Genomic DNA, 44,651 nt, shown 5'->3' on the forward strand with positions numbered 1-44,651 from the left:
GGCCTGGTCGACCCCTCCAGCGGTGAACTCCGCGACTCCACCGGGCTTCCGGAGTGGCACCGCCGCCCGGACCACCCCTGCCTCGGACGCCTGCACCGAAATCCCGTGCTCCGCGGCCAGTTCCACGACCGCCACCGCCCCGGCCAGCGAGTGGAAGCCACCCTCGCAGTCCGTCGAGGTCGGCAGTGACGGCGTACCCGGGACCGGGAGGAAGCCGATCTCGCCGGTGCCGCCGGAGGCGCCACGGCGCAGGGAGCCGTCGAGGACCACGGCCGCTCCCGTCCCGTGGCCCAGCCACAGCAGGACGAAGGTGTCCCGGTCCTGGGCCGCCCCGTCGCGCTGCTCGGCCAGCGCCGCGAGATTGGTCTCGTTCTCGACGCTGACGCGGGCCTCGGGCAATCGCTCCTGAAGGGTGGCGACGAGGCGGCGGTGCCACTCCGGAAGCCCGGTGGAGTCGCGGAGTTCACCGCTGGAGGGGTCGACCAGGCCGGGCGCCCCGATCCCGACGGTGTGCAGGCGTTCGGCGCCGGCCTCCTTCGCCACGCGCTCGACCAGCGCGACCGCCTGCTCCAGGGCCGGACCCGTTCCCGTGTCACCGGCGATGGGCACCGACGCCTCGGCCAGCACCCGCCCCACCAGGTCCGCGACGGCGACGGCGACTCCCTCGGTGCGGACGTCGAGGGCGGCCAGGTGCGCCCGGTCGGCGACGATGCCGTAGAGCTTCGCGTTGGGGCCGCGCCGCTGCTCCCCCGCCTCGCCGACGACCGCGATGAGTCCGGCGGCGCCGAGGCGCTCGACGAGGTCGGCGACGGTCGGCCGGGACAGACCGGTCAGTTGCTTCAACTGCCCTGCCGTCAACGGGCCTTCCTGCTGGAGCAGACGCAGGGCGAGCCGGTCGTTGATGGCCCGGGCGGTGCTCGGGGATGCGGGCATGCCGGGATCCTTCCAGATCGGCGGAACCGTTCACCGGGGCCCGCCGGGAGACCCTCTTATTATCAGGCAGGGTTCCTGATAGTTTACGCCCGCACCAGACGTGAGCACGGCCGAGACCTGGAGGGGGACCGCAGAATGGGCAACGTGGTCGACGAGCAGCGCGAGGTGAAGCGGTCCCGGTACGCCGTGGCCGCCGTCTTCGCCGTGCACGGCGCCGTGACCGGCTCGTTCGCGACCCGCGTGCCCTGGATCCAGGACCACGCGGGCGTGAGCGCGGGCCAGTTGGGCATCGCGCTCGCGTTCCCCGCGCTCGGCGCCTCCGTGGCGATGCCGCTCGCCGGCAGCATCAGCCACCGCTTCGGCGCCCGCAACGCGCTGCGCGGACTGATCGCCCTGTGGACGCTGTCCCTGGTCCTGCCGTCCCTCGCCCCCAACCTCCTGACGCTGTGTCTGGCCCTGTTCACGTACGGCGCGACGGCGGGCATGGCGGACGTGGCGATGAACGCCCTCGGTGTCGAGGTGGAGAACCGCCTCGGCCGGTCGATCATGTCGGGGCTGCACGGCATGTGGAGCGCCGGCGCCCTGGTCGGCTCGGCGGCCGGTACGCTCGCCGCGCACCTCGGCTCGGACGCCCGGCTGCACCACGTCCTGGCCGCCGCGGTCCTCACCGTCGTCGGTGTGCTGTCCTGCCAGTGGGTGCTCGACCTGCAGCCCGCCGAGGACGAGGAGCCGCCGCCGCGCTTCGCCCTGCCGCCCCGCTCGGCGCTGCTCATCGGCGCGATCGGGTTCTGCGCGGTGTTCGCGGAGGGCGCGAGCCTGGACTGGTCGGCGGTCTATCTGCGCGAGCAGCTGGAGACCTCGGCCGGTCTCGCGGCGGCGTGCACGACGGGCTTCACGCTCACCATGGCCGTCGCCCGGCTCGCCGGTGACCGGGTCGTGGACCGCTTCGGTGCCGTGCGGACCGTGCGGGCGAGCGGGGTGTTCGCCGTCCTCGGCGGGCTGCTGATCGTCGTCGCGGACCATCCGGCGGTGGCCATGAGCGGCTTCGCGCTGATGGGGCTGGGCATCGCCGTCGTCGTGCCGCTGTGCTTCGCCGCGGCCGGCCGCAGCGGGGCCAACCCGAGCCTGGCCATCGCGGGTGTCGCGACCATCACCTACACCTCGGGCCTGATCGCGCCGAGCGCGATCGGCATGCTGGCGCAGGCGACCAGCCTGATGGTGTCGTTCTGCCTGGTGACGGCGCTGTCCTGCGGTCTGGTGGCGTTCGCGGGGGTGTTGCGCCCCGGTGAGCGGACGAGGGTCGGCCGCCCGGACACGGTGGTCGCCGACCGGCGGCCCTGAGGACACCCGCCCCGGTCATCAGCACCGTGGGCGCACCCCGACAATGGTCCGGACACGCACAGGCACGACGAAAGCGAAACCGCACCATGGATCTCGGCGTCCGCTGGAAACTGCACGGCGACGGACGCACCCCGGCGCCCGGCGCCGTGGTCCGCCCCGACGAGCGGCTCTCCTGGCCCCGTACGGCCGGACTCGGCGCACAGCACGTGGTGGCGATGTTCGGCGCGTCCTTCGTCGCACCCGTCCTGATGGGCCTGGACCCGAACCTCGCGATTATGATGTCGGGCGTCGCCACCATCGTGTTCCTCCTCGCCACCCGCGGCAGCGTGCCCAGCTACCTGGGCTGCTCGCTCTCCTTCGTGGGCGTGGCGGCGGTGATCCGGGCGCAGGGCGGCAGCAGCGCGACCGTCACGGGAGCGGTGTTCGTCGTGGGGGGCGCGCTGTTCCTGGTGGGGCTGGCCGTGCGGCGGTTCGGGGCGCGGATCATCCACGCCACCATGCCGCCGATCGTGACCGGCGCGGTGGTGATGCTGATCGGCTTCAACCTGGCGCCGGTGACGGCCTCGACGTACTGGCCGCAGGACCAGTGGACGGCCCTGCTGGTGATGCTGTTCACCGGTCTGGCCGTCGTCTGCCTGCGGGGCTTCTGGTCCCGGATCGCGATCTTCCTCGGGCTGGTCTTCGGGTACGGCATCTCCTGGGTCTTCGACCTGGTCTTCGGCAAGATCCACTCCGTGGACGCGAGCGGCAGGCTGACCGACCACTGGCGGCTCGACCTCTCCGGCGTGGGCAAGGCCGACTGGATCGGGCTGCCGACCCTGCACGCCCCGTCCTTCGAGTGGTCGGCGATCCTGGTCGCCCTGCCGGTCGTCATCGCGCTGGTCGCGGAGAACGCCGGGCACGTCAAGGCGGTCGGCGAGATGACCGGCGACTCGCTGGACGACAAGCTCGGCACGGCCATCGCGGCCGACGGCGTCGGCTCCATGCTGTCCACCGCCGTCGGCGGCCCGCCCAACACCACCTACTCCGAGAACATCGGCGTGATGGCCGCGACCCGCGTGTACTCGACGGCCGCCTACTGGGCTGCGGCCTGCTTCGCCCTGCTCTTCGGCCTGTGCCCGAAGTTCGGCGCGGTCGTGGCGGCGATCCCGGGCGGGGTGCTCGGCGGCATCACCGTCATCCTGTACGGCATGATCGGCCTGCTGGGCGCGCAGATCTGGATCAACGCCAAGGTGGATCTGCGCAATCCGCTGAACCTGGTCCCGGCCGCGGCGGGCATCATCATCGGCGTCGGCAACGTCTCCCTGAAGTTCTCGGACACCTTCTCGCTGAGCGGCATCGCGCTCGGCACGGTGGTCGTCATCACCGGCTACCACGCCCTGCGGGCCTTCGCCCCGGCCCACTTGAAGACGCAGGCGCCGCTGCTGGACGAGGGCACCTCCTCCTACGACGACGCCAAGTCGTAGGCGTACGACGCCGTGAAGGTCCCCGGCCTGCCCTTGCAGCCGTCCGACTCCCCCGGCAGCTTCACCCACAGGTAGGCGTCGATCCGGGACTCGCCGGTGCTCAGGGTCGGGGTCCGGCCGAGCCTGCGGCCCGAGGGGTCGCACCACTCGCCGTCGGCCGGGGCGCCGTTGCCGTTGCGGCTGGTGTCGATGACGGCGCCGAGGTCCGCCGGGCCGCCGAGCGCGTCGAGGACCCGCCGGTCGTAGGCGACCTCGTCGGCGGTGGTGTGGAAGTTGGAGACGTTGCTGAAGATGCCGTCGGAGGACTCGGGCGAGGCGGCACCGGCCTGCCTGAGCCAGGCCGCCTGCGTGGCGGGCGCGTTCCAGCCGGAGTGCCCCGCGTCGAAGTACACCCGGGCCCGTGGGTTGGCGGACTTCAGGACGCGGCCGGCCCGGGCCAGCGAGGCGAAGCGGTCCGCACGGTCACCGGCGGAGAGGCACTCGGTCTGGGCGACCGAGTCCGGCTCCAGGACGACGATCACCTCACCGGAGCCCAGCCCCGCCGCGAACCGGTCGATCCAGGCGTCGTAGGCGTCCAGGTCGGGCGCCCCGCCCTGGGAGTGGCCGCCGCAGTCCCGGCCGGGGATCGCGTAGGGCACGACGACGGGCACCCGGCCGAGCGCGGCCCCGCCCGAGGTCACGGCGGCGACCCGGGCGGTGACGGTGTCCGGCGCGTAGTCGGCGAACCAGACGGCCGCGGGCTGCTCCGCGATACGGGACGCGATGACCGCGTGCCGGGGGTCGCCGGCGTGGGAGCGGACCCAGTCGATCACCTGGGAGTCGGGGTGGCGGTAGAGCCGTCCGTTCACGGTGGTGGTGCGCTCCCGCTTCGTGTCGGTCCTCGGCGGCGCGGGGCTCTGCGTCCGGCGTGCGGACGGGGACGGGGACGGCGAGGCGGATCCGGCAGTGGCCGGCGCGGACGGCGACGGCACGGCCGGCAGGGGTGCCAGGCGGGGCGACGCCGAGGTCTCGGGCGGCGCGGCCTCGTCCGAGGCCCGCTTGTCGTCGAACGCGGCGAGGACGCCCGCGACCGCTCCGGCCGCCACGACGAGCGAGGCCGCCGCGACCATCGCGCCGCGCCGGGCAACTCGCCTGCGCCCGGCCCTGCGGGCGGCCAGGCGCTGGGCACGCGAGCCTGACACCGTGCTGCTCCCCCTCCCCCTGCGGCGGGCGCTGTTCCCCCGTTTCGGGGAAGCGCCGGGCCCGCCGGTACTCCGGCCAGCCTAGAGCTGCGACTCTGCCCGCATGCCGCGATGCGAACAACTCCCCCCAGCCGTGGACACTCCGGTCGACGCAGTCATCTCCCGTATGCGCGCGCTCGACGCGGCGCTGCACCCGCGGGACGGGGTGGCGGTCTTCAACCGCGTCTACCTCGCGGTGACGGAGGCGGTGGACCGGTGGGTCGACACCGGTCGGTTCGCGGACGCCCATGCGGCGATCACGCTGGACGTACGGTTCGCGCGGCGGTACCTGGCGGCCGTCCAGGCGGTCGCGGACGAGCGGCGCCCGCCGGCGTGCTGGCGGCCGCTGTTCCAGTTCCGCCGCCATCCCGGGGTACGGCCGTTGCAGTTCGCGCTGGCGGGCATCAACGCGCACATCGGGCACGATCTCGCGCTGGCCGTCGTGGACACCTGCCGTACGCTCGGCTGCGCCCCCGTCGATCTGGAGGACGAGTTCGACAGGGTGGGCGATCTCCTCCTGTCGCTGGAGGAGCGCATCCGCGACGATCTGATGCCGGTCCCCGATCTGTTCCGGATCGCCGACCCGCTGACCCATCTGCTCGGCTCCTGGAGCCTGGAGCGCGCCCGGGACGCCGCGTGGACGGCGGCCCGGGCCTTGTGGGCCCTGCGTGAACTGCCCGATGTCGCGGGCGAGTTCACCGAACGCCTGGACACCGCGGTGGGTTTCGCGGGGCGCATGCTGCTGACGCCCCTGACCGAGCCCGGGGTGCCGCTGGTCCCCTAGTCCTCCGGCAGTTCGACCGGCGCGATCTCGTCGTAGACGTCGCCGGGGCCCGGGTTGGTCGCGTCGGTGGCGCCGCCCAGGTGGTGCATGACGCCCCAGACCGCGTTGAGGGCGGTCTGGATCGCGCCCTCGGCCCAGCCGGCCGTCCAGGAGATGTCGTCGCCGGCGAGGAAGATGCCACGCTTGTCCTCGGGCAGCCGGTCCTGCATGAAGTGGGTGAACAGGCGCCGCTGGTAGCGGTAGTGGCCGGGCAGGTTGGCCTTGAACGCGCCCATGAAGTAGGGCTCGTTCTCCCAGGAGACCGTCACCGGGTTGCCGATGATGTGCCCCCGGATGTCGACCTTGGGATAGATCTCGCCGAGCGACTTCAGCATGACCTCCATCCGCTCGTTCGCGGACAGCGGCAGCCACTTCAGGCTGTCGTCGCACCAGGTGTAGGAGAGGCAGATGGTGGCCGGCTTGTCCGGGCCGTCGTCCAGGAGGTAGGTGCCGCGCGTCATCCGGTCGGTGAGCGTCATCGACATGACGTCCCGGCCCGTCTCCTCGTCCTTGTCGAGCCAGAACGGCCGGTCGACCGGGACGAAGAGCTTGGAGCTCTCCATGTAGTGGGTGCGCTCGATCGCCGTCCAGTGGTCGATCGGGAAGAGCGAGTCGTCACAGGCGATCTTCGACAGCAGCATCCAGGACTGGGCGGTGAAGATCGCCGCCCGGAAGGTGCGGATGTCGCCGTCCGCGTCGGTCACCGTGATGCGGTTGCCGGCGGTGCGGTGCAGCCGGGTCACGGCCGGGCGGGGCTCGCCGCCCTCGTGCAGGGTCGCCAGCGAGGTGCCCTGGGCCCAGTGGACGATCTTCTGCGGCTCACGCTCCCACAGGCGCAGCGGGAGCTGCTGGGAGCCGCCGACGATGCCGCGGTGGTGGTCGTCGGCCTCGGTGTAGACGACGCGCAGGATCTCCAGGATGGAGTTGGGGAAGTCGGTGTCCCAGCCGCCCGTGCCGAAGCCGACCTGGCCGAAGATCTCGCGGTGCCGGAAGGACTTGAACGCCTCGGAGTCGCAGAGGAAGCCGTAGAAGGTCTGGTTGTCGAGCTTCTCGACGAGCTTGGACCAGATCTCGCGGATGCGCGGCACGTCCCGCTCGCGCAGGGCGCGGTTCATGTCGGAGAAGTCGGCGCCCTCCTCCAGGCAGCGGCCCCATGCCTCGGCGACGTCACGGTAGACCTGCGGCAGGTCCTCGATCGTCTCGGCGTAGTGCGACTCGCCCTTGAGGTCGACGACGGTCGACGGGGTCGCCTCGGAGAGGGGGTTGGGGAACGGCCGCGTCTCGAGGCCGACGAGGTCGATGTAGTGCTGGAGGGCCGTGGAGGACGGCGGGAAGCGCATCGCGCCCATCTCGGCGGTGAGGGACTCGTCGCACCCGTCGAAGCCCACGGTCCGCAGCCGGCCGCCGATCTGGTCGGCCTCGTACACGACCGGCTTGAGGCCCATCTTCATCAGCTCGTACGCGGCGACGATGCCGGACAGGCCGCCGCCGATGACCGCGACCTCCGCGCCGTGCTCCGTCGCGGGTATCTGCCCGAGACCCGCCGGGTGGGCGAGGAAGTCGTCGTAGGCGTACGGGAAGTCCGGGCCGAACATGGTGATCGGCGGCTGCTGCGCGTCAGCGTGCTCGACGGCGTTGGGCACGGTGGACGTCATGGGGTACGGACTCCTTGCACGGGTACGAACGGGCGTTTCGGGTTCAGGGGGGTCAGACGAGCGGGCCGTACAGGCCGGGCCGCCGGTCCCGCAGATACGGGTTGTTCTCGCGCGACGCGGCGAGGAAGGCCGGGTCGGCGTCGGCGAGCACGAGTTCCTCACCGCGCCCGGCCCGGGTCCGGGCGACGCCGTCGGGGCCGGCCAGCGTGGACAGGCCCACGAACTCGAACTCGCCCTCCCGGCCGACCCGGTTGACGTACGCGACGTACATCTGGTTCTCGAAGGCACGCACCGGGATCATCGACTCGGCGACGAACTGGAACGGGTGCATCTGCGCGGTCGGGACGACCAGCAGGTCGGTGCCGGCCAGGGCGTGCGCGCGGACGTTCTCCGGGAACTCCACGTCGTAGCAGATCAGGATGCCGACCCGCAGGCCGTCGATCTCGGCCTGGACGACCGGCAGGTCGCCCCGCGTGAAGTGGTCGCGCTCGAAGCAGCCGAAGAGGTGGGTCTTGCGGTAGTTCGCGAGCCGGGTGCCGTCGGCGGAGATCAGCTGGGCGGAGTTGAACACCGTGTCGCCGGACCGCTCGGGGTAGCCGTAGGCGATCGCCAGGCCGTGGTGCGTGGCGATCTCGGCGATCGCGTCGGCGCAGTCGCCGTCGGCGGACTCGGCGAGCCGGCCGATGTCGTCGCCGATCGCGTAGCCGGTCAGGAACATCTCCGCCGTGACGAGCAGCCCGGCCCCGGCGGCGGCGGCCCGGCCCGCGGCCTCGTCGAGGACCTTGAGGTTCTCGACGGTCGAGCCGGGGCGGCCGGAGCTCTGGAGCAGGGCGGTGCGCATGCGTGTTCCTCACCGGGCGGAAGGGTGGTTGGAGGGGCCATGTAGACGGTACGGGCGGCTGACCAGGGCGGACAAGAAGGAGCCGTTGCGCGCCGCTGAACGGTTCGTTGCGTGCGCGCGGGGCCGGGCGGCGATTCGTTGCGCGCCTCGGGTCGGACTCCCGCTCCTCCTCGGAGCGCAGCCGCTCACGGCCTCCCCCGCCGCACGGCGGAGGCCGGGTCCCGCCCCGGGCGCGATGTCCCTGCCGGGCCGGGCCGGAAGAGTGAGGGCTGTCCACACGACCTGCGGAAGGACCCGAAATGAAGCGCCGTACGAAGATCGTCGTGCTCGGCTCCGCGCTCCTGCTCACGGCCGGAGCGGCCTCGGCCGCGACCGCGTCGGACGCGCCCAGGGAGCGGGCGACCGCTTCGGACGCGCCCCTGCGGCGGGCGACCGCGTCGGAACCCCGGCAGCGGGAGGCCGCGGCCCTCACCGGCACCGCCAAGCTGTACCGCTCGGCCGGGGACGACATCACGTTCTCGTTCGACGCGCACCTGGCCGCGAAGGACAAGGCCGACCCGTCGAAGGCCACCGGCACCTTCGCGTTCAGCCACTATCTGAACGGCGAGGGCGCCCGGGCCGAGGTGAAGGTCGACTGCCTGCTCACCGGGGGCAAGGTCGCCGTGGTCTCCGGCGTCATCACCGACTCCGACCTGCCGGGCGCCGAGGGCAAGCGGGTCGGCGTCACCGTCCACGACCTCGGACGCCATGACCGGCTCGGCTACAGCTGGGCCTCCACGGGCAGCCCCGTCGACACCGAGGAGCTGCCCACGTGCGTGAGTTCCGCCCCCTTCGAGAAGGTCGCGAAGGGGACGGGCGACTTCAGGGTCGTGCCGTGGCGGCCCGCGCTCTAGCCAGCGCCAGGGCCGTCACCAGGTAGGGGATGGCCAGCACCGCGAAGACGGTGCTGTGCGCCATGTCGGTCCCGAGCAGGGCGTACAGACCGAACGTGGCGACGGTCGCCAGCTCGGTGCCCAGGTTCGCCACCGAGGTGAGCGTGGCCCGGCGGGACTCGTCGATGCGGTGCTGGAGGCGGACGTCGGCGAGCACCTCGGCCAGCTGGAACCCGGCGAAGGCGAGGCTCACCAGGACGACACCGGCCAGGGAGCGGGCCGTGGCTCCCACGGCCAGGGCGAGGGCGGCGCCCCCGAGCAGCAGCGCGAGCCCGGTCGTGCCGAGGCGTTCGGCCGGTCCGGCCAGGAGGCTGCCGAGGGTGACGCCCGCCCAGACCAGCATGACGAGGTAGGGCACGGTGGCCTCGGCGACTCCGAGGTCGCGGATCAGCAGCGGGGTGTACTCGTCGAGTGCGCCCCACACCGCGGCGACGGCCGGGACCAGCAGCAGGGCGCCGCGCACCGCACGGTTCCCGCGGGCCTCGGCGAGTCCGGTGCGCAGGGTGGTCGCCCAGGTGTCGCCGGTGCTCCCCGGCCGCACCCGGTGCTCCGGGAACCGGGTCGCGGTGAGGGCGGTCAGCACACAGGCCAGGAAGCTCGCGGCGCCGACCGCCTCGTAGCCGCCCCGGGCGAAGAAGGGGCCCGCGAGGCCGGTGGCGGCCACGGTGCCCAGCAGGCGCGCGGCCCGGGCCCGGCCCATGACCCGCGCATACCGGTCGGCGGCGCCGAGCCGGTCCAGCTCGTCGTAGACCAGTGCCTCCAGTGCGCCGGAGCCGAGCGCTCCGCCCGCGCCCCACAGGACGAAGCCGGCCGCGAAGGCCGCGTACGACGGGACGGCCACCCACAGCGCGAAGCCGGCGGCGGTCAGCAGCGGGCCGATCCACAGCAGCCTGCGCCGCGACATGGCGTCGGCCCAGGCACCGGAGGGCACTTCGAGCACCACACCGGTGACCGACCACAGGGCGAACAGGGAGGAGATCTGCCAGAGCGACATGCCGGCGTCGGCGAACAGCAGCGCGTACACCGGGTAGAGCAGGACGAAGTCGTCGAGGAACGCGTAGCCGTACAGCGTGCGCGTCAGGCGGCGGACACCGGTGACGGGCGCGCGGGCGGGTGAGAGTGTCATGGGGCCTTCCCGGAAGGACGGATCGGACGCCGGAGGTACGGCGGCCGAGGCGGTCCTCGGGAGGCACGGCTGGTGGATCAATGTCGCCAGGTCATGACACCCAGGCTAGGGGTGTCGCTCGCCGGGGGCCACGGAGTTACGTGGGCGAACCCGACGAGAAGCGCCGCAGCAGCGGCGAGAGCACGAGCACGGACTTGGTGCGCTCGACGAACGGCTCGCCGGCGATCCGCTCCAGGACCCGTTCGAAGTGGCGCATGTCGGAGGCGAAGACCTGGGCGATCGCGTCCGCGTCCCCGGTGACGGTGGACGCGGCCACGACCTCCTGGTAGCGCTCCAGGCCCCGCTGGATGGTCTCCGGGGAGGTGTTCCCGCGGCAGTAGATCTCGACGAACCCCTCGGTCTCCCAGCCGAGGGCGCCCGGGTCCACCCGTACGGTGAAGCCGGTGATGGCTCCGGTGGCCCGCAGCCGGTCCACGCGCCGTTTCACGGCGGGTGCGGACAGGCCGACGAGTTGGCCGATGTCGGCGTAGGAGCGGCGGGCGTCCTCGGCGAGGGCGTGCACGATGCGTTCGTCGAGATCGTTCAGCACAGTGGGTTGATCACTTTTCGGATGGCGCGAGTCGGGAACGGCGGTAGCCGTACCCGAAGTAGAACACGAGACCGGCGGCCATCCAGACACCGAAGACCACCCAGGTCACGGTGGACAGGCTGCCCATCATCCACACACAGAAGGCGAAGCCCAGCGCGGGCAGGACCGGCGAGAGCGGCACCCGGAAGGTGCGGGGCATGTCCGGCTTGGTGCGGCGCAGCACCACGACGGCCACGTTGACGAGGGCGAAGGCGAACAGGGTGCCGATGCTGGTGGCGTCGGCGAGCTGCCCGAGCGGGATCGCGGCGGCCAGGACCCCGCAGAACAGGGAGACGATCAGGGTGTTGGCGCGGGGGGCGCCGGTCTTCGGGTGGACCTTGGCGAACACCTTCGGCACCAGCCCGTCGCGGGACATGGCGAACAGGATGCGGGTCTGGCCGTACAGCACGGTCAGCACCACGCTGGCGATGGCGATGACGGCGCAGAAGGCCAGCAGCGTGCCCCAGAACGTCTGCCCGGTGACCTCGCGCATGATCTGGGCGAGGGCGGCCTCGGAGTCGGTGAAGCCCTTCCAGGGCTTGGCGCCGACCGCGACGGCCGCGACGAGGACGTACAGCGCGGTGACGATGACCAGCGACAGCATGATCGCGCGGGGCAGGTCGCGCTGGGCGTTCTTGGCCTCCTCGCCGGCGGTGGAGGCGGCGTCGAAGCCGATGTAGGAGAAGAACAGCGTGGCGCCGGCCGCGCTGACTCCGGCCATGCCGAGCGGCATGAAGTTCTCGTAGTTGCCGGAGCGGAAGCCCTGGACGCCGATGGCGCAGAACATCACCAGCGCGGCGATCTTCACGACGACCATGACGGTGTTGGCACGGGCGGACTCGCGGGCGCCGCCCAGCAGGAACGCCATCGCGAGCAGGACGACGATCAGCGCCGGGAGGTTGAACACGCCGCCGTCGCCGGGCGGGGCGGAGAGCGCGGCCGGGATGGTGACGCCGATGGTCCCGTCGAGCAGCTCGTTGAGGTACTCGCCCCAGCCGACCGCGACGGCGGCGACCGACACGCCGTACTCCAGGACCAGGCACCAGCCGCATATCCAGGCGATCAGCTCGCCCATCGTTGCGTACGCATACGAGTAGGAGGAGCCGGCGACCGGGATGCTGCCGGCCAGTTCGGCGTAGGACAGGGCCGAGAACAGGGCGGTGAGGCCGGCGATGACGAAGGAGAGCGTGACGGCCGGGCCCGCCTTGGGGACGGCCTCGCCGAGGACGACGAAGATGCCGGTGCCGAGGGTGGCACCGATGCTGATCATGGTGAGCTGCCACAGCCCGAGGGTGCGGCGCAGCGAGCCTCCCTCGCCCTGCCCACCCTCCGCGACCAGGCGTTCCACGGGCTTGCGGCGCATGAGACGCGCGCCGATGCCGGGGGGCGCGGGGGCGGCTGTCTGGCCTGGGTTCTGCGGGGGTGCGCCTTGGTCGAGCACGCGCTGGCTCCTTATCGCTGCCGGTCAGGGCGGCAGGGACCGCGGGTGCCCTTGAGCAGGGACCCACCGAGCGGAGTCCCCGCCACGCCACGTACGAGGCGACAGCCTATGAGCAACGGCGTTGCTGTCGAAATGCAGCAACCTTGCGCGTACCTGCAAGATCATTGCGTTCCCCGGGGCTGCGCGGGTGTTCGTTGCGGGACGGCTGTCGAGTGTTGCAGCGGCGCTTCTCGGAGGCCCCCGACGACGCAACGAAACGGCCCCCGCACGTCCCGCGGGGCGGGTCGGCGGGGGCCGTTCGGCGAAGCGTCGCGGGTGTCAGCTCCAGCTGGCGTGCAGGGGCTTGCCCTCCGCGTAACCGGCGGCGCTCTGGATGCCGACGACGGCCTTCTCGGCGAACTCCTGCAGGGAGCCCGCGCCGGCGTAGGTGCAGGAGGAGCGGACGCCCGCGATGATCGAGTCGATCAGGTCCTCGACGCCCGGGCGGGCCGGATCGAGGAACATGCGGGAGGTGGAGATGCCCTCCTCGAACAGCGCCTTGCGGGCGCGGTCGTACGCCGACTCCTCCGAGGTGCGGTTGCGCACGGCCCGGGCGGACGCCATGCCGAAGGACTCCTTGTAGGCGCGGCCCTGGGCGTCGTGCTGGAGGTCGCCCGGGGACTCGTAGGTGCCCGCGAACCAGGAGCCGACCATCACGTTGGAGGCACCGGCCGCGAGGGCCATGGCGACGTCGCGCGGGTGGCGGACACCGCCGTCGGCCCAGACGTGCTTGCCGTACTTCGCGGCCTCGGCGGCGCATTCCAGGACGGCGGAGAACTGCGGCCGGCCGACGCCGGTCATCATGCGCGTGGTGCACATGGCGCCGGGGCCGACACCGACCTTGACGATGTCCGCACCGGCCTCGATGAGGTCGCGCACACCCGCGGCGGCGACCACGTTGCCCGCGACGATCGGCACCTGCGGGTCGAGGTCGCGCACCAGCTTCAGGGCGCTGATCATCGACTCCTGGTGGCCGTGGGCCGTGTCGATGACGAGCGCGTCGACACCCGCGTCCAGCAGCTGCCGGGCCTTGCCCACGACATCGCCGTTGATGCCGACGGCGGCGGCGATGCGCAGCCGGCCCCGGGCGTCGGTGGCCGGCTGGTAGAGCGTGGCGCGCAGGGCGCCCTTGCGGGTCAGGATGCCGGCGAGCGTGCCGTCCTCGTTGACCGCGGGGGCATAGCGGCGGTTGGCGTGGTCGAGGGTGTTGAAGGCCTCGCCCGGGTCCATGTCCGCCTCGATGAGCAGCAGGTCCCGGGACATGACCTCGGCGAGCTGCGTGAAGCGGTCCACGCCGGACAGGTCGGCGTCGGTGACCACGCCGACCGGCTTGTGGTTCTCGTCGACGACGACACCGGCGTCGTGCGCGCGCTTGGGCAGCAGGGACAGCGCGTCCGCGACCGTCTGGTGCGGGGACAGGATGATCGGGGTGTCCAGCACCAGGTGCCGGCTCTTCACCCACGAGACGACGTCGGTGACCACGTCGTTCGGGATGTCCTGCGGGATCACCACGAGGCCACCGCGGCGGGCCACGGTCTCGGCCATGCGGCGGCCGGCGATGGCGGTCATGTTGGCGACGACGAGCGGGATGGTGGTGCCCGTGCCGTCCGGGGAGCTGAGGTCGACGGCCTGCCGCGAACCCACCGAAGAGCGGCTCGGCACCATGAAGACGTCGTCGTACGTCAGGTCGTACCCGGGCTGGATGTCATTGAGGAAACGCACGTGCTGCACATCCCAGTCGATCAGAGGTGACCCCCCGACCGGCCGGCCAGGGGGAAAGAGCACGTACTTCATTCTCCCATGCCACCCGCCCGAACCACCCCCAGCGGATCATCCAAGCTGGTCAGGGGGCCTCTCGGAGGATTCTCCAAGGCCGAGGGTCACGAACAGCCCCGGACCCCGGTCCGTCGCCTCGGCGAAGATCTCCTCGGCGACCTGCCACTCGTCGGGCCGCGTCTCGGCGTACCTGCGCCAACCGCGGACGACGACCAGCAGCCCCCGCTCCCCGGCCTCCTCGGGCCAGAGGGCGGGGTCGGCCAGACAGTCGGCCAGCGCGTCCCAGTTGCGGCCGAACCAGTCGGGCAGGGCCAGGTCACGGGCGCAGCGGTCCATGAGGCCCGCCTTGTCCGTGACCCCGTCCAGGTCCAGGACGACCACGACCCGGCCCGCCGGGTCGTCGGTCACCCCGCGCGGCTCCCCGGCCACCGTCAGACCCCGTCCGGGTCGGACCGGTTGAGCGCGGACTTCGGCGCCGGGCCGGCCGTCATCAGGTAGTCCGCGGCCGACGTGTCCGTCACCAGGCTGGTGACGAGCCCGGAACGCAGCACCGCGTCGATCGCGGGCCCCTTGCGCTGCCCGCCCGCGATCGCCACGACCTCGGGGATCCGGCGGAGCTGGTCGGCCTTCACGGTGATGCACCGCTCGCCGAGGTCCCGGCCGACCCGGCGGCCGTCGGCGTCGAAGAGGTGCGCGGACATCTCGGCGGCGACACCGAGCGAGGCGTAGTGCGCGCGCTCCTCGTCGCTGAGCATGTCGTGCACCGTGGAGATGCCCGGCTCCCAGGAGCCGATGGAGACACAGGCGACCGTGACCTTGTCGAAGTGCTCGAAGGCCCGGGCGATCCCGGTCTGGTTGCGCAGCGCCGTGGCCGTGGCCGCGTCGGGCAGCAGCATCGGCGCGTAGATGGGGTGGGCGTCGCCGCCGGACACCTGGGCGGCGCGGCGCACGGCCTCGACGGAGCCGCGCTCGGCGGTCCCGGCGTCGTACACGCCCGTCAGCTGCACCACCGTGCACGGGGGCAGCCGGTCGAGCGCCGCCGCCATGTGGATGGTGGAGCGGCCCCAGGCCAGGCCCAGCACATCACCTTCGTCGACCAGTTCGCCGAGCAGGTCGGCGGCCACCTCTCCCAGGTTCTCGGGGTCGGGCGTCTCCTCGGCCTCGGCCGGAGACTCGACCACGACGGCGTGCCTGAGGCCGTAGCGGGCGCGGAGCGCGTCCGAGCGCTCGGCGTCCAGCTCGGCAGGCACACGGATCTCGATACGTACGAGATCCCGCTCGAGGGCGGTCTCCAGGACCCGGGCCACCTTGAAGCGGCTGACGCCGAACTCCTCCGCGATCTGGATCTTGGACTTGCCCTCGAGGTAGAAGCGGCGGGCCATGGCCGCCGCCTGCACCAGCTCAGCGGGTCCCATCCGCATGGCTGACCGGCCCGCCGACATACCCGACACGGCGATCTCCTCACTGCTGTTCACACTCTGGATTCGCCGTTCATCCTTGCAGATGTGGCGCGGTTGATCAGCCCTGATGAGAGCCGTTCACTTTGCTGTGGCTCAGTGGTCGCAGGCCCAGGAGGCCTTCGCCGTGGCCGCCTCGGCCTGGGTGCGTAGTGCACGTACCGCCTGGGCCGGGTCGTTTGCCCCGTAGACCGCCGATCCGGCCACGAAGACGTCGGCTCCGGCCTCGGCGCACCGCTCGATCGTTGAAGCGGAAACTCCGCCGTCGACCTGGAGCCAGAGCTCCAGTCCGTGCTTGCTGATCAACTCGCGGGTGCGGCGAATCTTCGGAAGCATGATGTCGAGGAAGGCCTGTCCCCCGAAGCCCGGTTCGACCGTCATGATCAGCAGCATGTCGAGCTCGGGGAGCAGGTCCTCGTACGGCTCGATGGGCGTGGCGGGCTTCAGCGCCATGGAGGCGCGGGCGCCCTTGGCGCGGATCTCCCGGGCGAGCCGGACCGGGGCGGCGGCGGCCTCGACATGGAAGGTGACGGAACCGGCCCCCGCTTCCACGTACTGGGGCGCCCACCGATCGGGGGCCTCGATCATCAGATGGCAGTCCAGCGGGGTGTCCGTCGCACGGGCCAGCGACTCTACGACCGGCACGCCGAGCGTGAGGTTCGGGACGAAATGGTTGTCCATGACGTCGACGTGGAGCCAGTCGGCTCCTTCCACGGCCTTCGCCTCGTCCGCGAGGCGGGCGAAGTCTGCGGACAGGATGCTGGGGTTGATCTGCGCGGCCATGTCCTAAGACTGCCATGCCCTTCGGGGCTTGTGAGCATCGGACCCAGCTGGTCTGTTGGCTGCGGGACTCACGTGGCTTGCCGCGCCCACGCGGCGGAGCCGCACATGTCACAGCCCGGCGCCCCTCACCGGGCGTCTTCGTGGAGGGGGATGACATGAAGCAGGGCGTCGCGCACCTCGTCTGCGGGCGGCGGGCCAAGTGGCTCGTGCTGGTCTTCTGGGTGGTCGTGCTGGTCGTCGCCGCGCCGCTCGCCATGAAGCTCACCGACGCTCAGGACAACGACGCCGCGTCCTGGCTGCCCGGGTCCGCCGAGTCGACGCAGGTCCTGCAGATCTCCGAGGACTTCCGGCCGGAGCAGATCCCGGCGGTGGTGATCTACGCGCGCGAGAGCGGCCTGACGGCCCAGGACCGGGCGGTGATCGCCGAGGACGTGCGGCAGCTGAAGCAGCTGAGCGACCACGGCATCATCGGGGAGCAGACGCGGGGGCCGGTGTTCGACCGGCAGGTCGACCCGCGGGCGGCGCAGGTCTTCGTACCGATCCTGATGGACGAGGAGGGCTGGGAGCGGATCTCGCCCGCCGTGGACTCGATCCGGGACGACGTCGGCACGGGCAGCGACGGGATGACCGTGCACATCACGGGCCCGGGCGGCACGTCCGCGGACTTCGCGGAGGCCTTCGAGGGCATCGACTCGACCCTGCTGTTCGCGGCGATGGCGGTCGTCATCGTCATGCTGCTCATCACCTACCGCAGCCTGACGCTCCTGGTGGTCCCCCTGGTCGCGGTGGTCTGCGCCCTGTTCACCGCGCAGGCGCTGATCTACCTGCTGGCCGAGCACGGCGGCCTGACGGTCAACGGCCAGAGCGCCGGCATCCTCACGGTGCTGGTCTTCGGAGCCGGGACGGACTACGCCCTGCTGCTGGTGGCCCGCTACCGGGAGGAACTGCGCCGGCACGAGGACCGGCACGAGGCGATGGCCCTGGCCCTGCACCGCGCGGGCCCGGCGGTGATCGCCTCCGGCGCCACGGTCGTGCTGAGCATGCTGGTGCTGCTGGCCGCCGAGATGAACTCCACGAGCGGCCTGGGCCCCGTGGCGGCGATCGGTGTCGCGGTGGCGCTGGTGGCGATGATGACCCTGTTCCCCGCCCTGCTGGTGATCTTCGGCCGCTGGATCTTCTGGCCGGTCGTCCCGCACTACGGCAGTCCCGACCCGACCGAACGCGGCGTCTGGGCCCGCACAGGCCGCCGGATCGCCCGCCGCCCGCGGATGATCTGGGCCGTGACGGCACTCGCGCTGGCGGTCTGCTCGCTGGGCCTGATCCAGCTGCGCGCGGAGGGCATCGGCAACGCGGACGCCTTCACCGGGAAGCCGGACTCGATCACCGGGCAGGAGGTCTCGGCGCGCTACTTCCCGGCGGGCAGCGGCGACCCCCTGGTCATCGTCAGCAACCAGGCGCAGGCCGTGCAGGTGGGGCGCGCGGTGGCCGGGACACCGGGCGTGGTCCCCCAGTCCCTCGGTCTGCCACCCGGCACCAGACCGGCCTTCGAGGGCAAGGTCCTCTTCGAGGCCACCATGACCGCCCCGGCGGACAGCGAGGCCGCCAAACAGACGGTCGAGCGGGTGCGGGACGCCGTGCACGCGGTGCGGAACGCCGACGCCAGGGTCGGCGGCGGTACGGCGGCCCTGCTGGACATGGACAAGGCGACCACGCACGACAACATGCTGATCATCCCGCTGGTGCTGGTGGTCGTCCTGCTGATCCTGTGCGGCCTGCTGCGCGCCCTGATCGCCCCGCTGCTGCTGATCGGGACGGTGATCCTGTCGTTCACGGCGGCCCTCGGCATCAGCGCGCTCGCTTTCCGGTACGTCTTCGACTACGCGGGCGAGTCGACCGACTTCCCGCTGTTCGTCTTCGTGTTCCTGGTCGCCCTGGGCATCGACTACAACATCTTCCTGACCACCCGCATCCGCGAGGAGGCGGCCCGCCAGGGCACCAGACCGGGCGTGGTCACGGGCCTCGCGGCCACCGGGGCGGTCATCACCTCCGCCGGTCTGGTACTGGCCGGCACGTTCGCCGCCCTCGGCACCCTGCCGATGGTCGGCTTCGCCGAGATCGGCTTCACGGTGGCCCTCGGCGTCCTCATCGACACGTTCATCGTGCGCTCGGTCCTCGTGACCGCTCTGTTCCTCGACGTGGGGCCCAAGGTGTGGTGGCCGCACCGGCTGGCGCGGGAGGACGGCGGTACGGCTCGGGAGAGCGTCGGGGCGGGGGTCAGCCGGTCCGGCGAATGAGCGCCAGGTACATCGCGTCGGTCCCGTGCAGATGCGGCCACAGCTGCACGTCGGGCCCGTCGCCCAGGTCCGGTACGCCGGGCAGCAGCGGCCGGGCGTCCACAAGCTCCGTGTCCGGGTGCTGCTTGAGCACGTCGGCGACGACGGCCCGGGTCTCGGCGAGGTGCGGCGAGCAGGTCGCGTAGCCCACGATCCCGCCGACTCGCACGGACTCCAGGGCGGTGCGCAGCAGGCCCCGCTGCAGCGGCGCGAAGCCCTCGAGGTCCTGCGGGCGGCGCCGCCAGCGGGCCTCGGGGCGGCGGCGCAGCGCTCCGAGGCCGGTGCACGGCACGTCGACCAGCACCCGGTCGAAGCTGCCGGGCCGCCACGCCGGACGCGTCCCGTCCGCGGCGATCACCTGGTACGGCCCCGGGTTGCCGTCCAGCGCCTTCGCGACGAGGCCCGCGCGATGGGTCTGCTTCTCGGAGGCGACGAGCAGGGCCCCTCGCTCCGCGGCGAGCGCACCGAGCAGCGCGGCCTTCCCGCCCGGGCCCGCGCACCCGTCCAGCCAGCGCCGGTCGGGTCCGTCCAGGGGCGCGTTGGCCAGGGCGATCGCGACGAGCTGGCTGCCCTCGTCCTGCACGCCCGCGCGCCCGTCCCGCACGGCCGCGATGGCGCCCGGCTCCCCGCCCTCGGTCAGCCGCACGGCATAGGGCGACCAGCGCCCCTGTACGGCGGCGTCCTCGTCGAGCAGCTCCTCCGGGGTGGCCCGCCCGGGACGTGCCACCAAGGTCACCTCGGGCCGTTCGTTGTCGGCGCGGAGCAACTCCTCCACGCCGCCCCGCCCGCCGCCGAGGGAGTCCCACAGCGCGGACACGACCCAGCGCGGGTGCGAGTGCACGACGGCGAGATGGTCCTCGGGATCTTCGTCGTAGGGCGGTGCGACCCGCTCCAGCCAGCCGTCGAGATCGTCCTGCGCGACCTTGCGCAGTACCGCGTTGACGAACTTGGCCCGCCCGTCGCCGAGCACGACCCGCGCGAGCTCGACGGTGGCGGACACGGCCGCGTGCGTCGGGATCCGCGTGCCGAGCAGCTGATGCGCGCCGAGGCTCAGCACGTCCAGCACCGGCGGGTCGACCTCGCCGAGCGGCCGGTCCACACACGACGCCAGAATCGCGTCGTACGTCCCCTGCCGCCGCAGCGTCCCGTACACCAGCTCGGTGGCCAGTGCCGCGTCCCGGGCGTCGAAGTCGTCCTTCTCGCGCGCCTTGCGCAACAGGGGCGGCAGAACGAGGTTGGCGTAGGCGTCCCGCTCGTCCACGGCCCTCAGCGCCTCGAAGGCGAGGATGCGGACGGGGTCCTTCTTGGGCCGGCGGTAGGGCTTGCCTGACGTGCGGGCTCGACGGGGCTGTTCGCTCACGAAAAAGGTGCTCCGGGGGTGAGATGAAGTGCGCCGTCAAGCCTACGCCGCCGGGAGCCGAGTATCGGACCGAGTCGCCATCCCCACCCGGCGTCAGCCGCCGAGCCGCTCGCCCTCGGCGATCCGGACTCCGCGCGCCCAGTCCGCCGCCCGCATCGGCTTCTTGCCCTGGGCCTGCACCCACAGCAGCTCGACCCCGTACGAGCCGGTGCCGACGTGGACGGTGTTCTTCCCGGCGGCGATCTGCCCGGGGGCGAGGTCCGTCCGGTCGGGCACGGGGGCGACCTGGATGAGCTTCAGGCGCTCGCCCCGGAAGGTGGTCCAGGCGCCGGGGGCCGGGGTGCAGCCCCGCACCATCCGGTCGACGCGCAGCGCGGGCGCGCCGAAGTCGAGGTGCGCGTCCTCGACGTTGACCTTCGGGGCGAGACTGATCCCGTCGGCCGGCTGCGGCACGGCCTTCAGCGTGCCGTCCTCGATCCCGTCCATGGTCGCCACGAGCAGCCCGGCACCGGCGAACGCCAGCCGCGTCAGCAGGTCCCCGCTGGTGTCGGTGGCCCGGATCTCCTCGGTGACCGTCCCGTACACCGGCCCCGAGTCGAGCCCCTCCTCGATCAGGAACGTCGACGCACCGGTGATCTCGTCCCCGGCCATGATGGCGTGCTGCACGGGCGCGGCACCGCGCCAGGCCGGCAGCAGGGAGAAGTGCAGATTGACCCAGCCCTGCGCGGGGATGTCGAGGGCGACCCGGGGCAGCAGCGCCCCGTAGGCGACGACGGGGCAGCAGTCCGGCCCGATCTCCCGCAGCCGCTCCAGGAACTCGGGGTCCTTCGGCTTCGCGGGCTTCAGCACCTCGATCCCGGCCTCCTCCGCCCGCTGGGCCACGGGCGACGCGACGAGCCTGCGTCCGCGCCCGGCCGGCGCGTCGGGCCGCGTGACAACGGCGGCCACCTCGTGCCGCCCGGAGGCGAGCAGAGCGTCCAGAGCGGGAACGGCGACCTCGGGTGTACCGGCGAAGACGAGCTTCATGGGGTGGTGGCGGCCTCTCGGGCGGGGGTCGATGACGGGCAACGCCCAAGTCTATGAGCCGGGAACGGAAAGCCGCCGACGGCGCCCGGCCCCCACGGGAGACCCGGGCCTGCCGGCTGACAGTCACGGGCGGTGCTCGGGCGGGAGCCATGGGCCGACGGCTGAAGGCCGAGGCGCACACCCCACGCAGACAGGCGCACGCAGGTAATCCCACGCCCCCACCCCGTGACCCGCGGAGCGAATCCGCGTTGGTCAAGACAGAGTTGACCACAACGGGCCGCGATCGCGGCCCATTCCTTTCAACGCCGGTTCGAGAGGCTTGTTCATGGCCGACCACGCAACCCACGACGCCCAGGCTCGGGCCAGCCTGCACTTGCTGGTGCGGGACATCGAGCGGGTCCGCCGGCAGGTGGACGCACTGCGCACCCTCACCGCCCAGCTGGGGAACGTCTACCGCCCGCGCCGCTCCGGTCCCTCCACGGGCTTCGTCGTCTACGGACGCGCCCCCGCCCCGACGGTACGTCTCGCCCAGGAGCTGCGGGACAGTGTCGAGACCCTGGTGACGGCGGCCGTGGACTTCGACCGCTCACTCGGCTTCTCGTGGGACGCGGTGGGCTCCGCCCTCGGAGTCACCAAGCAGGCCGTCCACCGCCGTTACGGCGCCCGCCGCGCCACGGCCCAGTCGGCCGTGCCGGAGCCGGAGCGCACACCGGAGCCGACGCCGACGGGCGGCCGCGCGGTCAATGTGACCACCGGCCTGCCGACGGTCCCGACGGTCCCCGCGGCCCGCTCCATGCCCACGCAGCCGACGGCAGGCAGCCCCGCACTCCGCGACGAGGCGCGGCAGCCGACAGCCTTCCCTGGCCCGCGCAACGGCTGACGCGCCCTCTCGCTGCCCTCCCGGGACGCCTCCGGGAGGGCTGCCGCGTGTGCGGGCGAGGCCGGCCGACGCTCCCGTCGCCCAAGCCACTGCCATCGCCCTCGCCGATCACCCGATGTCGGCCGGGTCGACCCTCACCCACACACCGGCGCCGCTTCCGCTCCCCCGGGCCATCCGCGCGGCTTGCGCGGCCTTGAGCGCTGCCGCCAGCGCGGCACCCCGGCCCGGCGGCACCCGCAGCAGCGCCCGCTCCCACTGCTCCCCGGGCGGCGGAGCCCCCGCCCGCCGAGGCCGCCCGGCGGCGGGGACGGGCAACGGCACCGGCCCCAGCACCTCGGCCTCGGGCGGCAGTTCGGCCGCACGGAGGAAGTCGGCCACCGCCTCCGCGGGACCCGACACGGCCGCCATCCGCGACACCGGCGGGAACCCCAGCTCGGACCGCTCGGCGAGTTCGCGCACCGCGTGTCCGACGGGATCCCAGCGGACGAGCGCCTGCACGGGTCGCAGCGTCGGCTCGGCCACGATCACCACCGTGCCGCCGGCCGACTGCGGCCGGACGAGGGACGCGGCCGCGATCCACCGCCGCAACGCGTCCTCCCCGGCCCGCAGATCGGGCCGCCCGAGCATGGCCCACCCGTCCAGCAGCAGCGCCGCCGCGTACCCGCCCTCGGCGACGGGCTCGGCCCCCGGCGTGCTCACGACCAGTGCGGGAGCCCCCGGCACCGTGTCGAGCACGTGCTCCCGCCCCGAGGTGCGTACCGGCACGGCGGGGAACGCCCGGCCCAGTTCCTCGGCGGTCCGCCGCGCCCCGACGACCGAGGCGCGCAGGCGGAAGGATCCGCAGTCGGGGCAGTGCCAGCCGCTCTCCTCCCGCCCGCACCATCCGCAGTTCAAGGCACCGCCGTCGGGCGCCTCCAGCGGCCCGGAGCAGTGCCGGCAGCGCGCGGGCGCCCGGCAGCTGGCACAGGCCATGCGCGGCACGTATCCCCTGCGGGGCACCTGCACCAGCACCGGGCCGCTGCGCAAACCGTCCCTGACGGCCTGCCAGGCGAGGGTCGGCAGCCGGGCGGCCCGGGCGGCCTCGTCCCGGGCGAGATCCTGGTCCCCGACGGTGCGTACCAGCGGAGCGGCCGCCCGAACCTGGTCCCGCCCCGCGACGAGCGGCCGGGCCCAGCCGCTCTCGACGAGCTGCGCGGCCTCCACCGTGCAGCCCCAGCTCCCCAGCAGGAAGCCGCACTTGTCCAGCGCGGCCCGCAGCAGGAGCACCTCGCGGGCGTGGGGCTGCGGGGCGTGCTGCTCGCTGTGGCTGTCGTCGCCGTCGTCCCAGAGGGCGACCAGGCCGAGGTCCTGGACGGGTGCGAACATCGCGGCCCTCGTCCCGATCACCGCCCGTACGGAGCCGCGCCGCACCGCGAGCCACTGCGCGTACCGCTTCTCCGGGCCGGCGTCGGCGGTGAGCACCGCGTGCCGCCCCTTTCCCAGCAGCGAGGTCAGTGCGGCGTCGACCCGCGCGACCGCCCGTCCGTCGGGCAGGACGGCGAGCGCCCCGCGCCCGGAGGCCAGCGTCGCGGCGACGGCCCGGGCCAGCTCCTCGCTCCACTGCGGACCGGGCAGCGCGTTCCACACGGCCCGGGGCGCCCCACCGGAGGCCAGGGACTCCAGGAACGCCGCTCCCCTCTCGTACCGCTGCCAGGAGCCCGCCTCGGGCGCCGGGGGCGGTGGCAGCGGGTCGGGTGAGGGCCGCTGCTCGGCCCGTGCGTTGCGCGGCGGTACGGCGAGCTGCAGGACGTCGGCGAGGCTGCCCGCGTACCGGTCGGCGACCGCCCTGGCCAGCCCCAGCAGTTCCGCGCTGAGCACCTGCTCGGGCGAGACGACCTGGGCGAGGGCGGCCAGCGGGCCGGAGTAGTCGGACTCGGCCAGCCGCTCGACGAGGAACCCGTCGATCAGCCCACCGCCCTCGCGCCGCCCCTCCCGCACGCGATGCCGCCCGGCGCCGAACCGGACCCGCACCCGCACGCCCGGCCGGGCGTCCGCGTCCAGCTCCTCGGGCACGGCGTAGTCGAAGTACCGGTCGAGATGGAGCACGCCCTTGTCGACGAGGACGCGGGCGACGGGCAGTTCCTTGGCGAGCGCGGCCCCCCGCCAGGTCCGCGGCTTGGCCCGGGGCGTCCTGGCCTTGCGCACACTGTCCCGGATGAGCGCGAGCTGCTCGGGCGGGGCGCCCTCGGCCCCGCCGCCCGCCTGTTCGTTCTCGCTGCTCACGCTTGCATTCTTACCAAAGACCACTGACAGGCGGAGGCGCCCGAGTTCCCTCGCGGTGACGGCGCGCACTCGCCATGGACCACTCGGCCACGCCACCGGGCTGCCGCCCGGCCGACGGCGGGATTCGAACCCGCGGGGGCTGCTACGAGCCCAGAAGTATCCGTCACCTTCGCACCGGGCGCCCCGGCGCTCTCCACCGTAGGGAGGGCCCGCAGCGTTTCGCGAGCCGTTTTCCCGGGGAGCACGGCGGAGGCCCGGCCCCCCGAAGGGTGCCGGGCCTCATGCATCGCCCTGAAGGCCGGGACTTACAGCCCCGCGGCCGTGCGCAGCGCGTCCACGCGGTCCGTCCGCTCCCACGTGAACTCGGGGAGCTCGCGGCCGAAGTGGCCGTACGCGGCGGTCTGGGAGTAGATCGGGCGGAGCAGGTCGAGGTCGCGGATGATGGCGGCCGGGCGGAGGTCGAAGACCTCGTCGATCGCCTTCTCGATCTTCTCCGTCTCGACCTTGGCGGTGCCGAAGGTCTCCACGAACAGACCCACCGGCTCGGCCTTGCCGATCGCGTACGCGACCTGGACCTCGCAGCGGGTGGCGAGACCGGCGGCGACCACGTTCTTCGCGACCCAGCGCATCGCGTAGGCCGCGGAGCGGTCGACCTTGGACGGGTCCTTGCCGGAGAAGGCACCGCCGCCGTGGCGGGCCATGCCGCCATAGGTGTCGATGATGATCTTGCGACCGGTCAGGCCGGCGTCACCCATCGGGCCGCCGATCTCGAAACGGCCGGTGGGGTTGACCAGGAGACGGTAGTTCTCCGTGTCGATCTTGATGCCCTCGTCCAGGAGCGCCTTCAGCTCCGGCTCGACGACGAACTCCTTGATGTCCGGAGCCAGCAGCGAGTCCAGGTCGATGTCCGAGGCGTGCTGCGAGGAGACGACGACGGTGTCCAGGCGGACCGCCTTGTCGCCGTCGTACTCGATGGTGACCTGCGTCTTGCCGTCCGGACGCAGGTAGGGGATCGTGCCGTTCTTGCGCACGTCGGACAGGCGCTTCGACAGGCGGTGGGCCAGGAAGATCGGCAGCGGCATCAGCGTCGGCGTCTCGTCCGTCGCGTAGCCGAACATCAGGCCCTGGTCGCCCGCGCCCTGCTTGTCGAGCTCGTCCTCGTCGCCCTCGACACGGGACTCGTACGCCGTGTCCACACCCTGGGCGATGTCCGGGGACTGCGCGCCGATCGACACCGACACGCCGCAGGAGGCGCCGTCGAAGCCCTTCTTGCTGGAGTCGTAGCCGATCTCGAGGATCTTGTTCCTGACCAGCGTCGCGATGTCCGCGTACGTCTTGGTCGTGACCTCCCCGGCCACGTGCACCAGGCCGGTCGTGATCAGGGTCTCGACGGCGACCCGGGAGGACGGGTCCTCGCGCAGGAGCGCGTCGAGAATGGTGTCGCTGATCTGGTCAGCGATCTTGTCGGGGTGACCCTCGGTCACGGACTCCGAGGTGAAAAGGCGACGGGACACAACGCTCCCTGGGGTTGCAGCGGCTGCTGGCTGATCATTGGCGGACGGCGGGGGCTGCACCCGGCGCCGTCCGTGGAACAGTTTACGGGTCACGCTTCGGCCACGGGCCCCCTGTCTCGCCACTCGGGAGTGCTGTGACCTGCGGCACGGGCATTCTGCCCAATGCCGAGCGACGTTGGCCAGAGGCGCCACGCCAGGATCGACCGGCTTTCTAGGGGGTGCACGGCGTGTGAGCCATCAGCGCAGGCGCTCGGCCACCAGGTCCCAGACGGTGTCGGCCAGGGCTTCCTTGGGTCCGTGCGCCACGGCGGTCTCGCTGCCGTCGGCGGCGAGTACGACCGCCTCGTTCTCCTCGGAACCGAAGGTCTTGCGCTCCCCCACCTCGTTCACGACCAGCAGATCGCAGCCCTTGCGCTTGAGCTTGGCGCGGCCGTTGGCGAGGACGTCGTCCGTCTCCGCGGCGAAGCCGACGATCACCTGTCCGGCGCGCGCCCGGTCCCCGGAGATCTCCGCGAGGATGTCCGGATTCCGCACCAGGGTGATCGGCTCCGGTTCCTGGCCGTCCTTCTTCTTGATCTTCCCCGCCGCGTACGCCGCCGGGCGGAAGTCCGCCACGGCGGCCGCCATCACCACGGCGTCGGCGTCGGGGGCGGCCCGCAGCACCGCCTCGCGCAGCTCCACGGCGGTGCCGACCGGCACGACGTCGACGCCCGCCGGGGCCGGCAGGGTGCTGTTGGCCGCGATCAGCGTGACCCGGGCGCCGCGGGCGGCGGCGGTGCGGGCGAGGGCGTAGCCCTGCTTCCCGGAGGAGCGGTTGCCGAGGAACCGGACGGGGTCCAGGGGCTCACGGGTGCCACCGGCGCTGACGACGACATGCCGGCCCGCGAGGTCGGGCCCGGCGACGCCCCGGGCCAGCACGCGGCGGCAGACCTCGAAGATCTCGCCCGGGTCGGGCAGCCGGCCCTTGCCGGTGTCGGCGCCGGTGAGGCGGCCCACGGCCGGCTCGATGACGAGGGCGCCGCGGCGGCGCAGCGTCGCCACGTTCTCCTGGGTGGCCGGGTGCTCCCACATCTCCGTGTGCATGGCGGGGGCGAAGACGACCGGGCAGCGGGCGGTCAGCAGGGTGTTGGTCAGGAGGTCGTCGGCGAGGCCGTGGGCCGCCTTGGCGAGCATGTCGGCGGTGGCCGGGGCGACGACGACCAGGTCCGCGTGCTGACCGATGCGGACGTGCGGGACCTCGTGCACGTCGTCCCACACCTCGGTGGAGACCGGGTGGCCGGAGAGCGCGGACCAGGTCGCGGCGCCGACGAAGTGCAGCGCGGAGGCGGTGGGCACCACGCGCACGTCGTGGCCCGACTCCGTCAGCCGCCGCAGCAGCTCACAGGCCTTGTACGCGGCGATGCCCCCGCTGACCCCCAGAACGACCTTCGGCTTGTCCACGTCTCTCCCCGGACCTCGGCAACCGGCACACCGTACGACTCCATGACACACCACAGGCCCGGCAGTCGGCCTGCCGGGCCTGTGGATAAGTCAGCGTGAAGCTGTAAATCCGACTTACTGCGCCGGGCCCTCGACGGCCTCGGACGTCAGGAGCCCCGCGTTGATCTCGCGGAGGGCGATCGAGAGCGGCTTCTCGTGGACATGCGTGTCGACGAGCGGACCGACGTACTCGAGGAGACCCTCGCCGAGCTGCGAGTAGTACGCGTTGATCTGGCGGGCACGCTTGGCCGCGTAGATCACGAGGCTGTACTTCGAGTCGGTGGCCTCGAGGAGCTCGTCGATCGGCGGGTTGATGATGCCCTCGGGCGCGGAGATGGAAGAGGACACGCTCTACCTTCCGATGGATGGGAAAGATTCTGTCGGGCTGATCGGCCGACCATGACGATCGGCGATGGTCACACGACGTCCATCAAGGCTAGCAGCTCGCGAGCGACGTCCTCGACGGAGGTGTTGACCAGGGTGGTGTCGAACTCCGGCTCGGCCGCGAGTTCGATCTTCGCCGCTTCCAGCCGGCGCTCGATCACCTCGGGCGGTTCGGTACCCCGCCCGGTGAGCCGGCGCACGAGCTCCTCCCAGGACGGAGGAGCCAGGAACACCAGCTGGGCCTCGGGCATCGACTCACGGACCAGGCGAGCGCCCTGGAGGTCGATCTCGAGGAGCACGGGCTCGCCGTTCTCCAGACGCTCCTGCACGGCCGCTCGCGGCGTGCCGTAGCGGTTGCCGGCGAACTCGGCCCACTCCAGCAGTTCCCCGTTGGCGATCAGCTTGTCCATCTCGTCGTCGGAGACGAAGAAATAATGGACTCCGTGCTGCTCGCCGGGCCGGGGCTTGCGTGTCGTCGCCGACACGGAGAGCCAGACCGCGGGGTGTTCCTTGCGCATATGGGCGACGACCGTGCTCTTGCCGACCCCGGAGGGGCCGGAGAGCACGGTCAGCCGCGGACGTACGTCCGGGGGTACGGGGGACGTCCCCCGGGGTGTTGCAGCCATGCAGCGATTATCCAGCAATCGCGGAGTGCCCGGGACTCGCTTCCCCGGAGCGCCCGGCTCAGGAGCCGGTGCTGCCGAACTCGCGCTCCAGGGAGGCGATCTGGTTGGAGCCGAGGCCCCGCACGCGGCGGCTCTCGGAGATGCCGAGTCGCTCCATGATCTGCTTGGCGCGGACCTTGCCCACGCCCGGCAGCGACTCGAGGAGGGCGGAGACCTTCATCTTGCCGATGACGTCGTTCTCCTGACCCTGCTTGATGACCTCGTGGAGGGAGGCGCCGGAGTGCTTGAGTCGATTCTTGACCTCGGCCCGCTCCCGGCGAGCCGCGGCGGCCTTTTCGAGCGCGGCTGCGCGCTGTTCAGGGGTAAGGGGCGGAAGAGCCACGCCTACGTCACCTCGGATGTCGAACTGTCGGATACGGACCGGTGAGGAACCTAGTCGCCCCACACCTGGGGAGCCACGAGCAACACACGCTTGCCCGTTCTCTCGTCGGAGACTAGCGGGCAAGTCCGCCAGAGTCAGCGAGAACAGCGGAAAAGTCCTGGTCAGCCTTCATCTGAACGGACATTTAGGACATACTGCCCTGGATTTGAGGATGTATTCAGACTCAAGCGCGCCCCGGACCACTCATCGGAGGTCTCACGGGAAGGTCTGGACCGCCTCACGAGGAGGTCACGGCGTGACGGATCTCCTCCGCGAAGCGCCCGGCGGCGTCACGCAGAGCGACCGTGTCGGGACCGTGGCGTAGCACTCCCCTGCTGACGTTCGGCACGACGTTGCGCACGGCCGCCCCGAAGACCCCGGGAAGATCGGCCGGCGTGGCGCCCTGGGCACCGATGCCGGGTGCGAGGAGCGGACCGTTGATGTCCAGGTCGTACGTCGACAGATCACCGAGGGTGGCGCCGACGACCGCACCGAAGGACCCCAGGGACTCCTCCCCCGTGTTCTCGGCGGCCAGGTGCGCGAGCATCGTCGCTCCGACGTTCCGGCCGTCGGGCCGCACGGCGTGCTGGACCTCGCCGCCCTCCGGGTTGGAGGTGAGCGCCAGCACGAACAGTCCCGCGCCGCTCTCCCGGGCCAGCGCCACGGCCGGACTGAGCGATCCGTAGCCGAGGTACGGCGAGACCGTCAGGGCGTCGGAGAACAGCGGCGCGTCCTTGTGCAGGAAGGACTCGGCGTACGCGGCCATGGTCGAGCCGATGTCGCCGCGTTTGGCGTCCATCACGACCAGCGCGCCCGCCGCCCGGGCCTCGGCGACCGACTGCTCCAGCACGGCCACGCCGCGCGAGCCGAACCGCTCGAAGAACGCGCTCTGCGGCTTGAGCACGGCGACCCGGTCGGCCACCGCCTCGACCACCGTGCGGCTGAACCGCTCCAGGCCCGCCACGTCGTCGTTCAGGCCCCACTCGGCGAGCAGGGAGGCGTGCGGGTCGATACCGACACACAGCGGGCCGCGCTCGTCCATGGCGCGGCGCAGGCGCACACCGAAGGGTTCGAGACCACTCATGCCGTCTTCCTCACGTCGGCGCCCACCGCGTCGGCGAGCGTGGCGTAGGGGCTCGTGGCCAGGCGCGCGGCGAGCCCCTTGTGGATGGAGCGGCCCCAGAAGGGCCCCTCGTAGATGAAGGCGCTGTAGCCCTGGACCAGCGTGGCGCCGGCCAGGATGCGCTGCCAGGCGTCCTCGGCGTTCTCTATGCCGCCGACGCCCACCAGGGTGATCCGGTCGCCCACGCGCGCGTAGAGGCGCCGCAGGACCTCCAGGGAGCGTTCCTTCAGGGGTGCCCCGGACAGGCCGCCGGTCTCCTTGACCAGGGTGGGGTCGGACTTCAGGCCGAGTCCCTCGCGCGCGATGGTGGTGTTGGTGGCGATGATGCCGTCCAGGCCGAGCTCCACGGCGAGGTCGGCGACGGCGTCGACGTCCTCGTCGGCGAGGTCCGGCGCGATCTTGACCAGGAGCGGGACGCGGCGGGCGGGCACCGAGCGGTCGGCGGCCTCGCGGACGGCGCTCAGCAGGGGGCGGAGCGCCTCCGTCGCCTGGAGGTTGCGCAGACCCGGGGTGTTCGGCGAGGAGACGTTGACGACCAGGTAGTCGGCGTACGGCGCGAGCCGTTCGGCGGACTTCACGTAGTCCGCGACAGCCTCCTCCTCGGGGACGACCTTGGTCTTGCCGATGTTGACGCCCACGACCGGCTTGAAGACGGGCGTGCGGGAGGCCAGGCGGGCGGCGACCCGGAGCGAGCCGTCGTTGTTGAAGCCCATGCGGTTGATCAGCGCCCGGTCCTCGACCAGGCGGAACAACCGCTGTTTGGGGTTGCCGGGCTGCGGTTCGCCGGTCACGGTGCCGATCTCGACGTGGTCGAAGCCGAGCATGGCCATGCCGTCGATGCCCACGGCGTTCTTGTCGAAGCCGGCGGCGAGCCCGAAGGGGCCGTGCATGCGCAGCCCGAGGGCCTCGGTGCGCAGCTCCTTGTGGCGGGGCGCGAGGGCGGCCGCGAGGAAGGTGCGCAGCACAGGCACGCGGGCGGCCAGGCGGATCCAGCGGAAGGCGAGGTGGTGGGCCTGCTCCGGGTCCAGCCGCTTGAAGAAGAGACGGAAGAAGATCTTGTACATGGTGTCCTCACGAAGACATGGCGTCCTCACGAAGAGGGGGACACCGTTTCCGGTGTCCCCCTCGGGGCTGCTAGTCGCGGGCCGCGGTCAGGTGTTCCGCGTGTTCCTGGAGCGAGCGGACGCCCACGTCGCCGCGGTTGAGGGCGTCGATGCCCTGCACCGCCGCCGCGAGGGCCTGGACCGTCGTCAGGCAGGGCACGGAGCGCGCCACGGCCGCCGTACGGATGTCGTAGCCGTCGAGGCGGCCACCGGTGCCGTACGGGGTGTTGACGATGAGGTCGACCTCGCCGTCGTGGATGAGCTGGACGATGGTCTTCTCGCCGTTCGGGCCGGTGCCCTCGGACTGCTTGCGCACGACCGTGGCGTTGATGCCGTTGCGCTTGAGGACCTCGGCCGTGCCGGACGTGGCGAGCAGCTCGAAGCCGTGCGCGACCAGCTCGCGGGCCGGGAAGATCATCGAGCGCTTGTCGCGGTTGGCGACCGAGATGAACGCGCGTCCCTTGGTGGGCAGCGGTCCGTAGGCGCCGGCCTGCGACTTGGCGTACGCCGTGCCGAAGACGGAGTCGATGCCCATGACCTCGCCGGTGGAGCGCATCTCCGGGCCGAGGACCGTGTCGACGCCGCGGCCGTGGATGTCGCGGAAGCGCGACCACGGCATGACGGCCTCCTTGACGGAGATCGGCGCGTCGAGCGGGAGCTCACCGCCGTCGCCGTTCGCCGGGAGCAGGCCCTCGGCACGCAGCTCGGCGATGGTCGCGCCGAGCGAGATGCGGGCGGCGGCCTTGGCCAGCGGCACCGCCGTCGCCTTCGAGGTGAAGGGGACGGTCCGGGACGCGCGCGGGTTGGCCTCCAGGACGTAGAGGATGTCGCCGGCGAGCGCGAACTGGATGTTGATCAGGCCGCGGACCCCGACACCCTTGGCGATGCCCTCCGTGGAGGCGCGCAGGCGCTTGATGTCGAAGCCGCCGAGCGTGATCGGGGGCAGGGCGCACGCCGAGTCGCCGGAGTGGATGCCGGCCTCCTCGATGTGCTCCATGACGCCGCCGAGGTAGAGCTCCTCGCCGTCGTAGAGGGCGTCGACGTCGATCTCGATCGCGTCGTCGAGGAACCGGTCGACCAGGACCGGCCGCGAGGGGCTGATCTCGGTCGACTCGGCGATGTACGCCTCCAGGCGCGTCTCGTCGTAGACGATCTCCATGCCGCGCCCGCCGAGGACGTAGGACGGGCGGACCAGGACCGGGTAGCCGATCTCGTCGGCGATGGACTTGGCCTCGGTGAAGGTGGTGGCGGTGCCGTGCTTGGGGGCCGGGAGGCCGGCCTCGGCCAGGACCCGGCCGAAGGCGCCCCGGTCCTCGGCGGCGTGGATGGCCTCCGGGGAGGTGCCGACGATCGGCACGCCGTTGTCCTTCAGTGCCTGCGACAGGCCCAGCGGGGTCTGGCCGCCGAGCTGCACGACGACGCCCGCGACCGGTCCGGCCTGCTGCTCGGCGTGCACGATCTCCAGCACGTCTTCCAGCGTCAGCGGCTCGAAGTACAGGCGGTCGGAGGTGTCGTAGTCCGTGGAGACGGTCTCCGGGTTGCAGTTGACCATCACGGTCTCGTAGCCCGCGTCGCTCAGGGCGAAGGAGGCGTGGACGCAGGAGTAGTCGAACTCGATGCCCTGGCCGATGCGGTTCGGGCCGGAGCCCAGGATGATGACGGCCGGCTTCTCGCGGGAGGCGACCTCCGTTTCCTCGTCGTAGGAGGAGTAGAAGTACGGCGTCTTCGCGGCGAACTCGGCGGCGCAGGTGTCGACCGTCTTGTAGACCGGGCGGATCCCGAGCGCGTGCCGGACCTCGCGGACGACGTCCTCGCGCAGGCCGCGGATCTCGCCGATCTGCGCGTCGGAGAAGCCGTGCCGCTTGGCCTCGGCGAGCAGGTCGGTGGTCAGCTCGGGCGCCTCGGCCAGCTCGTCGGCGATCTCCTTGATCAGGAAGAGCTGGTCGACGAACCAGGGGTCGATCTTCGTGTACGCGAAGATCTCCTCGGGCGTGGCGCCGGCGCGGATGGCCTGCATGACGGTGTTGATGCGGCCGTCGGTCGGGCGAACCGAGTCGCGCAGCAGCTGCTCCTTGTCGCCGGGCTCGCCGACGAAGGTGAACTGGCTGCCCTTCTTCTCCAGCGAGCGCAGCGCCTTCTGGAAGGCCTCGGTGAAGTTGCGGCCGATGGCCATGGCCTCGCCGACCGACTTCATCGTGGTGGTGAGGGTGGAGTCGGCGCTCGGGAACTTCTCGAAGGCGAAGCGCGGGGCCTTCACGACGACGTAGTCGAGCGTCGGCTCGAAGGAGGCCGGGGTCTCCTGCGTGATGTCGTTCGGGATCTCGTCGAGCGTGTAGCCGACGGCGAGCTTGGCGGCGATCTTGGCGATCGGGAAGCCGGTCGCCTTGGAGGCCAGCGCCGAGGAGCGGGACACGCGCGGGTTCATCTCGATGACGATGACCCGGCCGTCCTCGGGGTTCACCGCGAACTGGATGTTGCAGCCGCCGGTGTCGACGCCGACCTCGCGGATGACGGCGATGCCGATGTCGCGCAGGGTCTGGTACTCGCGGTCGGTGAGCGTCATGGCGGGCGCCACGGTGATCGAGTCGCCGGTGTGCACGCCCATGGGGTCGAAGTTCTCGATGGAGCAGACGACCACGACGTTGTCGTGCTTGTCGCGCATCAGCTCCAGCTCGTACTCCTTCCAGCCGAGGATGGACTCCTCCAGGAGCACCTCGGTGGTCGGGGAGAGCGTGAGGCCCTGGCCGGCGATGCGGCGCAGCTCCTCCTCGTCGTGGGCGAAGCCGGAGCCGGCGCCGCCCATGGTGAAGGAGGGGCGGACGACGACGGGGTAGCCGCCGAGCGTGTCGACGCCGGCGAGGACGTCGTCCATGGAGTGGCAGATGACCGAGCGGGCGGACTCGCCATGGCCGATCTTCCGGCGTACGGCCTCGACGACCTCCTTGAAGAGGTCGCGGTCCTCGCCCTTGTTGATGGCCTCGACGTTGGCGCCGATCAGCTCGACGCCGTACTTGTCGAGGGTGCCCGCCTCGTGCAGCGAGATGGCCGTGTTGAGGGCCGTCTGACCGCCCAGGGTGGGCAGCAGCGCGTCGGGGCGCTCCTTGGCGATGATCTTCTCGACGAACTCGGGGGTGATCGGCTCGACGTAGGTGGCGTCGGCGATCTCCGGGTCGGTCATGATCGTCGCCGGGTTGGAGTTCACCAGGACGACCCGCAGGCCCTCGGCCTTGAGGACGCGGCACGCCTGGGTGCCGGAGTAGTCGAACTCGGCGGCCTGGCCGATGACGATCGGGCCGGAGCCGATGACCAGGACGGACTGGATATCGGTGCGCTTAGGCACGCTGGCCCTCCATCAGGGAAACGAAGCGGTCGAACAGGTAGGCGGCGTCGTGCGGGCCGGCTGCCGCTTCGGGGTGGTACTGGACGCTGAACGCGGGGCGGTCGAGGAGCTGGAGTCCTTCCACCACGTTGTCGTTCAGGCAGACGTGCGACACCTCGGCGCGGCCGAACGGGGTCTCGGAGACCTGGTCGAGCGGGGCGTCGACGGCGAAGCCGTGGTTGTGCGCGGTGACCTCGACCTTGCCGGTCGTACGGTCCTGCACCGGCTGGTTGATGCCGCGGTGGCCGTACTTCAGCTTGAAGGTGCCGAAGCCGAGCGCCCGGCCGAGGATCTGGTTGCCGAAGCAGATGCCGAACAGCGGGGTGCCGCGCTCCAGGACACCCCGCATCACGGAGACGGGGTGGTCGGCGGTGGCCGGGTCGCCCGGGCCGTTGGAGAAGAACACGCCGTCCGGGTTGACCGCGTAGACGTCCTCGACGGTCGCGGTGGCCGGGAGCACGTGCACCTCGATGCCGCGCTCGGCCATGCGGTGCGGGGTCATGCCCTTGATACCGAGATCGACGGCGGCGACGGTGAACTTCTTCTCGCCGATGGCCGGGACGACGTACGGCTCGGTGGTGGCGACCTCGGCGGAGAGGTTCGCGCCCTTCATCTGGGGGGCTTCCTGCACGCGCGCGAGGAGCGCCGAGTCCTCCCGGACGGCGTCCCCGCTGAAGATCCCGACGCGCATGGCGCCGCGCTCGCGCAGGTGGCGGGTGAGGGCGCGGGTGTCGATGCCGCTGATGCCGACGACGCCCTGGGCATCGAGCTCCTCGTCCAGCGTGCGCCGGGAGCGCCAGTTGGACGGCACGCGCGCGGGGTCGCGCACGACGTAGCCGGAGACCCAGATCTTCCGGGACTCCATGTCCTCGTCGTTCACGCCCGTGTTCCCGACGTGCGGGGCGGTCATCACCACGACCTGGCGGTGGTAGGAGGGGTCGGTGAGGGTCTCCTGGTAGCCGGTCATGCCGGTGGAGAACACCGCTTCGCCGAAGGTCTCCCCCACGGCCCCGTAGGCACGGCCGCGGAAGATCCGGCCGTCCTCCAGGACGAGTACGGCGGGAGTCCTGGCAGCTCCCCTTGTGGAGGTGGTCATCGTTCGACGCCTTCCCTGGTGTTCGTTTCGATCATGGAGTTGAGGGCCTCGACCCACGCGTTGTGCTCGGCCGCGTGGTCGGAGCGGAACCCGGAGTCGATCAGCCGGTCACCGTGCTCCCAGGTGACGATCAGCAGGCCGCCCTCGGTGAGGACCTTGCCGGCGATGCCCTTGTCGAGCCGGGCCTCGCGCAGCTGTGCGACCGGGACGAAGAAGTCGCTCGCCCCGGGGCGTACGACGTCGAGTCCGGCGTCCGTGAGGGTGAGCTCGGCCCGGCTGCGGGCGCCCAGGCCCCGGGCGACGATGCGGTCGAGCCACTGACCGGCGGTGGTGGAGCCGTGGTAGCGGCCGCTCAGGCTCAGCTTCTCGGGGCCCGGGTCGTCCGGGGTGGTGGGCAGCTCGGGCAGGTCGCCCTGGAGGGTGCCGCGCCACTTCCAGCCCTCGCGCATCAGCCAGTAGACGAGCGCGACGAACAGGCCGAGGCCCACGACCCAGCCGATGCGGGCGGCCCAGTCGGTCACTTGCGCCGATTCCTTCTCGGCGGCCAGCAGGAGTACAGGTGTCACGTGAGCTTCCCGTCGACGAGCGTGGCCTTGCCCCGCAGCCACGTGTGCGTCACACGGCCCGGCAGCTCACGGCCCTCGTAGGGGGTGTTGCGGCTGCGCGAGGCGAAGCCCGCGGGTTCCACCAGCCCACGGTATGCCGTGTCGACCAGGGTGAGGTTGGCGGGCTCACCTGCCGAGACGGGCCGTCCGTGGCCCGTGGCCTGTCCGATCCGCGCGGGCTTGACGGACATCCGGTCGGCGACGCCGGCCCAGTCCAGCAGACCCGTGTCGACCATGGTCTCCTGCACCACCGACAGCGCGGTCTCCAGGCCGACCATGCCCATGGCGGCCGCGGCCCACTCGCAGTCCTTGTCCTCGTGCGGGTGCGGGGCGTGGTCGGTGGCGACGATGTCGATCGTGCCGTCGGCGAGGGCCTCGCGCAGGGCCATCACGTCGCGCTCGGTGCGCAGCGGCGGGTTGACCTTGTAGACGGGGTTGTAGGTGCGCACCAGCTCGTCCGTGAGGAGGAGGTGGTGCGGGGTGACCTCGGCGGTGACGGCGATGCCGCGGGACTTGGCCCAGCGGACGATCTCGACGGAGCCGGCGGTCGACAGGTGGCAGATGTGGACGCGGGAGCCGACGTGGTCGGCGAGCAGGACATCCCGGGCGATGATCGATTCTTCGGCGACCGCGGGCCAGCCCCCGAGGCCCAGCTCGGCGGAGACGATGCCCTCGTTCATCTCGGCGCCCTCGGTGAGCCGAGGCTCCTGCGCGTGCTGGGCGACGACGCCGCCGAAGGCCTTCACGTACTCCAGGGCGCGGCGCATGATCACGGCGTCGTGGACGCACTTGCCGTCGTCGGAGAAGACGGTGACGCCGGCGGCGGACTCGTGCATGGCGCCCAGCTCGGCGAGCTTCTTGCCCTCCAGGCCGACGGTGACGGCACCGATCGGCTGGACGTCGCAGTAGCCGTGCTCCTTGCCGAGCCGCCAGACCTGCTCGACGACACCGGCGGTGTCGGCGACCGGGAAGGTGTTGGCCATGGCGAAGACGGTGGTGAAGCCGCCGGAGGCGGCGGCCCGGGTGCCGGTGAGGACGGTCTCGGAGTCCTCGCGGCCGGGCTCGCGCAGGTGGGTGTGCAGATCGACCAGGCCCGGCAGCAGCACCTTGCCGTCAGCCTCCACGATCTCGGCGCCTTCGGCGGACAGCCCGTTGCCGACCTCCGCGATGGTGTCTCCGTCGATCAGCACGTCCTGCGGCTCGCCGCCGAGCACCTTCGCACCACGGATCAGGATCTTGCTCATCTGTCTTACTTCTCCTCGGTGCGGGGGTGGGTGACGGCGGGTTCGTTCCCACCGAGCAGCAGGTACAGGACGGCCATCCGGATGGAGACTCCGTTTGCGACCTGCTCGACGACGGTGCAGCGGTCGGAGTCGGCGACCTCGGCGGTGATCTCCATGCCGCGGACCATCGGGCCGGGGTGCATCACGATGGCGTGCTCGGGCATCCGCGCCATGCGGTCGCCGTCGAGGCCGTAGCGCCGGGAGTACTCGCGCTCGGTGGGGAAGAAGGCGGCGTTCATGCGCTCGCGCTGGACGCGCAGCATCATCACCGCGTCGGACTTGGGCAGCGTGCTGTCGAGGTCGTAGGAGACCTCGCAGGGCCAGGTCTCGATGCCGACCGGCAGCAGGGTGGGCGGGGCAACGAGGGTGACCTCGGCGCCGAGGGTGTGCAGCAGGTCGACGTTGGAGCGGGCGACGCGGCTGTGCAGGACGTCGCCGACCAGCGTGATGCGCTTGCCCTCGAGGTCCTGGCCGAGTCCGGCGTCCGGGCCGATCAGGCGGCGGCGCATGGTGAAGGCGTCCAGCAGGGCCTGGGTGGGGTGCTGGTGGGTGCCGTCGCCGGCGTTGACGACGGCGGCGTCGATCCAGCCGGAGTTGGCGAGGCGGTACGGGGCTCCGGAGGCGCCGTGCCGGATGACCACGGCGTCGACGCCCATGGCCTCCAGGGTCTGGGCGGTGTCCTTCAGGGACTCGCCCTTGGAGACACTGGAGCCCTTGGCGGTGAAGTTGATGACGTCCGCGGACAGCCGCTTCTCGGCGGCCTCGAAGGAGATCCGGGTCCGGGTGGAGTCCTCGAAGAAGAGGTTGACGATCGTGCGGCCGCGCAGGGTCGGCAGCTTCTTGATCGGCCGGTCGGCGACCCGGGCCATCTCCTCGGCGGTGTCGAGGATCAGGACGGCGTCGTCGCGGGTGAGGTCGGCGGCCGAGATGAGATGACGCTGCATCTGTCAGGCTCCGTAAGGCAGTTCATTCGGGAGATTTGGGGCAGACGGGCGCGCGAGGGCGCAACGTCGCGGGCGTACGACGGCGGCGTACGCCTGGAGCGCTACTGAGGGGTCGGCTTGGCGCCGAGCAGCACGGTGTCGCGACCGTCCTCCTCGGCGAGCTGGACCTTCACCGTCTCCCGCAACGACGTGGGGAGGTTCTTGCCGACGTAGTCGGCGCGGATGGGCAGTTCGCGGTGTCCGCGGTCGACGAGGACGGCGAGCTGCACCGCGCGCGGGCGCCCGATGTCGTTCAGGGCGTCGAGGGCGGCGCGGATGGTGCGGCCGGAGAAGAGCACGTCGTCGACGAGGACGACGAGCTTGCCGTCGAGGCCGTCACCGGGGATCTCGGTGCGGGCGAGCGCACGCGGCGGGTGCATGCGCAGGTCGTCGCGGTACATGGTGATGTCGAGCGAGCCGCACGGAACCTTGCGCTCGGTGATCTGCTCGAGCTTGTCCGCGATCCGCCGGGCGAGGAAGACGCCCCGGGTCGGAATGCCGAGGAGCACCACGTCGTCGGCGCCCTTGGCGCGCTCGACGATCTCGTGGGCGATGCGGGTCAGTACCCGCGCGATGTCGGGCCCTTCGAGAACGGGCCGGGCATCGGACTGCGTGTCGTGCGTGTCCATACGAGACGGACCTCCTTCTCCGCCTCACGGGACGGACCTTAAAGGACGTCGGGATTGCGCCATACACGGTAGCAGGTCCCCGCGATCGCCCGTATGGCCCCCTCGGATCACTCATCCGGCCCAATGGGAGGCCGATACCACGGAAGAGTCGGTGCGGACCATTCGGCTTGACGCAGCAGAGTAACGCTGCGTAACCTCACAGTGAGTTACCAGCCGCGCGGCCTGGCACCCACGCCAGACGCGTCGACACAGTGCCGGGGAGCTATATGTCCAGCGAATACGCCAAACAGCTCGGGGCCAAGCTCCGGGCGATCCGCACCCAGCAGGGCCTTTCCCTCCACGGTGTCGAGGAGAAGTCCCAGGGCCGCTGGAAGGCGGTCGTGGTCGGTTCGTACGAGCGCGGCGACCGTGCCGTGACCGTGCAGCGCCTTGCCGAGCTGGCGGACTTCTACGGCGTTCCGGTGCAGGAGCTGCTTCCGGGCACGACCCCGGGCGGCGCCGCCGAGCCGCCGCCGAAGCTGGTCCTGGACCTGGAGCGGCTGGCCACGGTGCCGGCCGAGAAGGCGGGCCCTCTTCAGCGCTACGCGGCCACGATCCAGTCGCAGCGCGGTGACTACAACGGCAAGGTGCTGTCGATCCGCCAGGACGACCTGCGCACACTCGCCGTCATCTACGACCAGTCGCCGTCCGTCCTCACGGAGCAGCTGATCAGCTGGGGCGTCCTGGACGCTGACGCGCGCCGCGCTGTGGCGTCCCACGAGGAGGCCTGACCGCTCCGCGGGGCCGTTGGGCGGGCCCAGCAGAAACGTGCCGCCGGGGTGGCCGGAACCGTATGGTTCCCGGCCACCCCGGCGGCGTTGTGCGGCGGTGACATCCCCGCCGCCGCACGAGGACGTACGGGAACGCCGGAGGGCCCGCAGCGGTGACGCTGCGGGCCCTCCGGCATGTGGTCCGTCTCAGACCTCGTCGCGGCGGAGCGAGGGCTTGAGTTCCTTGAACCGGCCGAGCAGGCCGTTCACGAACGAGGGCGACTCCTCCGTGGAGAACTCCTTCGCCAGCTGCACCATCTCGTCGAGGACGACGGCGTCCGGCGTCGCGTCGACCCAGATCAGCTCGTAGGCACCGAGCCGCAGGATGTTGCGGTCGACGACGGGCATCCGGTCGAGGGTCCAGCCGACGGCGTACTGCGCGATCAGCTCGTCGATGCGCTTCGCGTGCTCCGCGTAGCCCTCGACCAGCTCCATCGTGTACTCGCTGACCGGCGGCTGCCGGGTGTCCGCCCGGGACAGCCGGACCCAGTCCGCGAGGACGGTCAGCACATCGGCGCCGCGCTGGTCCCCCTCGAAGAGGATCTGGAAGGCGCGCTTACGGGCCGTGTTGCGGGCAGCCACGGTTAGCTGTTCACCCGGCCGAGGTAGTCGCTGGTGCGGGTGTCGACCTTGATCTTCTCACCGGTGGTGATGAAGAGCGGCACGTTGATCTGGTGGCCGGTCTCCAGGATGGCGGGCTTGGTGCCACCGGTGGAGCGGTCGCCCTGGACGCCCGGCTCGGTCTCCTGGATGACGAGCTCGACGGCGGCCGGCAGCTCCACGAAGAGCACCTCGCCCTCGTGCTGCGCGACGGTGGCGGTGAAGCCCTCGATCAGGAAGTTCGCGGCGTCGCCGACGGCCTTCTTGTCGACGTGCAGCTGGTCGTAGGTCTCCATGTCCATGAAGACGAAGTACTCGCCGTCCATGTAGGAGAACTGCATGTCGCGCTTGTCGACGGTGGCCGTTTCGACCTTGACGCCGGCGTTGAAGGTCTTGTCGACGACCTTGCCGGAGAGCACGTTCTTGAGCTTGGTGCGCACGAAGGCCGGGCCCTTGCCGGGCTTGACGTGCTGGAACTCGACGACGGACCAGAGCTGGCCGCCTTCGAGCTTGAGCACCATGCCGTTCTTGAGGTCGTTCGTGGAAGCCACGGTTGCGGAATCTCCTGGACTGACGTACGACCCCGGGGCACGCGCCTGCCTGGCTACAGGGCGAGCAGCTCCTTGGTCGTGATGGTGAGTAGCTCGGGTCCGCCGTCCGCCTCGGGGCGGACGACGAGCGTGTCATCGATCCGGACACCGCCCCGGCCCGGGAGGTGGACCCCCGGTTCGACGGTGACTGGCACGCAAGCGTCCAGTTTACCCATGGCCGCAGGACTCAATTGAGGGTCCTCGTCGATTTCGAGCCCTACGCCGTGTCCGGTCAGGATCGTCAGGCCCTCCGTGTACCCCGCGGAGTCCAGCACCTGACGGGCCGCGCGGTCGACGTCCCGGCAGGCGGCGCCGGGTACCAGGCTCTCACGCCCGGCCCGCTGGGCCGCGAAGACCAGGTCGTACAGCTCGATCTGCCAGTCCGCGGGAGCCGTGCCGATGACGAACGTGCGGCCGATCTCGCAGCGGTAGCCGCGGTAGGTCGCGCCGAGGCAGACGGAGAGGAAGTCGCCCTCCTCGACCCGGCGGTCGGTGGGCCGGTGGCCGGGACGGCCGGCGTTCGGACCGGTGCCGACGGACGTCGGGAAGGCCGGCCCGTCCGCCCCGTGGTCCACGAGCCGTCGTTCGAGTTCCAGGGCGAGATGGCGCTCGGTGCGGCCGACGAGGATCGACTCCAGCAGTTCGCCGAGAGCCTGGTCGGCGATCTCGGCGCCGATGCGCAGGCAGGAGATCTCCTCCTCGTCCTTGACGACCCTGAGCTGCTCGACGGCGCTACCGAGATCGGCAAGGCGCAGCCCGGGGGCGACCGAGCCGAGGGCGCGGTGGCGGGCCACGGTGAGGTGGTGCTCCTCCACGGCCAGGGAGTCGGCGCCCTGGCCCGCGGCGAGGCCGGCGGCCGCGACGGCCGGGTCACCGCCGCCGACTCCGGGCAGGGTCTGGACGCGCAGGGCCTCGTCGGGGCGCTCCTGCGTGGGCCGGTCGGCCGCCGCTCCGGCACTGACCAGGAGGTCGTCCTCCTCGGTCCTGCCCAGCAGCAGAACGGCGCCCTGCGGGGCGGCGCCCGCGAGATAGCGCACGTTGGCGGGGCGGGAGACCAGCGCCGCCGCGCTGCCGCCCGCGTTGCAGTATTCCCTCAGACGCGTCCGGCGGGCCGCGTACACCTCTGACATGACCCGAGCGTATGAGCTCCGCCGGTTTCGCGCCGGTTGAGGGGGTCTGAGTGGGCGGTGCCCGAGATGTCCGGGTGGGCAGGGTGCCTTTCGGGAGACGGGGTGCCGCGCGGGGTCGTATGCCGTCCGCGGCTACGTGGGGGCTGGTCGCGCAGTTCCCCGCGCCCCTACGGGCCGCTCACCACTGGGGTGGGCTTGCGATGGAGCGGGCCAGGACCTCATCCAGTACGCGCGCCGTCTCCGGGACGTCCAGCTGGGAGTTGTCGATGATCGGCAGGCCGGATCCGTACCAGCCGGCCATGCGGCCGTGGATGCGGGCGACCTCCTCGTCGGACAGCCGTCGGTTGCCCGAGCGCTCCGCGTTGCGTTCCAGGACGATCTCCAGGCCCGGCAGGAGCACGACCGGCAGCAGGCCCGGCCCCACGTGGCGCTTCCAGCCGCCGAGGCCGACGACCGGGCGGTCGGGGAAGACCGCGTCGTCGAGGATGCACGAGATGCCGTTCGCCAGGAAGTTCCGCGCGGCGAAGCCGCAGGTGCGGCGGGCCAGGCGGTACTGCGCCTCGGAGTTGTCGTTCCACCCGGACTGAGGGTCGGCGAAGCCGGAGCGGACCCACTCGCGTACGTCGTCGAGGCTGATGTGGGCCGTGGGGACCCGGCGGTGGTCCGCCCAGTACTTGGCGACGCTGGTCTTGCCCGCACCCGCGGGGCCGATGAGCAGCACCGCGAGCGTCGTGCCGGCGGGGTCGGGAACGGTCGCGGCGGGCGGGGCCATCGGCATGGCGACCGGGCCGCCGGGCGGCAGCGGCACGTGCCCGGTGGTCTCCGGCGTCGGCGGGGCGGAAGCCGCGGCCGGTCCCGGTCCGGGCGGGGGCGCCGGATATCCCGGTGCCGGGGGCGGCGGGGGCACGGGCACGGAGCCCTGGTGCGCGCCCGCGTGCTGCGGGCCCGGGTGATGTGCGGCCGGCGACCAGCCCGTGGCCGGTCCGTGCCCCGGCTGATGGGGCGGCGGCAGCGGAGAACCCACTGCGTGCTGCATCCGGTGCCACTCCGTCTCGTACAGGCGATGGGCGCTGACAGCGGGGGCGGAACCCGCTGCTACCGAACGGTACCGCCCCCGGTCGTCGATGTGTGAACGGCCGGGGGCGGCCCGAAGTGCCCGGCCCCGTAAGGCGATTTCGGGCGGAAGGCGCGCCGGAGGACTTACTGGCCCACTTCGCCGTACGCGGCGAGCAGCACGGCCGGGTCGGGTCCCTCCAGGACGGTGGGCTTGGCCAGACCGTCGAGGACGATGAAGCGCAGCAGGTTGCCGCGTGACTTCTTGTCGACCTTCATGGTCTCCAGCAGCTTGGGCCACTGGTCGTACCGGTAGTGCAGGGGCAGCCCGACCGCTTCGAGGATCGTGCGGTGGCGGTCGGCCGTCGCGTCGTCCAACCGGCCCGCCAGGCGACCCAGTTCGGCGGCGAAGTGCATGCCGACCGAGACCGCGGCGCCGTGGCGCCACTTGTAGCGCTCGTTCTTCTCGATGGCGTGGCCCAGCGTGTGGCCGTAGTTGAGGATCTCGCGCAGGCCCGACTCCTTGAGGTCGGACGACACGACGTCGGCCTTGACCCGGATGGAGCGCTCGATGAGCTCGGCCGTGTGCGGGCCGGCCGGGGTGCGGGCGCCCTGTACGTCGGACTCGATGAGGTCCAGGATCACCGGGTCGGCGATGAAGCCGGCCTTGATGACCTCGGCGAGGCCGGAGACGTAGTCGTTGACCGGCAGGGAGTCCAGCGCGGCCAGGTCGCAGAGCACACCGGCGGGCGGGTGGAAGGCTCCGACGAGGTTCTTGCCCTCGGCGGTGTTGATGCCGGTCTTCCCTCCGACGGCCGCGTCCACCATGGCGAGCACGGTGGTGGGGATGGCGATCCAGCGCACCCCGCGCAGCCAGGTCGCAGCGACGAACCCGGCCAGGTCGGTGGTCGCGCCGCCGCCGACGCCGACGATGACGTCGCTGCGCGTGAACCCGGACTGGCCGAGCGCCTTCCAGCAGTAGGCGGCGACCTCGGCGGTCTTGGCCTCCTCCGCGTTGGGCACCTGGACGGCTACCACCTCGTAGCCCTGCTCGGCCAGGTCTGCGCGCAGCGCGTCGCCGGTCTCGGCCAGCGCCTCGGGGTGGACGATCGCAACCCGCTGGGCCTTCTCGCCGATCAGGCCGCCGAGTTCACCCAGCAGCTGCCGGCCCACCAGCACCTCGTACGGGTCCGTCCCCGCGGTGCCGCCGACCTGGATCCGCGTGACTGCCTCGCTCATGCTTCCTTCAACTCCAGTGCGTCCAGGGCGGCTTGGGTGACCTCTTCGGGGGTCCGGCCGTCGGTGGCGATCACGGCCGTGGCGACCTCCTCGTACAGGTGGCGGCGGGCCTCCATGAGCTCGCGCCACTGCTTGCGCGGATTGACCGCGAGCAGAGGGCGGGCCGTGTTGAGGCCGGTGCGCTTGACCGCCTCCTCGACGTCCATCGACAGGTACGCCACCCGCTGCCCGGCGAGCAGCGCGCGCGTGCCGGCGTCGAGGATCGCGCCGCCGCCCAGGGCCA

40 protein-coding genes are annotated in these 44,651 nt (G+C 71.9%); 7 read left to right on the forward strand and 33 right to left on the reverse strand.

Annotated elements, in window-relative coordinates; all coding sequences use genetic code 11:
* Window positions 1-933 (reverse strand): ROK family transcriptional regulator (locus K4G64_RS15500; protein ID WP_221756626.1); only part of this gene is annotated, 933 nt, incomplete at its 3' end.
* Window positions 934-1,068: 135 nt separating this feature from the next.
* Here K4G64_RS15500 and K4G64_RS15505 point away from each other — a divergent pair.
* Window positions 1,069-2,274 (forward strand): MFS transporter, encoded by a 1,206-nt coding sequence (locus tag K4G64_RS15505; protein WP_221756627.1) that lies wholly within the window; start codon window positions 1,069-1,071, stop codon window positions 2,272-2,274.
* A gap of 86 nt (window positions 2,275-2,360) precedes the next feature.
* Complete coding sequence (locus K4G64_RS15510; RefSeq protein ID WP_221756628.1) at window positions 2,361-3,740, forward strand: uracil-xanthine permease family protein; 1,380 nt, start codon at window positions 2,361-2,363, stop codon at window positions 3,738-3,740.
* Here K4G64_RS15510 and K4G64_RS15515 read toward each other — a convergent pair.
* Window positions 3,719-4,849 carry a glycoside hydrolase family 6 protein gene (locus K4G64_RS15515; RefSeq protein ID WP_221756654.1) on the reverse strand — a complete coding sequence of 377 codons (1,131 nt, stop codon included), beginning with the start codon at window positions 4,847-4,849 and terminating at the stop codon, window positions 3,719-3,721. The two genes, K4G64_RS15510 and K4G64_RS15515, sit on opposite strands and share 22 nt — an antisense overlap.
* A 175-nt stretch (window positions 4,850-5,024) precedes the next feature.
* Here K4G64_RS15515 and K4G64_RS15520 point away from each other — a divergent pair, with 175 nt between their 5' ends.
* The gene (locus K4G64_RS15520) at window positions 5,025-5,744 is read left to right on the forward strand and encodes a DUF5995 family protein (RefSeq protein WP_221756629.1); all 720 of its coding nucleotides are present in this window, start codon (window positions 5,025-5,027) and stop codon (window positions 5,742-5,744) included.
* Here the strand turns inward: K4G64_RS15520 and K4G64_RS15525 are convergent.
* Both K4G64_RS15525 and K4G64_RS15530 read right to left on the reverse strand, forming a co-directional pair.
* Window positions 5,741-7,438: an NAD(P)/FAD-dependent oxidoreductase gene (locus K4G64_RS15525; protein WP_221756630.1), complete on the reverse strand. Its 1,698-nt coding sequence runs from the start codon at window positions 7,436-7,438 to the stop codon at window positions 5,741-5,743. The two genes, K4G64_RS15520 and K4G64_RS15525, sit on opposite strands and share 4 nt — an antisense overlap.
* A 52-nt stretch (window positions 7,439-7,490) precedes the next feature.
* The gene (locus K4G64_RS15530; RefSeq protein WP_221756631.1) at window positions 7,491-8,279 is read right to left on the reverse strand and encodes a carbon-nitrogen hydrolase family protein; all 789 of its coding nucleotides are present in this window, start codon (window positions 8,277-8,279) and stop codon (window positions 7,491-7,493) included.
* A gap of 299 nt (window positions 8,280-8,578) precedes the next feature.
* On the opposite strand from K4G64_RS15530, the gene K4G64_RS15535 reads away from it, so the two are divergent.
* The gene (locus K4G64_RS15535) at window positions 8,579-9,172 is read left to right on the forward strand and encodes a Repetin (protein ID WP_221756632.1); all 594 of its coding nucleotides are present in this window, start codon (window positions 8,579-8,581) and stop codon (window positions 9,170-9,172) included.
* Here the strand turns inward: K4G64_RS15535 and K4G64_RS15540 are convergent.
* The 7 genes from K4G64_RS15540 to rpe all read right to left on the reverse strand — a co-directional run bounded on the left by K4G64_RS15540 (window position 9,141) and on the right by rpe (window position 16,461).
* Window positions 9,141-10,337 carry an MFS transporter gene (locus K4G64_RS15540; RefSeq protein WP_221756633.1) on the reverse strand — a complete coding sequence of 399 codons (1,197 nt, stop codon included), beginning with the start codon at window positions 10,335-10,337 and terminating at the stop codon, window positions 9,141-9,143. The genes K4G64_RS15535 and K4G64_RS15540 overlap by 32 nt on opposite strands.
* A gap of 136 nt (window positions 10,338-10,473) precedes the next feature.
* The gene (locus K4G64_RS15545; RefSeq protein ID WP_053668336.1) at window positions 10,474-10,926 is read right to left on the reverse strand and encodes an Lrp/AsnC family transcriptional regulator; all 453 of its coding nucleotides are present in this window, start codon (window positions 10,924-10,926) and stop codon (window positions 10,474-10,476) included.
* Between the two features lie 10 nt (window positions 10,927-10,936).
* The gene (locus tag K4G64_RS15550; protein ID WP_221756634.1) at window positions 10,937-12,406 is read right to left on the reverse strand and encodes an amino acid permease; all 1,470 of its coding nucleotides are present in this window, start codon (window positions 12,404-12,406) and stop codon (window positions 10,937-10,939) included.
* A 318-nt stretch (window positions 12,407-12,724) separates the two neighbouring features.
* Window positions 12,725-14,167: a GuaB1 family IMP dehydrogenase-related protein gene (locus K4G64_RS15555; RefSeq protein ID WP_221756635.1), complete on the reverse strand. Its 1,443-nt coding sequence runs from the start codon at window positions 14,165-14,167 to the stop codon at window positions 12,725-12,727.
* Window positions 14,168-14,275: 108 nt separating this feature from the next.
* On the reverse strand, window positions 14,276-14,629 hold the full coding sequence (locus K4G64_RS15560) for a barstar family protein (protein ID WP_221756636.1): 354 nt from the start codon (window positions 14,627-14,629) through the stop codon (window positions 14,276-14,278).
* Window positions 14,630-14,652: 23 nt separating this feature from the next.
* Window positions 14,653-15,696, reverse strand: coding sequence for a sugar-binding transcriptional regulator (locus K4G64_RS15565; protein ID WP_184913606.1), 1,044 nt, complete (start codon window positions 15,694-15,696; stop codon window positions 14,653-14,655).
* A 78-nt stretch (window positions 15,697-15,774) separates the two neighbouring features.
* A complete protein-coding gene (gene rpe, locus K4G64_RS15570) occupies window positions 15,775-16,461 on the reverse strand; it encodes a ribulose-phosphate 3-epimerase (RefSeq protein WP_221756637.1) in 687 nt (228 codons plus the stop codon).
* A 155-nt stretch (window positions 16,462-16,616) separates the two neighbouring features.
* On the opposite strand from rpe, the gene K4G64_RS15575 reads away from it, so the two are divergent.
* The gene (locus K4G64_RS15575; RefSeq protein ID WP_221756638.1) at window positions 16,617-18,755 is read left to right on the forward strand and encodes an MMPL family transporter; all 2,139 of its coding nucleotides are present in this window, start codon (window positions 16,617-16,619) and stop codon (window positions 18,753-18,755) included.
* On the opposite strand, the gene K4G64_RS15580 is transcribed toward K4G64_RS15575, so the two are convergent.
* Both K4G64_RS15580 and fmt read right to left on the reverse strand, forming a co-directional pair.
* On the reverse strand, window positions 18,736-20,154 hold the full coding sequence (locus K4G64_RS15580; RefSeq protein ID WP_221756639.1) for an RsmB/NOP family class I SAM-dependent RNA methyltransferase: 1,419 nt from the start codon (window positions 20,152-20,154) through the stop codon (window positions 18,736-18,738). The genes K4G64_RS15575 and K4G64_RS15580 overlap by 20 nt on opposite strands.
* Window positions 20,155-20,247: 93 nt before the next feature.
* On the reverse strand, window positions 20,248-21,180 hold the full coding sequence (fmt, locus tag K4G64_RS15585; protein ID WP_221756655.1) for a methionyl-tRNA formyltransferase: 933 nt from the start codon (window positions 21,178-21,180) through the stop codon (window positions 20,248-20,250).
* A 325-nt stretch (window positions 21,181-21,505) separates the two neighbouring features.
* On the opposite strand from fmt, the gene K4G64_RS15590 reads away from it, so the two are divergent.
* On the forward strand, window positions 21,506-22,060 hold the full coding sequence (locus K4G64_RS15590) for a hypothetical protein (protein ID WP_221756640.1): 555 nt from the start codon (window positions 21,506-21,508) through the stop codon (window positions 22,058-22,060).
* 108 nt (window positions 22,061-22,168) lie between these two features.
* Here K4G64_RS15590 and K4G64_RS15595 read toward each other — a convergent pair whose 3' ends face one another.
* The 14 genes from K4G64_RS15595 to pyrR form a co-directional block, all read right to left on the reverse strand.
* On the reverse strand, window positions 22,169-24,322 hold the full coding sequence (locus tag K4G64_RS15595; protein ID WP_221756641.1) for a primosomal protein N': 2,154 nt from the start codon (window positions 24,320-24,322) through the stop codon (window positions 22,169-22,171).
* A gap of 305 nt (window positions 24,323-24,627) precedes the next feature.
* A complete protein-coding gene (metK, locus tag K4G64_RS15600) occupies window positions 24,628-25,836 on the reverse strand; it encodes a methionine adenosyltransferase (protein ID WP_190897368.1) in 1,209 nt (402 codons plus the stop codon).
* 237 nt (window positions 25,837-26,073) lie between these two features.
* Window positions 26,074-27,276 carry a bifunctional phosphopantothenoylcysteine decarboxylase/phosphopantothenate--cysteine ligase CoaBC gene (gene coaBC, locus K4G64_RS15605; protein ID WP_221756642.1) on the reverse strand — a complete coding sequence of 401 codons (1,203 nt, stop codon included), beginning with the start codon at window positions 27,274-27,276 and terminating at the stop codon, window positions 26,074-26,076.
* A gap of 114 nt (window positions 27,277-27,390) precedes the next feature.
* Window positions 27,391-27,663: a DNA-directed RNA polymerase subunit omega gene (gene rpoZ / locus K4G64_RS15610; protein ID WP_003988945.1), complete on the reverse strand. Its 273-nt coding sequence runs from the start codon at window positions 27,661-27,663 to the stop codon at window positions 27,391-27,393.
* Window positions 27,664-27,731: 68 nt separating this feature from the next.
* Window positions 27,732-28,325, reverse strand: coding sequence for a guanylate kinase (gene gmk / locus K4G64_RS15615; protein WP_221756643.1), 594 nt, complete (start codon window positions 28,323-28,325; stop codon window positions 27,732-27,734).
* 58 nt (window positions 28,326-28,383) lie between these two features.
* A complete protein-coding gene (locus K4G64_RS15620) occupies window positions 28,384-28,707 on the reverse strand; it encodes an integration host factor (protein ID WP_003977346.1) in 324 nt (107 codons plus the stop codon).
* A gap of 277 nt (window positions 28,708-28,984) precedes the next feature.
* The gene (gene pyrF, locus K4G64_RS15625; protein WP_221756644.1) at window positions 28,985-29,830 is read right to left on the reverse strand and encodes an orotidine-5'-phosphate decarboxylase; all 846 of its coding nucleotides are present in this window, start codon (window positions 29,828-29,830) and stop codon (window positions 28,985-28,987) included.
* Complete coding sequence (locus K4G64_RS15630) at window positions 29,827-30,933, reverse strand: quinone-dependent dihydroorotate dehydrogenase (protein ID WP_221756645.1); 1,107 nt, start codon at window positions 30,931-30,933, stop codon at window positions 29,827-29,829. The genes pyrF and K4G64_RS15630 overlap by 4 nt, the downstream gene beginning before the upstream one ends.
* Window positions 30,934-31,003: 70 nt before the next feature.
* The gene (carB, locus tag K4G64_RS15635) at window positions 31,004-34,312 is read right to left on the reverse strand and encodes a carbamoyl-phosphate synthase large subunit (RefSeq protein ID WP_221756646.1); all 3,309 of its coding nucleotides are present in this window, start codon (window positions 34,310-34,312) and stop codon (window positions 31,004-31,006) included.
* Window positions 34,305-35,447, reverse strand: coding sequence for a glutamine-hydrolyzing carbamoyl-phosphate synthase small subunit (gene carA / locus K4G64_RS15640; protein WP_031105564.1), 1,143 nt, complete (start codon window positions 35,445-35,447; stop codon window positions 34,305-34,307). Before carA ends, carB begins: the two co-directional genes overlap by 8 nt.
* Entirely contained in the window at window positions 35,444-36,013 is a 570-nt protein-coding gene (locus K4G64_RS15645; RefSeq protein ID WP_221756647.1) for a hypothetical protein, read from the reverse strand. Before K4G64_RS15645 ends, carA begins: the two co-directional genes overlap by 4 nt.
* Window positions 36,010-37,296 (reverse strand): dihydroorotase, encoded by a 1,287-nt coding sequence (locus tag K4G64_RS15650; protein WP_221756648.1) that lies wholly within the window; start codon window positions 37,294-37,296, stop codon window positions 36,010-36,012. The genes K4G64_RS15645 and K4G64_RS15650 overlap by 4 nt, the downstream gene beginning before the upstream one ends.
* Window positions 37,297-37,301: 5 nt before the next feature.
* Window positions 37,302-38,279, reverse strand: coding sequence for an aspartate carbamoyltransferase catalytic subunit (locus K4G64_RS15655; protein ID WP_221756649.1), 978 nt, complete (start codon window positions 38,277-38,279; stop codon window positions 37,302-37,304).
* Between the two features lie 101 nt (window positions 38,280-38,380).
* Complete coding sequence (gene pyrR / locus K4G64_RS15660) at window positions 38,381-38,947, reverse strand: bifunctional pyr operon transcriptional regulator/uracil phosphoribosyltransferase PyrR (protein WP_221756650.1); 567 nt, start codon at window positions 38,945-38,947, stop codon at window positions 38,381-38,383.
* 266 nt (window positions 38,948-39,213) lie between these two features.
* Between pyrR and bldD the strand changes: the two genes are divergently transcribed.
* On the forward strand, window positions 39,214-39,717 hold the full coding sequence (bldD, locus tag K4G64_RS15665; protein WP_018570201.1) for a transcriptional regulator BldD: 504 nt from the start codon (window positions 39,214-39,216) through the stop codon (window positions 39,715-39,717).
* A 186-nt stretch (window positions 39,718-39,903) separates the two neighbouring features.
* Here bldD and nusB read toward each other — a convergent pair whose 3' ends face one another.
* The 6 genes from nusB to K4G64_RS15695 form a co-directional block, all read right to left on the reverse strand.
* Complete coding sequence (nusB, locus tag K4G64_RS15670; protein WP_221756651.1) at window positions 39,904-40,338, reverse strand: transcription antitermination factor NusB; 435 nt, start codon at window positions 40,336-40,338, stop codon at window positions 39,904-39,906.
* 2 nt (window positions 40,339-40,340) lie between these two features.
* Window positions 40,341-40,907, reverse strand: coding sequence for an elongation factor P (gene efp, locus K4G64_RS15675; RefSeq protein ID WP_030843148.1), 567 nt, complete (start codon window positions 40,905-40,907; stop codon window positions 40,341-40,343).
* Between the two features lie 53 nt (window positions 40,908-40,960).
* Window positions 40,961-42,076 carry an aminopeptidase P family protein gene (locus tag K4G64_RS15680; RefSeq protein ID WP_221756652.1) on the reverse strand — a complete coding sequence of 372 codons (1,116 nt, stop codon included), beginning with the start codon at window positions 42,074-42,076 and terminating at the stop codon, window positions 40,961-40,963.
* A 178-nt stretch (window positions 42,077-42,254) separates the two neighbouring features.
* Complete coding sequence (locus K4G64_RS15685) at window positions 42,255-43,112, reverse strand: Pro-rich N-terminal domain-containing protein (RefSeq protein ID WP_221756653.1); 858 nt, start codon at window positions 43,110-43,112, stop codon at window positions 42,255-42,257.
* Between the two features lie 164 nt (window positions 43,113-43,276).
* Window positions 43,277-44,368 carry a 3-dehydroquinate synthase gene (gene aroB / locus K4G64_RS15690; RefSeq protein WP_189589371.1) on the reverse strand — a complete coding sequence of 364 codons (1,092 nt, stop codon included), beginning with the start codon at window positions 44,366-44,368 and terminating at the stop codon, window positions 43,277-43,279.
* Window positions 44,365-44,651, reverse strand: a 287-nt coding sequence (locus K4G64_RS15695) for a shikimate kinase (RefSeq protein WP_308122382.1), incomplete at its 5' end; no start/stop codon positions are given. The genes K4G64_RS15695 and aroB, both read right to left, overlap by 4 nt.

Source organism: Streptomyces sp. WAC04114 (genome assembly GCF_019733245.1).
GTDB lineage: Bacteria > Actinomycetota > Actinomycetes > Streptomycetales > Streptomycetaceae > Streptomyces > Streptomyces massasporeus_A.

Bases quoted from the DNA above. Each gene is read 5' to 3' on its own strand.
- K4G64_RS15505 (WP_221756627.1), top strand. From the start codon at position 1,069: ATGGGCAACGTGGTCGACGAGCAGCGCGAGGTGAAGCGGTCCCGGTAC.
- K4G64_RS15510 (WP_221756628.1), top strand. From the start codon at position 2,361: ATGGATCTCGGCGTCCGCTGGAAACTGCACGGCGACGGACGCACCCCG.
- K4G64_RS15515 (WP_221756654.1), bottom strand. From the start codon at position 4,849: ATGGTCGCGGCGGCCTCGCTCGTCGTGGCGGCCGGAGCGGTCGCGGGC.
- K4G64_RS15520 (WP_221756629.1), top strand. From the start codon at position 5,025: ATGCCGCGATGCGAACAACTCCCCCCAGCCGTGGACACTCCGGTCGAC.
- K4G64_RS15525 (WP_221756630.1), bottom strand. From the start codon at position 7,438: ATGACGTCCACCGTGCCCAACGCCGTCGAGCACGCTGACGCGCAGCAG.
- K4G64_RS15530 (WP_221756631.1), bottom strand. From the start codon at position 8,279: ATGCGCACCGCCCTGCTCCAGAGCTCCGGCCGCCCCGGCTCGACCGTC.
- K4G64_RS15535 (WP_221756632.1), top strand. From the start codon at position 8,579: ATGAAGCGCCGTACGAAGATCGTCGTGCTCGGCTCCGCGCTCCTGCTC.
- K4G64_RS15540 (WP_221756633.1), bottom strand. From the start codon at position 10,337: ATGACACTCTCACCCGCCCGCGCGCCCGTCACCGGTGTCCGCCGCCTG.
- rpe (WP_221756637.1), bottom strand. From the start codon at position 16,461: ATGGCCGCGCAGATCAACCCCAGCATCCTGTCCGCAGACTTCGCCCGC.
- K4G64_RS15575 (WP_221756638.1), top strand. From the start codon at position 16,617: ATGAAGCAGGGCGTCGCGCACCTCGTCTGCGGGCGGCGGGCCAAGTGG.
- fmt (WP_221756655.1), bottom strand. From the start codon at position 21,180: ATGAAGCTCGTCTTCGCCGGTACACCCGAGGTCGCCGTTCCCGCTCTG.
- K4G64_RS15590 (WP_221756640.1), top strand. From the start codon at position 21,506: ATGGCCGACCACGCAACCCACGACGCCCAGGCTCGGGCCAGCCTGCAC.
- gmk (WP_221756643.1), bottom strand. From the start codon at position 28,325: ATGGCTGCAACACCCCGGGGGACGTCCCCCGTACCCCCGGACGTACGT.
- pyrF (WP_221756644.1), bottom strand. From the start codon at position 29,830: ATGAGTGGTCTCGAACCCTTCGGTGTGCGCCTGCGCCGCGCCATGGAC.
- K4G64_RS15630 (WP_221756645.1), bottom strand. From the start codon at position 30,933: ATGTACAAGATCTTCTTCCGTCTCTTCTTCAAGCGGCTGGACCCGGAG.
- carA (WP_031105564.1), bottom strand. From the start codon at position 35,447: ATGACCACCTCCACAAGGGGAGCTGCCAGGACTCCCGCCGTACTCGTC.
- K4G64_RS15650 (WP_221756648.1), bottom strand. From the start codon at position 37,296: ATGAGCAAGATCCTGATCCGTGGTGCGAAGGTGCTCGGCGGCGAGCCG.
- K4G64_RS15655 (WP_221756649.1), bottom strand. From the start codon at position 38,279: ATGCAGCGTCATCTCATCTCGGCCGCCGACCTCACCCGCGACGACGCC.
- pyrR (WP_221756650.1), bottom strand. From the start codon at position 38,947: ATGGACACGCACGACACGCAGTCCGATGCCCGGCCCGTTCTCGAAGGG.
- bldD (WP_018570201.1), top strand. From the start codon at position 39,214: ATGTCCAGCGAATACGCCAAACAGCTCGGGGCCAAGCTCCGGGCGATC.
- K4G64_RS15680 (WP_221756652.1), bottom strand. From the start codon at position 42,076: ATGTCAGAGGTGTACGCGGCCCGCCGGACGCGTCTGAGGGAATACTGC.
- K4G64_RS15685 (WP_221756653.1), bottom strand. From the start codon at position 43,112: ATGCAGCACGCAGTGGGTTCTCCGCTGCCGCCGCCCCATCAGCCGGGG.
- aroB (WP_189589371.1), bottom strand. From the start codon at position 44,368: ATGAGCGAGGCAGTCACGCGGATCCAGGTCGGCGGCACCGCGGGGACG.